Annotated in this window: 42 protein-coding genes and 2 pseudogenes (1 of these 44 running past the window's edge); 24 read left to right on the forward strand and 20 right to left on the reverse strand. The window is 60.3% G+C overall.

Features of this window, described 5'->3' with window-relative positions; genetic code table 11:
• From ABD919_RS00530 to ABD919_RS00550, 5 genes and pseudogenes are all read left to right on the forward strand, one after another.
• Nucleotides 1–350: pseudogene (locus ABD919_RS00530) on the forward strand (transposase); the annotation flags it as partial.
• A 34-nt stretch (nt 351–384) separates the two neighbouring features.
• Nucleotides 385–807 (forward strand): hypothetical protein, encoded by a 423-nt coding sequence (locus ABD919_RS00535; protein WP_345233088.1) that lies wholly within the window; start codon nt 385–387, stop codon nt 805–807.
• Nucleotides 808–850: 43 nt separating this feature from the next.
• Nucleotides 851–991 (forward strand): annotated as a pseudogene (locus ABD919_RS00540) (3-oxoacyl-ACP synthase); the annotation flags it as partial.
• 71 nt (nt 992–1,062) lie between these two features.
• The gene (locus tag ABD919_RS00545) at nt 1,063–1,917 is read left to right on the forward strand and encodes a DUF4261 domain-containing protein (RefSeq protein ID WP_345232806.1); all 855 of its coding nucleotides are present in this window, start codon (nt 1,063–1,065) and stop codon (nt 1,915–1,917) included.
• Nucleotides 1,918–2,370 (forward strand): 3-oxoacyl-ACP synthase, encoded by a 453-nt coding sequence (locus ABD919_RS00550; RefSeq protein ID WP_345232808.1) that lies wholly within the window; start codon nt 1,918–1,920, stop codon nt 2,368–2,370.
• 178 nt (nt 2,371–2,548) lie between these two features.
• Here the strand turns inward: ABD919_RS00550 and ABD919_RS00555 are convergent, their stop codons facing one another.
• On the reverse strand, nt 2,549–4,648 hold the full coding sequence (locus tag ABD919_RS00555) for an OmpA family protein (protein ID WP_345232810.1): 2,100 nt from the start codon (nt 4,646–4,648) through the stop codon (nt 2,549–2,551).
• 374 nt (nt 4,649–5,022) lie between these two features.
• Between ABD919_RS00555 and lon the strand changes: the two genes are divergently transcribed.
• The 3 genes from lon (at nt 5,023) to hslU (ending at nt 10,184) form a co-directional block, all read left to right on the forward strand.
• On the forward strand, nt 5,023–7,446 hold the full coding sequence (gene lon / locus ABD919_RS00560; RefSeq protein WP_345233090.1) for an endopeptidase La: 2,424 nt from the start codon (nt 5,023–5,025) through the stop codon (nt 7,444–7,446).
• Nucleotides 7,447–7,573: 127 nt separating this feature from the next.
• On the forward strand, nt 7,574–8,638 hold the full coding sequence (gene porQ, locus ABD919_RS00565) for a type IX secretion system protein PorQ (RefSeq protein ID WP_345232812.1): 1,065 nt from the start codon (nt 7,574–7,576) through the stop codon (nt 8,636–8,638).
• 133 nt (nt 8,639–8,771) lie between these two features.
• On the forward strand, nt 8,772–10,184 hold the full coding sequence (gene hslU / locus ABD919_RS00570) for an ATP-dependent protease ATPase subunit HslU (protein WP_345232814.1): 1,413 nt from the start codon (nt 8,772–8,774) through the stop codon (nt 10,182–10,184).
• Between the two features lie 73 nt (nt 10,185–10,257).
• On the opposite strand, the gene ABD919_RS00575 is transcribed toward hslU, so the two are convergent.
• The 9 genes from ABD919_RS00575 to prfB form a co-directional block, all read right to left on the reverse strand.
• On the reverse strand, nt 10,258–10,716 hold the full coding sequence (locus ABD919_RS00575; protein ID WP_345232816.1) for a hypothetical protein: 459 nt from the start codon (nt 10,714–10,716) through the stop codon (nt 10,258–10,260).
• A 63-nt stretch (nt 10,717–10,779) separates the two neighbouring features.
• Nucleotides 10,780–12,240: a SusD/RagB family nutrient-binding outer membrane lipoprotein gene (locus ABD919_RS00580; protein WP_345232817.1), complete on the reverse strand. Its 1,461-nt coding sequence runs from the start codon at nt 12,238–12,240 to the stop codon at nt 10,780–10,782.
• A 20-nt stretch (nt 12,241–12,260) separates the two neighbouring features.
• The gene (locus ABD919_RS00585) at nt 12,261–15,431 is read right to left on the reverse strand and encodes a SusC/RagA family TonB-linked outer membrane protein (protein ID WP_345232819.1); all 3,171 of its coding nucleotides are present in this window, start codon (nt 15,429–15,431) and stop codon (nt 12,261–12,263) included.
• An 810-nt stretch (nt 15,432–16,241) separates the two neighbouring features.
• Nucleotides 16,242–16,847: a hypothetical protein gene (locus ABD919_RS00590; protein ID WP_345232821.1), complete on the reverse strand. Its 606-nt coding sequence runs from the start codon at nt 16,845–16,847 to the stop codon at nt 16,242–16,244.
• 95 nt (nt 16,848–16,942) lie between these two features.
• Nucleotides 16,943–18,562, reverse strand: coding sequence for a SusD/RagB family nutrient-binding outer membrane lipoprotein (locus ABD919_RS00595; RefSeq protein ID WP_345232822.1), 1,620 nt, complete (start codon nt 18,560–18,562; stop codon nt 16,943–16,945).
• A gap of 31 nt (nt 18,563–18,593) precedes the next feature.
• Nucleotides 18,594–21,842, reverse strand: a complete 3,249-nt coding sequence (locus ABD919_RS00600) for a SusC/RagA family TonB-linked outer membrane protein (protein ID WP_345232824.1) — start codon at nt 21,840–21,842, stop codon at nt 18,594–18,596.
• 336 nt (nt 21,843–22,178) lie between these two features.
• Nucleotides 22,179–23,615, reverse strand: a complete 1,437-nt coding sequence (locus ABD919_RS00605; protein ID WP_345232826.1) for a SusD/RagB family nutrient-binding outer membrane lipoprotein — start codon at nt 23,613–23,615, stop codon at nt 22,179–22,181.
• A gap of 13 nt (nt 23,616–23,628) precedes the next feature.
• Nucleotides 23,629–26,967 carry a SusC/RagA family TonB-linked outer membrane protein gene (locus ABD919_RS00610; protein ID WP_345232828.1) on the reverse strand — a complete coding sequence of 1,113 codons (3,339 nt, stop codon included), beginning with the start codon at nt 26,965–26,967 and terminating at the stop codon, nt 23,629–23,631.
• Nucleotides 26,968–27,236: 269 nt separating this feature from the next.
• A protein-coding gene (prfB, locus tag ABD919_RS00615; RefSeq protein ID WP_345232830.1) for a peptide chain release factor 2 occupies nt 27,237–28,314 on the reverse strand; the annotation gives its coding sequence in 2 pieces (ribosomal slippage) (nt 27,237–28,262 and nt 28,264–28,314; 1,077 coding nt in all).
• A gap of 541 nt (nt 28,315–28,855) precedes the next feature.
• Between prfB and ABD919_RS00620 the strand changes: the two genes are divergently transcribed.
• Both ABD919_RS00620 and ABD919_RS00625 read left to right on the forward strand, forming a co-directional pair.
• Nucleotides 28,856–30,412, forward strand: coding sequence for a sensor histidine kinase (locus tag ABD919_RS00620; protein ID WP_345232832.1), 1,557 nt, complete (start codon nt 28,856–28,858; stop codon nt 30,410–30,412).
• A 50-nt stretch (nt 30,413–30,462) separates the two neighbouring features.
• Nucleotides 30,463–30,906 carry a response regulator gene (locus tag ABD919_RS00625; RefSeq protein WP_345232834.1) on the forward strand — a complete coding sequence of 148 codons (444 nt, stop codon included), beginning with the start codon at nt 30,463–30,465 and terminating at the stop codon, nt 30,904–30,906.
• 78 nt (nt 30,907–30,984) lie between these two features.
• Here the strand turns inward: ABD919_RS00625 and ABD919_RS00630 are convergent, their stop codons facing one another.
• The gene (locus ABD919_RS00630; protein WP_345232836.1) at nt 30,985–31,560 is read right to left on the reverse strand and encodes a ribonuclease HII; all 576 of its coding nucleotides are present in this window, start codon (nt 31,558–31,560) and stop codon (nt 30,985–30,987) included.
• Nucleotides 31,561–31,699: 139 nt separating this feature from the next.
• Nucleotides 31,700–31,951 (reverse strand): hypothetical protein, encoded by a 252-nt coding sequence (locus ABD919_RS00635; RefSeq protein WP_345232837.1) that lies wholly within the window; start codon nt 31,949–31,951, stop codon nt 31,700–31,702.
• A gap of 450 nt (nt 31,952–32,401) precedes the next feature.
• On the opposite strand from ABD919_RS00635, the gene ABD919_RS00640 reads away from it, so the two are divergent.
• From ABD919_RS00640 to ABD919_RS00690, 11 genes are all read left to right on the forward strand, one after another.
• Nucleotides 32,402–32,977 carry an NUDIX domain-containing protein gene (locus tag ABD919_RS00640; protein WP_345232839.1) on the forward strand — a complete coding sequence of 192 codons (576 nt, stop codon included), beginning with the start codon at nt 32,402–32,404 and terminating at the stop codon, nt 32,975–32,977.
• Nucleotides 32,978–33,249: 272 nt separating this feature from the next.
• Complete coding sequence (locus ABD919_RS00645) at nt 33,250–34,047, forward strand: lysophospholipid acyltransferase family protein (RefSeq protein WP_345232840.1); 798 nt, start codon at nt 33,250–33,252, stop codon at nt 34,045–34,047.
• Between the two features lie 68 nt (nt 34,048–34,115).
• Nucleotides 34,116–34,403, forward strand: coding sequence for an Asp-tRNA(Asn)/Glu-tRNA(Gln) amidotransferase subunit GatC (gene gatC, locus ABD919_RS00650; protein ID WP_345232841.1), 288 nt, complete (start codon nt 34,116–34,118; stop codon nt 34,401–34,403).
• Between the two features lie 3 nt (nt 34,404–34,406).
• Nucleotides 34,407–37,181 (forward strand): tetratricopeptide repeat protein, encoded by a 2,775-nt coding sequence (locus tag ABD919_RS00655; protein ID WP_345232842.1) that lies wholly within the window; start codon nt 34,407–34,409, stop codon nt 37,179–37,181.
• Nucleotides 37,182–37,192: 11 nt separating this feature from the next.
• The gene (locus tag ABD919_RS00660) at nt 37,193–37,921 is read left to right on the forward strand and encodes an ABC transporter ATP-binding protein (RefSeq protein WP_345232843.1); all 729 of its coding nucleotides are present in this window, start codon (nt 37,193–37,195) and stop codon (nt 37,919–37,921) included.
• The gene (locus ABD919_RS00665; protein WP_345232844.1) at nt 37,896–38,267 is read left to right on the forward strand and encodes a four helix bundle protein; all 372 of its coding nucleotides are present in this window, start codon (nt 37,896–37,898) and stop codon (nt 38,265–38,267) included. The genes ABD919_RS00660 and ABD919_RS00665 overlap by 26 nt, the downstream gene beginning before the upstream one ends.
• 39 nt (nt 38,268–38,306) lie before the next feature.
• Nucleotides 38,307–38,855, forward strand: a complete 549-nt coding sequence (locus ABD919_RS00670; RefSeq protein ID WP_345232845.1) for a cob(I)yrinic acid a,c-diamide adenosyltransferase — start codon at nt 38,307–38,309, stop codon at nt 38,853–38,855.
• 299 nt (nt 38,856–39,154) lie between these two features.
• Nucleotides 39,155–40,219: a branched-chain amino acid aminotransferase gene (locus ABD919_RS00675; protein ID WP_345232846.1), complete on the forward strand. Its 1,065-nt coding sequence runs from the start codon at nt 39,155–39,157 to the stop codon at nt 40,217–40,219.
• Nucleotides 40,220–40,420: 201 nt separating this feature from the next.
• On the forward strand, nt 40,421–42,664 hold the full coding sequence (locus ABD919_RS00680; RefSeq protein WP_345232847.1) for a M3 family metallopeptidase: 2,244 nt from the start codon (nt 40,421–40,423) through the stop codon (nt 42,662–42,664).
• Between the two features lie 106 nt (nt 42,665–42,770).
• The gene (gene gcvT, locus ABD919_RS00685) at nt 42,771–43,874 is read left to right on the forward strand and encodes a glycine cleavage system aminomethyltransferase GcvT (protein WP_345232848.1); all 1,104 of its coding nucleotides are present in this window, start codon (nt 42,771–42,773) and stop codon (nt 43,872–43,874) included.
• A gap of 88 nt (nt 43,875–43,962) precedes the next feature.
• On the forward strand, nt 43,963–44,679 hold the full coding sequence (locus ABD919_RS00690; protein ID WP_345232849.1) for a 2-phosphosulfolactate phosphatase: 717 nt from the start codon (nt 43,963–43,965) through the stop codon (nt 44,677–44,679).
• Here the strand turns inward: ABD919_RS00690 and ABD919_RS00695 are convergent.
• Both ABD919_RS00695 and dtd read right to left on the reverse strand, forming a co-directional pair.
• Entirely contained in the window at nt 44,671–44,997 is a 327-nt protein-coding gene (locus tag ABD919_RS00695; protein WP_345232850.1) for a nucleotide pyrophosphohydrolase, read from the reverse strand. The genes ABD919_RS00690 and ABD919_RS00695 overlap by 9 nt on opposite strands.
• Before the next feature lie 73 nt (nt 44,998–45,070).
• On the reverse strand, nt 45,071–45,517 hold the full coding sequence (dtd, locus tag ABD919_RS00700) for a D-aminoacyl-tRNA deacylase (protein WP_345232851.1): 447 nt from the start codon (nt 45,515–45,517) through the stop codon (nt 45,071–45,073).
• A gap of 102 nt (nt 45,518–45,619) precedes the next feature.
• On the opposite strand from dtd, the gene ABD919_RS00705 reads away from it, so the two are divergent.
• Nucleotides 45,620–47,128 (forward strand): hypothetical protein, encoded by a 1,509-nt coding sequence (locus ABD919_RS00705; RefSeq protein ID WP_345232852.1) that lies wholly within the window; start codon nt 45,620–45,622, stop codon nt 47,126–47,128.
• 7 nt (nt 47,129–47,135) lie between these two features.
• On the opposite strand, the gene ABD919_RS00710 is transcribed toward ABD919_RS00705, so the two are convergent.
• The 5 genes from ABD919_RS00710 to ABD919_RS00730 form a co-directional block, all read right to left on the reverse strand.
• Nucleotides 47,136–48,518 (reverse strand): hypothetical protein, encoded by a 1,383-nt coding sequence (locus tag ABD919_RS00710; RefSeq protein ID WP_345232853.1) that lies wholly within the window; start codon nt 48,516–48,518, stop codon nt 47,136–47,138.
• 29 nt (nt 48,519–48,547) lie between these two features.
• Nucleotides 48,548–49,792 (reverse strand): OmpP1/FadL family transporter, encoded by a 1,245-nt coding sequence (locus ABD919_RS00715; protein WP_345232854.1) that lies wholly within the window; start codon nt 49,790–49,792, stop codon nt 48,548–48,550.
• 194 nt (nt 49,793–49,986) lie between these two features.
• Nucleotides 49,987–50,397: a hypothetical protein gene (locus ABD919_RS00720; RefSeq protein WP_345232855.1), complete on the reverse strand. Its 411-nt coding sequence runs from the start codon at nt 50,395–50,397 to the stop codon at nt 49,987–49,989.
• Between the two features lie 39 nt (nt 50,398–50,436).
• Nucleotides 50,437–51,534, reverse strand: coding sequence for an endolytic transglycosylase MltG (mltG, locus tag ABD919_RS00725; protein ID WP_345232856.1), 1,098 nt, complete (start codon nt 51,532–51,534; stop codon nt 50,437–50,439).
• Nucleotides 51,535–51,640: 106 nt separating this feature from the next.
• Nucleotides 51,641–53,140 carry a helix-turn-helix domain-containing protein gene (locus tag ABD919_RS00730; protein ID WP_345232857.1) on the reverse strand — a complete coding sequence of 500 codons (1,500 nt, stop codon included), beginning with the start codon at nt 53,138–53,140 and terminating at the stop codon, nt 51,641–51,643.
• Between the two features lie 291 nt (nt 53,141–53,431).
• Here ABD919_RS00730 and aceB point away from each other — a divergent pair, with 291 nt between their 5' ends.
• A complete protein-coding gene (gene aceB, locus ABD919_RS00735; RefSeq protein ID WP_345232859.1) occupies nt 53,432–55,057 on the forward strand; it encodes a malate synthase A in 1,626 nt (541 codons plus the stop codon).
• Nucleotides 55,058–55,228: 171 nt separating this feature from the next.
• Nucleotides 55,229–56,512, forward strand: coding sequence for an isocitrate lyase (gene aceA / locus ABD919_RS00740; RefSeq protein ID WP_345232860.1), 1,284 nt, complete (start codon nt 55,229–55,231; stop codon nt 56,510–56,512).
• A 159-nt stretch (nt 56,513–56,671) separates the two neighbouring features.
• Here the strand turns inward: aceA and ABD919_RS00745 are convergent, their stop codons facing one another.
• Nucleotides 56,672–57,671 carry the 3' portion of a hypothetical protein gene (locus ABD919_RS00745; protein WP_345232862.1) on the reverse strand. Its footprint extends 830 nt past the window's final position, so the window shows 1,000 of its 1,830 coding nt (coding positions 831–1,830); the start codon falls outside the window, past its right edge; its stop codon occupies nt 56,672–56,674.

Consider the following 57,671-nt stretch of genomic DNA (forward strand, 5'->3'; position numbering starts at 1 on the left):
CGGTTGACACGCTGGGCCACTTGCTGGCCGCGCTCGTTACCCCGGCCACCGCCCAGGACCGGGCCCAAGTGGCCGCCCTGGCCAAAGAAGTGCAGGCCGTCACGGGCCAAACCGTTACCCTGGCTTACGCCGACCAAGGCTACACGGGCCAGGAGCCGGCGCAGGCCGCAGCCCAGCACGGCATTGACTTGCACGTGGTCAAATTGCCGCAGGCCAAAAAAGGCTTCGTGTTGCTGCCCAAGCGCTGGGTCGTCGAACGCTCCTTTGCCTGGGCCGCCCGGTTTCGACGATTAGCGCGCGATTACGAACGCCTCGCTACGACCTTGGAAGGCATTCATTACCTCGTCTTTNCTGAAGGGGCTCGAGCTGCGTCTGGGTTGCGCCCTGCCTCCTTCCTACCGGATGTTTTTAACTACCTCCAATGGCTTCGGTCCCCTCGACTACTTTATCTGGGACCTGAAGCCTGTAGCGGAGGTAGATTGGCTAATAAACGCAGATAGGGAACTGGTAGAATTATGGGGGAAAGGTCTTGAGACTGAGCCAGCCATTTCAGAAGCCGACTATTTTAATCCTGAGAATATGCAAAGTGCTACCCACATGCGCGTGGAGTACATGCGGAGCTGTCTGATGATTTCGGATTGGGGTGATGCCGGCTTCTTAGCACTGAACCCCGCAGTGCAGCACAATGGCGAATGGGAGGCATGGCACTTTGCCACTTGGCACCCAGGTGCCGAGCGTTACCACTCATTCGCTGAGCTAATGATGGACACTTTACAGGTATATCGGGAGCTTAAACAAGAGGGGTAGATATGTTTGAAACGCTAATGTTTTCATAATTCCCAAAGCACCAATGTCTCTTAAACCCTTCCTCCACGCCGCCTGCTTGGCCTTCGTCGAGCAGCGCATCGCCGCCGCCCGCGCCGCCATGGAAGCCGCCCAGGAGTCGGCACTGTCCAATACCAAGAGCAGCGCTGGCGACAAGTACGAAACCAGCTGCGAGAAGAAGCATGTGGTACCAGCCGTAACTTGAGGCGCCACTTTCCTCTCCTCTCGTTCTGATTTATGGGATTTATTGATTTTGTTAAAAAGAAAAAAACAAGCGCTGCCCCAGAGGAACCACTAAGAAACTACCCGCAGATGCTAACCGCCAAGCTGCTGTTTGCTAACAGGCCAGGAGTTGATAAGGAAAGCGTCATTAGTGGACTAAGGGCCACTTATTCCCAGGTTTACAGTCCCGATTCAGAAGAGTCTTTGCTCTATTTCTTTCCTGAAATTGAAGTGAAGCTTGAGGATGGCGTCATTGCCGCACAATGCATGGTGCTTTTCCCAAATGCAGACAACGAGAAGGCTGAGATAGCGCCAGAGGCACTTCAGCAAAACTGGTATTGGGAAGAGGTAGCAACTGTTGCGGCAACATGCAAGTATGAAGTCTTAGCTTCTGACTTCATGACTAGGACATTAGATTATAAATCCCGTCTTACTCTATTCATGAACTTCCTGGCCGTTCTGACTCGTACAACTAATCCGCAGGCAGTGTATTCGGTAGGTGCTCAAAGATTAATTGAGCCCAATGATTTCGTCGAGTCCTGGACCAACGCTTCCCAGCAAGCCTTGAATGGGTTGGTAAATGTGCGGCTGTTCAATATTAGCAATGGGGCGGCTAGCGAAATCCTGATGGATACGGTAGGACTACACTTATTAGGATTGCCAGATTTTCAAATTCGGTTTTCGAATTTAGACGAGAGTGCTGTTGGGCAAACCTTATGGAACTATGCCTACTATGTGTATGAGCACGGTGATATTATTACCGATGGAAGCACAATTCAGGGCCTGACGCCACAGTCGAAATGGAAATGCGAACGGCAACTAGCATTAGTTGCCCCTGAGCGAGTAGTTATCCATTTGCAGCCTTCCTAAATGAGCCTGTCCAAACCCGCCCTCCACACCGCCTGCCAGGCCTTCATCGAGCAGCGCATTGCCGCCGCCCGCGCCGCCATGGATGCCGCCCAGGAGTCGGCGCTGTCCGATACCAAGAGCAGCGCCGGCGACAAGTACGAAACCGGCCGTGAGATGGCCGGCGCCGAGCGCGAGCGCAACGCCGCCCAACTTCTGCAGGCCCAGCAGCAGCTAGCCGAGCTCAACCGCATCAGCCCCGACGCGGCCTGCGACACCGTGCGCCCCGGTGCCCTGCTGCGCACCAGCCTGGGCTGGTTTTACCTAGCCATCAGCGCCGGCAAGCTGGTGGTGGAAGGGCAGGAGGTATTTGCCGTGTCGGCCGCCGCGCCCGTGGCCCTGGCCCTAAAAGGCAAGCGGGCCGGGGAGGAGGCCGTGTTTAATGGCAAAGTGCTGCGGGTGGAAGAGGTCCGGTAGAAGCCCCACCCCCGGCCCACGCCGCTTGATGCGCGGAATCCGGCGGGGGAGGGGAGCCTATTTCGGTAGCGCTATTTAACTGTTGAAAACAAAAAGGTCCGCCGCGAAAGCGGCGGACCTTTTTGCTTAATTCAATCGTCAGGCTCCCCTCCCTACAGGGGAGGGGCCGGGGGTGGGGCTAATTCCAGCCCCCTCCACTCGCCGGGTCGGCCTTATCGGCATCGGGCTTGAGTAGGCGGAACTCCACCCGGCGGTTTACGCGGGCATCGTCTTCCGTTATTTCGTCTTTCAGGGGTTTGCTGGAGCCGTAGCCAAAGCTTTCGATGCGGGTGTTGGGCAGCTTGCCCTTCTTTTCGATGTAGCGCCGGATTTCCTCGGCCCGGTCCTGCGACAGCTTCTCGTTTACTTCCGGGTCGCCGCTGGTGTCGGTGTGGCCCGAGATGCTGAGCCGGAAGGTGGGGTGGTCGACCAGAAACACCGCAATGCGGTCCAGGGTGGGGAGCATGGCCGGGAGGATAGTCGACTTACCCGCCTCAAACTCGATGTTCTTGAAAATCAGCGGTAGCTTGTAATCTATGCTGTTGGTGAGCAGGGCCATTACCGTGTCGCCCTTCAGCTCAAACTGCTTTTCCACGCTGAAGAAGTCGGGGCTTTGAATCAGCATGGCGTAGTGCGAGCCCTCAATCAGGTCGAAGTCGAAGGTGCCGTCGGGGCGGATGTACTTGCTGGCCACCTCAATGCCGTTGTCGGTGTCGATGATGCTGACGATGCCTTTGAGCGGCCTGCTCGATACGGAGTCCAGCAGCGTGCCTTCTACGTGGGTGGTGGCCAGGGGCTGGGCCTCCATGGGCAGGGGGAAGGAATACAGGTCCAGGTTCTGCATGTCCTTGGGCTCGGAGCGGGCGTAGTACAGGTTTTTCGACTGCGTATCAATGGTAAAGTAATACTCCGAGCCTTTGCCGTTTACCAGTGGGCCAATGTTTTTGGGCTCCTGCCAGCGGCCGTGCACGCGGTAGGTTTTGTAGATGTCGAAGTCACCGAAGTTGAGCAGCTGCCCCCGCGAGCTGAAGTACAGCACGTGGTAGAGCGGGTGGTAGAAGGGGCTGACCTCGCTTTCGCGGGTGTTCACCACCGGGCCCATGTTTTCGGCCGGGCTCCACTGCCCGTTTTTCAGCTTGCGGGTAAAGTAGATGTCGCTCAGGCCAAAGCCGCCCAGGCGGTCGGAGGCGAAGTACAGGGTGTCGCCGCCCTGCGAGAGCGTGGGCTGCGAGTCCCAGGCCGGGGAGTTCACCAGCGGGCCCAGGCTTTTGGGGGCGCCCCACTTGCCGTCCTTGCCCTTGGTGGCCGTAAACAGGTCGCAGTTGCCGCCACAGCCCGGGCACTCGCAGCGGGCAAAGAAGATGGTGTTGCCATCCTTGCTGAAGCAGGCCGAGCCCTCGTTATAAGGCGAGTTGATAGGCTTGGGCAGGGGCTCAGCATCGGTCCAGTACGTGCCCTCGCGGCGCGACACGTACAGGTCTTCGTCCACCTGCTCGGTGATGCCGCGGCGCTTGCGCTTGCTGCTGAACAGCATCACCGTGTCGTTGCCGGCCAGGGCCGGGCCGTAGTCGGGGGCGGCGCTGTTCACGGCCTCGCCCATGCTGGTATACACGCCCTTGGGCGGGTGAAAGGTGTTGAGGTTCTTGCGGTACTCCACCAGCTCGTAGTACGTTTTCAGGGGCACGTACAGGTCGGCATCTTTCTGCTCCAGCGAGTCGTAGTAGAGTTGTACCTTTTTAATATTGGTGCGGTGGTGCTTCAGGGCCAGGCGGAAGTAAGCTTTGGCTTTCTCGTGCTGGCTGCTGTCGCGCTCAAACAGCTGGCCCAGGTGCCAGAGCAGGTCGGTGTTGCGGTAGAAGTTCTGAATGCCGAACTGGGCCACGTACTTTTCCAGCAGGATGCGGGCCGTGCGGTAGTCGCGGCGCTTTTCAGCCTTGTTAATGGCCTTCAACGCTTTCTTGTCTTCGAAGTAAGGCAGCTTGTTGATGTTGATAAAGTCCGGGGTGGCGTCGGGCCGCAGGCGCAGCCGGCGTACGGTGCGCTCGTCGATGCCGCGCACGCGGTAGGTGCCCGGGGCAATGGCTGGCTTGGCCGGGGCTTTCATCGCCGGCTTTGCCGTCGGGTTGCTGCGGGGGGTGGCCGAGGGGCCGCCGCTGGTAGTGTCGGCCGAAGGCGTAGCTGCTGCCGGCTGCTTTTTCACGGGCCGGCGCTGCGCCAGGGCACCAGGCGCCGCCGCCATGCCAAGCAGTAAAACCAGGCAGAATAAAAGTCGGCAACGCAACGAAAAGAACATACTGGGAGGTAGAAAGATAATACCGGGTGCAAGTTGCCAACAAATTTGCAATTTTCGGTGCTGCGGTTGGCCTCAGGTGCCAGATTAGTGCGCCGCTTTGACCACTCCGGCCTGGCTTGGCACGGCCCTTGACGCCTTCCCCGACGTAGGGGACGTATCTTGTATTCCCCTTTTTCTGCCGCCGCGGGCTGTCAATCTGACACGCGCCGTTGTTGCTCCGGCTTAACCTACTTTCAATGCGCCACGCATCTGCCGCCTCTTCGCCTGCTTCCCTGTACTTGCTTGGCGACCCTTCTTCTCAGCCCGAAGCCATTGCCATTATGGCTGCCGACCCCGACCACCTGCTGCGCGGCGACGACGCCCCGCCCACGCTTGCTATCCTGCCGGTGCGCAACACGGTGCTGTTTCCCGGCGTGGTGCTGCCCGTCACGGTAACCCGCAAGAAAAGCGTGCGCCTGGTGCGCCGCGTATACGCCGCCGACAAGCTCCTGGGGGTGGTGGCCCAGCAAAGCCCCGATGCCGACGAGCCCTCCGTGGATGAGCTGCACAAGGTGGGCACCCTGGCCCGCATCCTTAAGCTGCTGGAGCAGCCCGACGGCAACATCACCATTATCCTGCAGGGGCAGGTGCGCTTCAGCATCGAGGAGGAGCTGAGCTACACGCCCCAGCTCACGGCCCGCGTTTCCTACTTCCCCGAAACTGCCCTCAACCCCGACGTGCCGGCCGAGTTTGGCTTGCTGCAGGCCCTGCGGGAGGCAGCCACCAAGGTGCTGGAGCTCACGCCCGAGATTCCCATGGAAGCCCGGGCCATGCTCGACAGCATTCAGTCGCCGGCCTTTCTTACGCACTTCCTGTCTTCGAACGTGCAGCTCGACGTGGCGGCCAAGCAAAAACTGCTCGAGCAGCCCGACCCCGTGCAGCAGGCCCACCAGCTGCTCGAAGCCCTACTCAGCCAGGCCGAGCTGCTGGAAATCAAGCACGACATCCGCAACAAGACGCATACCGGCATCGACGCCCAGCAGCGCGAGTATTTTCTCCGGCAGCAGCTCAAAACCCTGCAGGACGAACTGGGGCAGGAGGGCCCGGAGCAGGACCTGGGCCGGCTGCGCGAGCGCGCCCTCACCAAGAAGTGGCCCGAAGCCGTGGCCAAGCACTTCGCCAAGGAAATGGAAAAGCTGTCCCGCTCCAACCCCATGGCACCCGACTACCCGGTGAGTTTGAACTACGTCGAGTTTCTGCTCGACCTGCCCTGGGCCGAGTACACCAAGGACAAGTTCAACCTTAAGCAAACCAAGAAAATCCTCGACGCCGACCACTTCGGTCTGGAAAAAGTAAAGGAGCGCATCCTCGAGTACCTGGCGGTGCTCAAGCTCAAGCAGGACCTGAAAGCCCCCATTCTCTGCCTGTACGGCCCGCCCGGCGTAGGCAAAACCTCCCTGGGCCGTAGCATTGCCACGGCCCTGGGCCGCAAGTACGTGCGCATGAGCCTGGGCGGGGTGCGCGACGAGGCCGAAATCCGCGGGCACCGCAAAACCTACGTGGGCGCCATGCCCGGCCGCATCATCGCCCAGATTAAGAAAGCCGGCGCCTCCAACCCGGTCATCATCCTGGATGAAATCGACAAGGTGAGCTCCGACTTCCGCGGCGACCCCAGCTCGGCCCTGCTCGAAGTGCTGGACCCCGAGCAGAATGCCACCTTCGTCGACAACTACCTGGAGGTGGAGTACGACCTCTCGAAGGTGCTGTTCATTGCCACGGCCAACTCGCTGGATACCATTCAGCCGGCCCTGCGCGACCGCATGGAAATCATCGACCTGACCGGCTACACCCAGGAGGAGAAAACCCAGATTGCCAAAAAGCACCTCTGGCCCAAGCAGCTGCGCGAGCACGGCCTGGGCGAGGCGGAAGTAAAAATCACGGAAGGCGCCCTGCATCGCGTGGCCGACGACTACACCCGCGAAAGCGGCGTGCGCGGCCTGGAGCGCAAGCTGGCCGGCCTGGCCCGCAACCTGGCCCGCCGCAAAGCGAGCAAGGAAGAGCTGCCCGCCACGGTGGACCCGGCCGAAGTGCGCAAAATTTTGGGTGCCCCCATCTTCGACCGCGACCAGTACCAGGACAACGACACCGCCGGCGTGGTAACGGGCCTGGCCTGGACCAGCGTGGGGGGCGACATCCTCTTTGTGGAAAGCCTGCTCAGCCGCGGCCGGGGCAAGCTCACCCTTTCCGGCCAGCTCGGCGACGTGATGAAGGAGTCGGCCATCACCGCCCTGAGCTACCTGCGCAGCCGGGCCGACGAAATCGGCATCGACCACCGCCTGTTTGAGCAGTACGACCTGCACATTCACTTCCCCGAGGGCGCCGTGCCCAAGGACGGGCCCAGCGCCGGCATTGCCATCTTCACCAGCATCGCCTCGGCCTACACCCAGCGCCGGGTGCGGGCCAAGCTGGCCATGACCGGCGAAATCACCCTGCGCGGCAAGGTGTTGCCGGTGGGCGGCATCAAGGAGAAGCTGCTGGCTGCCCGCCGTGCGGGCATGACCGACATCATCCTCTGCCCCAAAAACCGCAAGGACATCGAGGAAATCGAAGCCGACTACCTGCAGGGGCTGACCATTCACTACGCCGACCGCGTCGACGATGTGCTGCGCGTGGCCCTGCTCGAAGAGCTGGTGCCTCGCCCCCAGAAGCTGCCCGTGCGCGATGAGCCCATGCCCGCCGCCGGCCCCAGCGTGGAGGTGCAATAAGCCCAAGTCCCGGAGCCCCGGGCTCTTGCGGCGCGGTTCCATGGGTCGTGGGCCGGCCTCATGTACCAAAGTGGCCGCTTGGCCGTTTGGGCTGCGCACATGCGCCTTCGGGCCGTATCTTAGAAGTATGAAGCAGCTTTTCGCGCGCCGCGTCGCCGGCTTTTTTCTTTTGTTTGGCACCATGACGGCCCTGCCCGCCGCCGCCCAGCTGGGCGGACGAGCCGTGTTTCCGTTCCTGGACTTGCCGGCCGGCGCGCAGCAGGCTGCCCTGGGCGGTACCAACGTGTCGAACCGCAACGACGACACTTCCATGCTCTTTGCCAACCCCGCCTTGCTGAACGATGAGATGGACGGTCGCCTGGCTCTGAGCTACGTGGCCTACATCAACCAGATGCGCCAAAGCACAGCAGCCTATGTGTTTAACACCCAAAAGCTGGGCCGCTTCGGGGTGGGGATTAACTACTTCAACTACGGGGATATAGAGGGCTACGACCCGGCCGGCAACAGCCTGGGCACGTTTACCGTGAGCGACTACACCGTGGGCGTAACCGACTCTTACACCAAGGGCAAGTTCACCTTCGGAGCCACTGCCAAGCTGGCCGTGTCCAGCATCGACGGCAGCCGTTCGGTGGGCGGCGTGGCCGATGTGGGTATCGTATACAAGCACCCCAAAGAAGACTTCACCGTGGGGCTGGCCGTAAAAAACGCCGGCTACCAGTTCACGCCCTTCCCCGGCACCGAGCGCGGCCGCCTGCCCCTCGACGTGCAGCTGGGCGCCACCATCAAGCCCGAGCACATGCCGGTGCGCTTTTCTCTCACGGCTCACCACCTGCAGCAATGGGACATTCAATACCTCGACCCCAATGCCCGCGGCGACCTCGACGAGGACGGCAATGAGAAAAAGGCCAGCAAAAGCTTCGGCGACAACCTGGCCCGCCACTTCACGGCCAGCGCGGCGCTGGTGCTTGGCAAAGGCCTGCAGTTCCGGGTGGGCTACAACCACCTGCAGCGGCGGGAGCTGGCCCTGGTAAACACCAGCGGCAGCGCCGGCCTCAGCTTCGGCGCTATGGTGCGCGTGGCCGGCTTCCAGCTCGACTACACCCACGCCGTGCTGCACGCCGCCGGCTCCAGCGAGTACTTTACCCTGGCCCGCAACATCGACACGCTGTTTAAGAAAAAGGATGGCCAGTAATTTCTTACACGCAGGGTTTCGCAGTGGTTAAAAACGTAGTGGTTCCGCAGTGGACGTTCGATGAGTAGAACGACACTGCGGAACACTGCGTTTTTACCCATTGCGAAACCTGCGTGAAATAGTACCTACCCACATGCTCAACGAATCCTTCCTTACCCCGGCCCAGATTGTGGCCGAGCTCGATAAATACATCATTGGCCAGCACGAGGCCAAGCGCTACGTGGCCATTGCCCTGCGCAACCGCTGGCGCCGCCTGCACGCCCCCGCGGCTATGCAGGCCGAGATTGTGCCCAACAACATCCTTATGATTGGGGCTACCGGCGTGGGCAAAACCGAAATTGCCCGCCGCCTGGCCCACCTCGCCGATGCGCCCTTCGTGAAAGTGGAGGCCAGCAAGTTTACCGAAGTCGGCTACGTGGGCCGCGACGTGGAAAGCATGGTGCGCGACCTGGCCGAGCAAAGCGTGAACCGCGTGAAGGCCCGTCGCCAGGAGGAAGTGAAGGCCCAGGCCGCCCAAGCCGTCGAGGAGCTTATTCTCGATGCCCTCATTCCGCCCGTGCCCCGGCCCGCCGGCATGAAACCCGGTGGCCTGGGCTTTGGGAGCAGTGGGGGAGGAGAGGAAGACATGCCCCAGACCGATGCTGAGCTCAACGAGCGCACCCGGGAACGGTTCCGCGAGAAAATCCGCAACGGCGAGCTCGAAGAGCGCCGCATCGAAATCAACGTGGTACAGCCCGGGCCCAGCATTGGCGTGATGGGTGCGCCTCCCGGCATGGACGAAGCGGCAATGTCGGGCCTGCAGGACATGCTGGGCAACATGCTGCCCAAGAAAACCCGCAAGCGCAAGGTTACCGTGGCCGAGGCCCGCAAGCTGCTGCTGGAGGAGGAAGCCGCCAAGCTCGTCGACATGGACGAAGTAAAGGACGAAGCCCTGCGCCAGGCCGAAAACGCCGGCATCATCTTCATCGACGAGATTGATAAGGTGGCCACCAGCGGCGGCAGCGGCAAGGGCGGCCCCGACGTCAGCCGCCAGGGCGTGCAGCGCGACCTGCTGCCCATCGTCGAAGGCTCGGCCGTGAATACCAAGTACGGCATCGTCAACACCGACCACATCCTGTTCATTGCCGCCGGCGCCTTCCACGTCTCCAAGCCCTCCGACCTCATTCCTGAGCTGCAGGGCCGCTTCCCCATCCGTGTCGAGCTGCAAAGCCTGAGCAAGGACGACTTCTTCCGCATCCTGAAAGACCCCAAGAACGCCCTCACCAAGCAGTACGAAGCCCTGCTGAAGGCCGAAGACGTAGAGTTGACCTTCGACGACTCGGCCCTGGAGCGCCTGGCCGAAATTGCTTCGGAGGTGAACGCCGAAATCGAGAATATCGGGGCCCGCCGTTTGCACACCGTCATGAGCCGCCTGCTCAACGACATTCTCTACGATGTGCCCGACAAAATCGGTCCTAATGCCCACATCCAGATTACCGCCGCCCTGGTTGATGAGCGCCTGGCCGACATGGTCAAGAACCGCGACCTAAGCCAGTATATCCTTTAAGACCTGTGCTTTGGGATAAAAAAAAGCCCCCGCCGTAAGGCAGGGGCTTTTTTTATGAAGTCGAAACCGCTCGCTATTGAGTGATAACGGCACTAAAGAAGCGCCGCTCCGTCGAGTTGTCCGGGTTGATGGCGTCAACTTCCAGAATGTAGGTATTGGCAGCCCGGCTCGATGCTGGCATGGTGCCTGCACCTACCACAGCACCATCAGCAGCTGCCCGCACGGCAGTAGCAGGTACGTTTACTTGAGCAGCTCCACCGTTCACCGGGAAAGTGCCCAAATCTACGCGTCTGGCTACACCGCCAACACTGTAGGTGCTGGTAACCCGTACACTGGTAGCCGCCCCAACAACCCCTACTTTAAGGGTGAGGTTACCGGTTTTCCGGTAGTCAGCCGTGATTTTATCGACTTGGTCGTCGAAGATGATTTGCGACTTCGGCATTACGTTGAAGTCGGTTTCTTTTTTCTTACAGCCGGTGAGGCTAGCCACAGCCACCAGCAGTATCAGCAGTGGGCGAATTAGTTTATACATGGTCGGTTTTAAAATGAGGTGAGTTGGCGGGCCCCGGCTGGGGCCCGCTAACAAATGAAACGATTACCGGTCCCAGAAAACGGTGCGGTCGGTGAGGTTGGGACGAGCCGGCGTGTTCGCCGGGTTCGCCACCCGCTCCAGGTCGGGGTAGGGCAGCACCCGCAGAATGTTGGGCTGCAGTGCACCTACCGGCAGCGACAGGGCCGGGAAGCCCGTACGACGGTAATCAGTCCAGGGCTCAACGGCCACCCCAAAGTTGGCCACAAACTTCTCTTCGATAATCTGCTGAATGGCATTGCCAGCAGTCAGCGCCGGACGAGAAGCGATGTAGGTCATGATATCGGCTGCTGGTACGGAAGCCATGGTCATTGAGGCCGTGATACCAGCATTGAACGAGTTCTGGGCGCTGGCGAGGTTACCAGTGCGTGCGTAGTATTCGGCCAGAATGAAGTTGTACTCGGCAAAAGTGAGCATACGAACGGGAGCCGAGCCATCGTAGTCGTTGATGCCCATGCCCGTGCGTACGCCACGCAGGTAAGTACCCATGCGCGAGAAGCTGGTGTTGGGAGCACCGGCAGCACCAGAACCGTTCACGGCGCCGATGTAGCCGCCCGCAGGGGCGGTGGTCAGGAACGTAGTACGACGGGGGTCTGACTTCGTGTTCATCAGGTTCACCAGCGTAGCGCTGGGGAAGAACGTGCTGGGACGCGACTTTTCAAATTGGTCGATGGGGTTGTTCTTGTTGGCCGCTCCTTCGAAAGCAATTTGAAAGTTATCGGCGTTGCTGGTCATTACCGGCATCGACATCGGGCCAGCCGATAGAATGGCAGCAAAATCAGCATTGGCCGTAGTGGAGATGCGCGGAAAGCTGTGCAGGTACAGACGCAGCTTGAGCGTATTGGCGAATCTTTCCCACTTTACCAGGTCACCGGCATAAATGAGGTCGTCGGCCGACGGACGGAAAGCAGAGGGCTTCTTCAGATCGGCGATACCCGAGTTCAGCAAAGCGATAATGCCCGTGTATACATCCGAAGACGGGTCGTATTTCGGCTGAAAATTCTCCCCAAACTTAAGCGCTTCGGTAAACGGAATGTCGCCAAATGAGTCGACAGTTACCGAAAACAGGAAGCCTTTCATAATCTTGGCCACACCCGCATAGGCGGGGCTGGTGCCCTCAGTTTGGTCGGCCAGCTTCTGCAGGTCGGCCAATGCGCCACCGTAGATACCAGTCCGCCAGGCGTTATTAAGGTCGGTAGCCGTGATGTTGTACCGGTCGTACTCGGCTGTCTGAGTTCCGGAGCCGCCCTGACCAGAAAACTGCTGGGCAATAAGGGAGGTATAGCGGTGCAGGTCAGACCCCATCAGGAAGCCCGTGTGGGCCTGTGCGGCTACCAATACGTTGGCCGGAGGTGCTTGTAGTACCGCGTTAGGGTTGAGGTTAACATCCAGGAATTCGTTGCAGGAGCTGAGAACAACCAGGCTGGCTGCCAGCACAAACGAACTTTTTCGGTTAAAAGCTTTCATGATTTAGAAGCTAGCAAAGGTTAGAAAGTGAGCCGAACGGAGCCGCCAAACGTGCGCGACTGTGGGAGGGCATTGAATTCCAGGCCCTGCGAGTTGCTTTGGCCCTGGGCGTTCACTTCGGGGTCGATGTGCGGAATGTTGGGAGCGTACAGGAACAGGTTGCGGGCGTTGATACCCAGCTCGATGCCACCCAGGAAGGTTTTGTCGGTGAGCGACTTGGGCAGGGCGTACGTGAGGGCGGCTTCGCGCAGGCGCAGCCACGAGGCGTCGAATACTACGAACTCGGCACGACCGAAACCATACAGGTCGTCATAATAGTTCTCAGCGGTAATCTGCACGTTGTTAGGTGCCAGCGAACCATCAGGCTGACGAATCACCCCATCGATAACGTAGGTCCGGTCGCGGTCGCCGGTTTCAATGGCAGCACCCTGGCGGCGCAAGTCGCTCACGTTACGCGAAATGATGTCGCCACCGTAACGGATGTCCAGCAGCGTGTTCAGGGTCAGGCCCTTATAAGAGAAGGTGTTGGTAATGCCACCCGTCCACTTGGGGTTGGGGTCACCTACAATCTGGTTGTCGGAAGCCAGTACGGCGCGGCCTTGCGGCGTGAGCAGCAAGCGGCCCTGAGGACGGCCTTTATCATCTACGCTCTCGCGCTGGAATACGCTACCGAAAATAACGCCATAGGGCTGGCCGGCAATCAGACGGGTGCTGGGCGTTACGAAGCCACCCAGGGTAATCTGGGTTACGCCAGGAGCCAGCTCCAATACTTTGTTGCGCACCCGCGAGAAGTTAAACGAGTTGCTGTAGGTAAAGTCGCCCAGCTTCAGCGGAATCGTGCTCAGCATCAGTTCAATGCCTTTAGCTTCCGACTTGCCGATGTTCTGGTAAGCATTGGTCAGGCCTGAGCCAGCCGCCACGGGAACAGCGAAGATGATGTCGGAGCTTTTCTGCTCGTAGTAGGTGGCCTCCAGGGCTACCCGGCCGCCAAAGAAGCTCAGGTCCGTTCCGAATTCGTAGCTGGTCGTGAACTCAGGTCCGAGGTTGGGGTTGCCGCCAACGTTGTCCAGCGACTGGCCAAGCTGTCCGCGGAAGGGGAAGGTAAGGCGTGGGCCAAAGCCGTCGGCGGGGACGTTGGTAGCATCGAAGTACGTATCGGTTACATACTCGGGGGCCTCGCGGCCCACCTGAGCGGCGGCCGCCCGCACCTTCACCAGGTTCACTACGCTGTTGTCTTTCAGCACGGGCAGGGCATCGCTGAGCACTACGCTGGCCGAGGCGCCGGGGTAGAAGTAGCTGCGCTTGCTTTTGCCGAAAGTAGACGAGTAGTCATTGCGGCCCGTCAGGCCCAGGAAAGCAAAGTTGCGGTAGGCAAGCTGCAAGTCACCGTAGAAGCCCACCAGGCGACGCTTATTGCGGGTAGCGAAGGGCTGGAAGGTCTTGGTGTTGGTAATGTTGTCAAAGCCACGAACCTGAATGTCGGTACCAACAATGCCAATGTCCGTGCTGGCGCGTTGGTTGATTTCATTGCCCAGCAACAGTCGCACACCAAAGTCTTCGGTGAGGTTGCGCTTCAGCGTAAGGTTCAGGTAAGAGCTGGTTTCCGTACGGCTGTACGACTCGTCGAGAATGTTACCCACGGCACCGCCGGCACCGCCAGCAATGTTAGAGCCCCGGCTGTCGCGCGCATTCACCGACTTGATGATTTGCGTGTACGTATCCGTGCCCAGCTTATAGTCTACCGACAGCCAGTTGGTGAAGTCGTAACCAATGCTGACATTGCCTACTACCCGGTTAATCTCGTCGTTGTAGGTATTGTACTTGATGGTCCACAGTGGGTTGTCATCGTTGCTGTACCAGGTGTTGTTCGGCGTGAACGTACCAACTACTGCCGCACCCTGCTGGCCACCATTCGGTTGCTCGAAGGGGTAGCGCTTTACGTCGTAGCTACGGGGCAGGAAGTACGTACGGAAGAAGGGGTTCACCAAGGCGTTGCCCTGCGGCGTACGCTGCGACTGGTTGTTGGTGTACACCACGTTCACGCCCGAGCGCAGCTTTTCCGTGAGCTGCGCGGTACCGTTGAAGGTAAGGGTATTCCGGGTCAGCTTGTTGTTATCAAGAATGCCGATTTCGTTTAGGTTGCCATAGGCAGCATAGTAACGGGTTCTTTCAGTAGCGCCCGAGAGAGCGAGGTTGTTTTGAAAGTTGGAACCCGTCTGGAAGATGTCCTTAACGTTGTTCGGGTTAATGGTCAGCACTTCGTCTTCGCCCCGGAAGTTTTGTACGGTCTGACCGGTTACTCTAGGACCCCAGGACCCTTGGCTGAGCCGGTTGAATACCCCCTGGGTACCCTGGCCGTAGGTGTTCTGGTAGTCGGGCAGGCGGCCCACTTTCACCACGTTGTAGTTGGAGGTTACCGTTACGCTTTGCTTTTTGGCGCCCAGCGTAGCCCCTTTTTTAGTGGTAATGAGAATAGCGCCCGAAGCGGCGCGCGAGCCATAAAGTACAGCTGCGGCCGGGCCCTTGAGTACGGAAATGCTTTCAACGTCATCCTGGTTGATGTCGATGGCACGGTTGGAGTTGGCTACGCCGTTCTGCAGGGCATTTGTACCACCACCGTTATCAATCGGAATACCATCTACCACAAACAGGGGCTGGTTGCTGCCCGTGAAGGTCGTCATACCACGGATGAAGATGGCAGACGACGCGCCCACCATGCCACTGGAGCCTTGTACCCGAACACCGGCTACTTTAGCAGTCAGTGAGTTGGAGATGTTGGTTGCGCGGGCCTGGGTCAATTCCTGGTTTTTTACTTCAGAAACGGAGAAGCCTACCGCTTTTTTCTCCTGCTCACGGCCAAACGCCGTAACCACAATCTCGCTCAGTTCTCTTACGTCCTGAGCAAGGGCTACTGTGAACTGCGACTCGGTTCCGATACTCCGCTCCTGCGTGGCCATGCCCACCGAGCTAAACACCAAAGTGCCGCCCGCTTCAGGAACATTCAGCACAAAAGAGCCGTCAGAATTAGTCGACGTACCATTAGTAGTTCCCTTTACAAGGACGGTGACGCCGGGTAGACCATCACCGGTTTTTTGGTCTGTCACACGTCCAGAGATGCTCCGCGTCTGGGCCATCACCTGCTGGAACAGCGTGGTTATGAGCAGTAAGCTCATGAATAGAATTCTTTTCATGCAATAAAGAATTTGGGTTAGAAAAGTGAGTGAGTGTTGTAACGTGCAGGCAAATTAAGGCATTGTCAGCAAATGGGAGCATTGTGTTCATTTTTTCGCGTTTTTCGCCCCTTTCGTTTCGATTCCCTAAATAGTCCTGCCAATTCAAGAGTGCTGGGGACAGGGGAATGGTTGCAAAAGCTTATCAGCTTTTAAAACAAACATTTTCAGGTTGAAAAATGAGACTGAGCTCCGCTATAAAAGCAAGTAAAAGCTACAAGGCGAAACATTTGTTTGGCATTAACTATATTTTTATTGGATTTAATCAGAGTGACTTTTCACGTTTTCTATGCACGAATGAGTGCGCTAGATAAGTCAATTTGCCAAAAACAGCCATCTTGTTTGCTAAGCGGTATGCCAGTGCCGAAATGTGCTGGAGTATGGGAATTGCCAGCAACTTGGCCGAAGTCCGCAGAGACGGCCACACAGCACTGCACTTCCATGCAGTTGGAGTCAGATAAAGTGAGTGAGAACAAGCCGGTAGTCCGTTGACAGACGGTGCTGGGCTATGCCATTGGCTTTCCGCAACCATTAGTAGGGAAGCGGTGCCTGGCCTGCTATTGAGATGGGCACCGGCTCCCGGCAACCGCTTCCCATGTGCCAACTCTCTTAAAGAGGTACACCAAGTAGCAAATGCGCAGAAGTTCACCTTAGGGGGCTGCAGTTGTCAAAACCCTCTTTACCCACTAAACAGCTTGGCACCATAAAAAAACCCCGGCCGTTGTCGGCCGGGGTCAATCTGATTCGGTTTAGAAACTGCTGGGTCTTGCTTTATTGAGCACGACGAATGACAGCGGTAGCCGTGTAGGCCGCATTGGTAAACGTGCCGGTAGGTGCACCCACTGCATTCAGTGGGGTAAGAATGATGCGCTGACCACCTTCGGCAATGTATTCGAAGGTGAAGACAACTGCATCGCCAATAGCAATAAGGTTGTTAATACCATCGGGGTTCGCCACTGGAATTACCGGGTTAAGCGTTTCGCCATTATAGCGCTGCAGGCCAGCCAACAGCTCGGGGTAAGCAAGCTTAATGGTAACCGGGAAGGTTCTATAGGTACCAACCAGTACCCGCGGGCCCAGCACAGGCGCAGTGCCGATAACGCGGGAGTAGCTTTTGTACACTTCCACGGCCTCCAGCTTAAGGTCGCGCTGCTCGGTGGGGCTAAACTTGAACTCAAACTCCTGACGGCGGCGGCGAGGTACATTAGCGGCGCGCACCGAGTCGAAATTGATAAAGTTTTTGCCGGGCGTCAGCACCGGGAAAATGACGGGCATGCTCTTAAAGGCCGGAGCTGGCATGCGGCTCTTGTCTTGGCAGGAGCTAAGCGTGGCGCTGAAACCCACAAGGGCCAGCAAGCCAAATACAATATTTTTCATGAGAGAAAGTCTGAATGATGGTAAAGTAAGTACGGGTGGACGGCTACCTGGCCGGTCAACCGTCCACCCGGTTGCTTTAGCAAAAGAAATACCTCTTACCGGTCCCAGAACACCCGGTCGGTGCCCACATTGTGTTGGGCCGGGGCGTTCGGGTTGGTCGTAAGGTCGTCCTGATAATAGGGCAGGATGCGGGGATAAGGGCCGGCGAGCTGCGTGTTGAGCTCGGTGCCGGGCAGCTTGATAACCGGGTAGCCCGTACGGCGGTAGTCGGTGTACACATCGGGGCCAAAGCCAAAACCGGCTACATACTTCTCTTTCATGATTACCCGCAGCTTGGCCTCGTTGCCTGAAGCATTGTTGTAAGCTGCTACTGCGTCGGCTACCCGAGCTGCAATTGTGGCAGCCGGGATAGTCGGCGACATGTCAGCTGCGGCAATTGTGTTGACTTTGTTGTAGGCTGCTTCTACACCAGTCCGGAAGGCTGTGGCCGCGGCGGCATCGTCATTCAGTATCATGAGACGCGCTTCTGCTTCCGTAAACATGCGGCTTGCGTAGGTGAGGAACCGCTGAGGAGCGGCGCCTTTGCCGGTAGAAGCAGTAGCCGCGCCGCCGCTGTTCGTGTCGAACTTCCCGCCTACTGGGTACAGACCGGGCAGGGTGCGGATGTTGGAGTTGGTGGAGTTGGCGGCAGTGCTGGTGCTGCCCAGCGGTACGGTGATGAAGCTGTTGTACTGCAGAGGTACTTGCTCGGGCGAAGTGCCAGCCTTCTGGTTGTAGAAGTAGTACGGCACGCGTGGGTCAACGTAATTGGCATCGGGCTCGGTAGTAGCTGGCGAGCCGGGGCCGCGCATCAGACGGTAGAAGTACGGGCTGATGAAGTTCTCACGGCTGGGAGTAGCGTAGTCGGCGGTGTACCCCAGGTTGCGGTTGTCAGGGTTCGTCGACTCGTAATAGCGAAACTGAAAGTCGTCGGCATTCGACATCATCAGCTCCTGGCCCAATACCGTGCGCACCTTCGTGGCGAGGTCGCCGACACGGGAGTCGTTCGACTTGCGGATTTGGTTGTAGAGCTTGAGCTTGAGCGTGCGCCCAAAGCGGCGCCAGCTGGTCAGGTTGCCATTGTAAATCAGGTCTTCAGCGCCCAGGGCAGGTGAAGTCTTGTCCAGGTTGGCCAAGCCTTCGTCGATAAGGGAGAAAAGGCTTTGTACATCGCTGCTGCCCAGGTAAATGTCGGCGTCGCGGTCGAAGCGAGGCGCCTGTATGGCCGCACCCTGCAAGGCTTGCGAGTAGGGAATGCTGCCAAACAAGTCAACCATAATGCTGAACGCATAGGCCTTTTGCAGCTGCGCTACGCCTACATAGGCCCAGGAGCCTGAAGCCGTGCCTTGCTTGATGATTTGCTCGTTGTTGGACAGCAGGCTGGTGTAGGTACCGTCCCATTGGTTCGAAAACGAGCTGCCGTCGGGGGTGAAGCTGCCTACGTCGCGGCCGGAGGCATACTGCGACACCAGGGTGGAGGTACCGGGGCCAAAGCCGTTGGTACCCATCCCGAAGTAGGTGGCCATGGCCGCCTGCGTTACGGGCAGAAGGTCGGCGAGGCGAGCCTGGGTAGGGTTGATGGGGTCGACGTTGACGGCAAAAAAATCTTTGCAGCCAGTCGTTGTCAGTAGCAGGCTACTGATGGCAAGGGCTGCCGGTATATGGCGAAATTTCATCTGAGATTAAGTCTTTAGAGCCGAACAAACATTAGAACGATACGCGCAGGTTCACGCCATAGCGCCGGCTGGAGGGTGCCGTAGTGTACTCAATGCCCTGTGCGTTGCTGCCCGAGTTGTAGGTGCTCGTTTCGGGGTCGAAGTTGGTGTACTTCGGGATGTTGGGAGAATACCAGAACAGGTTGCGGCCCGACAGCGAGATGTTAATCAAGCCGAAGGGAGTCTTCGACAGCAACGATTTGGGCAGGTTATAGCCCAGGGTCATCTCACGCAGACGCACGGTGGTGGCGTCGTAGATGCTCGACTCGGCCGGGGAGCCAATGGCAGCCGTACCCGCGCCGAAGTAGTAGTCGTTTACCGAGATGGCAGTGCTGTTAGGGATAAAGTTGCCGTTGGCATCACGGATAGGCTGGCGCGTAGTCGGGTTGGCTTGTACGCCTTCCAGAATCACAATGCGGTCACGGTCTTCGGTGTCTTTGGTTACGCCACGGCCCAGCTCCATCTGCAGCGTGCTGCTGTATAGTTGACCTCCCTGACGGTAGTCAATCAGCGTGTTAAGCGTGATGCCACGGTAGGTGAACGTATTGATTACACCCAGCAGGAAATCGGGATTGGGGTTGCCAATGATTTTGGGGTTCGGGTTGGCAATGCCCCGGCCGGTAGCGGGGTTTACGAGCAGACGACCGTCGTCGGTACGCATCAGGTTGGAGCCGTACAGCACGCCGTAGGGCTGGCCTTCCTTCAGGATAGGCTGCACCAGGCCGGAACCGAAGCCTGCTTCGATAACCACCAAATCCAGGCCTTCACGCAGCTTTTCAACCTTATTGCGGTTGCGGGTGTAGTTGAAGGTGCTCGACCAGGAGAAGTTTTCCGTTTGAACGGGAATCACCGTCAAAGCCGCTTCCACGCCCTTGTTCGAGATTTCACCGAAGTTGGTCACCAGCTGGTTGAAGCCCGTGGAAGCAGGCAGGCTCACCGGGGCAATCTGGTTGGTGGTGCGCTTGTCGTAATAAGAAGCAGCCAGCGACACGCGGCGCTTCAGGAACTCCAGTTCGGTACCAACTTCCAGCTCCTCGGTGAATTCGGGAGTCAGGGCCGGGTTGCCAATGGTGCTGCTCAGGGCCAGGCCGGCAGTGCCATTGAAGGGGAAGTCGGTTGTGCCGGCGTTGTTACCAAACTGGGGGTTGGTGATGTAGCGCGTCGGGCCGGCCGTGTACGGGTCGGCATCGTTGCCCACCTTGGCATAGCCACCGCGGAGCTTCAGCATGTCCAGCCAGCTATAGTCAAGCTTCAGCGCTTCGTTCAGTACCACCGAGCCGCTGGCGCTGTAGTAGAAGAAGCCGCGGCCGCTGTTGCCCTGCTCACCGTTCTTGTTCAGCGTCGACGATTGGTCGACACGGGCGGTAGCATTCACATAGGCCCAGTCCTTATAGCCTACGGTAATGTCGGTGAGGTGACCGATGAGACGGCGCTTGCGGTCAGCCGACCCGTAGGGCTTCACGCTCTTGGTGTTGTTGATGTTGTCGATGCCGTAGTTGATAATGCCCGTTGCCAGGAACGAGGCGGCCTCAAAACGGCGCTGGTTGATGTTCTGGCCCAGGTTGATACGCAGGCTAATGTCTTCCGTCAGGTTCTTATTGAAGCCAATCAGGATGGTTTGCTCCAGCTCGGTGTTGCGGTTGTAGTCTTCCACAATGCGGCCTTCGTCGGTGTAGCGGCTGGTACCACCAATGCGTACCGTGTTCCGACGGAAGTCGGTATAGGTGTTTACCCCGCCCGTGTAGCTCAACGACAACCAGTCGGTGAACGCATAGTTGAGGTTGGCGCTGCCCACAATGCGGTCAACCCGCGAGGTGTAGGAGTTATTGTTTACCGACCAGTAGGGGTTGTCGGCCTGGTCTGTCAGCCAGGCAAACTGCGAAGCCCGGGTGCGGGGGTTGGTGTACGGGATGCCCTGCAGGTCGAGGTTGCGGGGCAGAAACATGATGCGCGACAAAGCCGAGCCACCGCCCTGAGCGCTGGAGCCGCCAATCTGGGGACCGGTTTGCTCGGTGTTGGTGTAGCCTACGGTGCCACCAATGGTGAATTTGTTGTACGTGCCCCGTCCACCGGCGCTCACCGTGTTGCGCACAAACGACGAATTGGGGATAATGCCGGTCTGGTCGGCACGCGACAGCACCGCCGAAAAGGTTGCGTTGTCGCCGCTGCCCGTGAGCGTAACTGAGTTCTCCAGCAGCCGGCCGGTTTCGAAGAAGTCTTTTACGTTGTTGGCATACGGACGGTAGGGAGTTTTGAGGCTGGTTTGCAGCCCCAGGTTTTTACCAACCGGCGTCACTACGCCATAAAACGGAATGCTGTCGGGCGCGTTGGCACTGCCATAGCGCGGGCCCCAGGAGCCGTTGGTGTTGTACGGGCCCACAAAGTTGGCACCCGTGCCATAAGTATTCTGGTACTCGGGCAGACCGGCAATCTTCTCAATCGTGAAGCCGGTAGTGTAGCCCACCTGCACGCCTTTGGGGCCCCGCTGGCCGCTGCCGGTTTTAGTGGTAATAACGATAACGCCGTTGGCCGCACGCGACCCGTACAGGGCCGATGCAGCGGCACCTTTCAGCACGGTGTACGAGGAGATGTTGTTCGGGTCGATGTCGGCGGCGCGGTTCGAGTAGGCAGTGCCGTCGGTTACCACGTTGTCGGAGTCGAACTGGTCGTTGTCGTACGGTACGCCATCCACAATGAACAGCGGGCCGTTGGTACGCGAAAGCGAGGTGTTGCCGCGAATGGTGATGCGGGTGGAGCCACCGGGCGTCGAGCTGGCATTGCTTACCTGCACGCCGGTTACTTTGCCCGCAATGGCGCGCAGCACGTCCGGCTCGGACTTCTGCTGCACCTGCTCAGCTTTGATTTCGGATACGGCATAGCCCAGGGCGCGCTTTTCACGCTGAATGCCCAGAGCCGTTACTACCACCTCGTTAAGCTGCTTGGTTTCTACATCCATGGCAACGTCGATGGCACCAGCTCCTGTAATAGGCCGCTCGGTGCTTACATAGCCAAGAAACTTAAACTGCAACGTATTGGCATCTGCCGGCACGCTCAGCGAGTAGCGCCCTTCGATGTCGGTGGCGGTACCTACTGTGGTACCTTTTACAATAACACCTACGCCAGGCAGGCCTTCGTTGGTGGATTTGTCGATGACGCGGCCGGTAACCGTGCGGTTCTGGGCCCAGACGCGTCCGACCAGAGTCAGCAGCAGCAGCAGACTCAATAGTAAGGGTCTTTTCATTGAGGTTAAAAAGTGGGTGAGGTAAAGGGAAATTTTAAAGAAGAGGGAACTAGATTTAAGGAACGCCAAGGTATGGACGTAACCTGCGGGCCAAATTACGAGAAAATTAGCGAATGCCGAAGTGTAGCAGATGGTAACTTCAGAAGGCGGCTGGCCCTATGCTGATGCTGTCTGGCTTTGAAATCCATAGACTCCCGGCTAAAAAAGTGTCCTGCCAGTTTCAGGCAGGAGGTATTTTAAAGGAGGAGCTTTCTCTGCACGCTTGTCGGGCAAGAAATAGGAATAAAAAAAGGCTGCCTGTTTAGGCAGCCTTTTTTACAAAAGAGTAAGGACGGATTAGAACCGGTCCCAGAACACTTTCGACGTTACTAAGTCGCCACCCATTGCGCTGGCGGCAGCCGTGTAGTTAGCCGTGTTGAGGTTCTGCTCGTTCACGGGATAGGTGAAGCGCAGGGGCAGGTCGGTGCGGGCCTGGGTGGGCTTTACCAGCGCAGGTGCATCCAGACGACGGTATTCCTTCCAGGCTTCAACCGGCTGGTTGTAGAGGGCAATCCACTTCTGGTTGCCAATCTTCTGCTTGTAAGTGCCAGCAGCGGTAGCATAAGCAACGCTGGGCTGAGCCAGGTAAGCTGCTGCCTGCGCTGCGCTACCACCCCACTGCTGAATAGAGGCAGTAACGGCAGCGTTGTAGTGCGATGCTGGCGTGCCACCAACCGAATAGGTACGGGCAGCAGCTTCAGCCAGCAGGAACTCTACTTCCGTGTAGGAGAGCAGCACGCCGGGCAGGGTGGGGTCTTCCAGCGCCGCGCCCGGAGCCGAGAAGGAGTTGTAGTTGTTGTTGGTGCCATACACCCCGCCTACGTAGGTCATGGTCATGGGCTTCATCTTGAAGTAAACCGGCAGGCGCGGGTCGTTCAGCGAGGTCAGACGGTTGATGAAGGTGTTTGCGCCTACGTAATCTTTCCGGCCGCTCTGTACCAGGTCTTCCCATACCGGGTTGGTGCTGGGCGAGGTGCTCAGGAAGTTCAGCTGGGCGTTGTCGTCGTTGCTCGTGAACACGTTTGGAGCTGCCTGCTGGGCCATGGTACGGGCTTTGGCATCGTCCACGTCGGCAATGGTCAGGGCCATGCGCAGCTTGAGCGAGTTGGCAAACATCTTCCAGCTGGCCACGTCGCCGTGGTAAATCAGGTCAGCATCGCCGAAGGAATCACCGGAAGCATCCAGCGCGGCAATGGCCCGGTCCAGGCGGGTAGCCAGGTCGGCGTAGATGGCGGCGTCGTCATCGTACTTGGGCTGCGGGGTGTCGATGTTGAGCGCCTGCGAGTAAGGAATGTCACCAAAGGTGTCAACCAGCGTCATCCACGTATAAACCTCCAGCACTTCAATGGCTGCCAGCTGATTGGCCTTGGTCTTATTCGACGTCAGGATATCGGCGCTGGCCAGGGTCTTGGCTTCCTGCAGGTCACGCAATACGTCACGGTACAGCGCGCTCCAGAAGTTGGTGTTGATAGCGCGGGTGTTGATGTCGTAGATGCTTTCGTCGAAGTACGTCGTCTGAGCCCAGTACTGTACGTACAGGCGGAAAACGTTCAGGTTAACGCTGGAGCTGGCCATGGTGCGGCCCAGGTTGCGCTCAGCGTTCGAAAACAGGGTCGACGCCGGTACCTTGGTCGGGTTCTTGGTGTCGATGTTATAATCATCGAGGGAGTCTACGCACGAGCTAGCCGAGAGCAGCAGGGTAGCAGACAAAGCGGTTAAAAGAAGTTTTTTCATGATAGGACCGGAATTAGAAGCTTAAGCGGAGGTTAGCGCCAACGGTGCGTACAGCGGGGTAAGCGCCGCTCGAATAGCCTTGGCCCAGGTTGCCGGAGCTGAGGGCTTCTTCGGGGTCAGCATCGGGCAGGTTCTTGTGCAGAATCCACAGGTTGCGGCCAATGAGGGAAAGCTCTACACCTTTGAAAGCACCTACTTTGTCGACCAGCGACTTGGGCAGGGCATAAGAAAGGGAAACTTCACGCAGCTTCACGTAGCTGGCGTCGTAAACGAAGCCAGCGGCAGGGTTGCGAGCGTAGCCATACAGACCGTAGTTGGTGTTGCTGGTGCGGATGGCATTGGTCTGACCCGATACATCTACACCGTTGATGGTGGTACCAGGAGCGTAGGTGCCCGACAGGATTACGCCACCGGTGCTGGGAGCGTAGCTACCATCGGCGTTACGCACGATGGGGGAGCGCGAAGGGTTGCCAAGCTCGTTGTTCTGAGTGGTTTCGTCGGTCATGCCAGTAGCGAGGCCATAGAAGCGGTCGAGCGAGAATACCTGACCGCCGCTGCGTACATCGAGGAGGAAGTACAGCGACACGCCTTTGTAGCCCACAGTGTTTGCCAGGCCACCAGTCCAGTTCGGGTTGGGGTCAGCAATAACGTTGTTAGCAGAAGCCGTCTGGCGGTAGTAAGCAGCCGTGGGGAGACCAGCAGCATTCTTAACCAGCGTAATCTGCTTGTTGCCATTGGCATCGTAAACGTAGTCGGCACCGCGCAAAGTTCCGTAAGCCTGACCTACGGTAGCATTCGAGGTTACACCACCCTGGTAGTTAGCGAGCAGGATGTTGTCGAGGTCACCAAACAGCGATACCACCTGGTTGCGGTTGCGGGTGAAGTTGGCGTTGATGGTCCAGTTGAGGTTGTCGGTACGAACCGGCGTTACGAAAGCCGTCAGCTCGATACCGCGGTTGCGAACCTCACCAGCGTTGATGAAGCGGCCGTTGTAGCCGGTAGCGCGCGACACGTCAACCGAGAAAATCTGGTCAACCGAGCGCTGCTCGTACAGGGTCAGGTCGAAGCCCACGCGGCTCTTGAGGAACGAGGCTTCGATACCAGCCTCAAACGACTTGGTACGCTCGGGCTTCAGGGCGCGGTTGTTGCGGCTGCTGGGAACCGAGAACAGGGGAGCACCACCAAAAGTGGTGATGGCGTTGCCCTGCCCGTCTACCTGGTTGTTGTAGATGTCGTAAACCGACAGCTCGGGGGCGTCGTTGCCCACTTCAGCGTAGTTACCGCGGATTTTACCGTAGGACAGCCAGGGAGTATCCTGCAGCAGCTGCGAGAACACGAAGCCCAGAGCGGCCGAGGGGTAGAAGAAGGTGTTGTTTTCTTTGGGCAGGGTGGTCGACTTATCCTGGCGCGCCGTCAGGTCAAGGAAAATCATTTCCTTGAAGCCCAGGTTGGCGTTGGCGAAGATGCCGTCAACCCCTACGCGGGTTTCGCGCTCGGAGGGGGGGCTCAGCAGCTGCTTGGAGTTGGACAGCGAGTACAGGCCGGGGATAATCAGGCCACCGCTCGTACGGGCACGGACGTTGCTGATGAAGTTACGGCGCATGTTGGCACCGATTACACCACGAATCGAGAAGTCTTCGGTTACCTGCTTGTTGATGTTGGCAAACAGGTCGAAGTTGTATTCGCGGAAGGTGCTGTTGAAGCGCTGATAGAAGTCGGGGCCGTCGTTGGTGGTGCTACCAACAGCCTGGCGCTCGTCCTGACGCTCGTCGTACGAGTCCATGGTTACGCGGCCCATGATGTCCAGCCAGTCGGCCACTTTGTAGGTGGTCGACACGTTGCCGAAGGTGCGGTGACGCTGGTCTTCCTCATAGTTCTCGTAGCGCGTCCAGTAGGGGTTGTTCCAGTAGATGGGCGTGAGGTCGTCCGGGTCGGTGTAGTTCCAGGTGTTGTTCTGCTTGTTGCGGAAATAAGCAGCGCGCTGCTCCTTCATGTCCACGTTGGTCTGCCACCACTGACGGAAGTTGGTCATCTGGTTGGTCGAGCTGTAGCCCGTGCCATAGCGGCCTTTGCCGTCAATCTTGCTGAAGTTAACGCTGGCGCTGCTGCTCAGCTTGCTGGTCAGGTTGAACGAGCCAGCGAAGTTGATGATGTTCTTGCTGATGCTGCTGTTCTCGAGAACACCACGGTCGTAGATGTTGGTGTAGCCCAGCTTGAAGTAGCCACGGTCGGTACCACCGTCGATGGTAACGTTGTTGTTGGTCGTCAGAGCAGTCTGGAAGAAGGTGTCAGCACCGTTTTCGGCAGCTACCCAGGGGCGGGCTTTGCCGAAGTTGGGGTTGCCTGCGTCGAAGGCATCCCACTGGTATACCATTTTGTTGGCGTCGAAGGGAGCACCATACGAGGCATCTTCCGAGGTGGGAACCACCAGGTCGTCAACACCGTCGCCGTTCACGTCGCGGTACAGGAAGAAGCCGCTGGGGTCTTCGTAGTAGCGGCCATAGCCCCCACCGTACTGGGTCTGGTGCTTGATGAAGGTGCTCTTGTCGATACGACCCACCGTTGCGCCGGTATTTACCGTTACGCCCAGGCCCTGACGGCCTTTCTTGGTGGTAATCATGATAACGCCGTTGGCAGCGCGCGAGCCGTACAGGGCGGTTGCTGCAGCACCTTTCAGCACGGTAGTGGTTGCGATATCATCGGGGTTGATGTCAGCGGCTGCGTTGCCGTAGTCATAACCGCCACGGCCAGTGCGCTGGTCCGAGGTGTTGGTGTTTTCGTTGCTAATCGGCACACCGTCAACAACGAACAGGGCCTGGTTGCTACGGCCAATTGACTTGGTGCCGCGAATAACCACGTTCGACGAGCCGCCCAGCGTGTTGCTCTGGCGTACCTGCAAACCGGCTACCTTGCCCGACAGGCCATTGATGAAGTTAGGATTGCGAGCCTTCACTACGTCGCTGCCTTCCACGTTGGTAGCGGAGTAAGGCAGCGAGTTGCGGGTTCTTTCCACACCCAGTGCGGTAACCACTACTTCGCTCAGCTGCTTGTTGTCGACAGCCAGTGCGAGGTCGAAGTTAGAGTCGGAGCCAATGGCGCGCTCCTGGGAGGCATAGCCTACATAGCTAAAAACAAGGGTCTTAGCTTCTGTGGGTACGCCCGATAGCGAGAAACTGCCATCTGAGTTTGACGAAGTGCCGATGGTAGTTCCTTTCACTATAACGGTAACACCGGGCAACCCCTGGCCGGTCCCCTGGTCAGTCACCTTGCCAGTGAGCGTTCTGCTTTGTGCCTGGGCCTGCTGCAACAGGCCGCCGACTAGCAGCAGAACAATAAATAAAAAGTTTTTCATTGGGAGAAAATTAGGTGATTGAAATGAAAAAAAAAGGGTGAAAAATGCATGAATGTGGCAAGTATAGCACAAAATTGGCGTTTACTTGTACTCCCACGCTTACTCCCATCTAGATGAGAGTTACCAAGGAATTGCACATGAGCAGTACAAAACCCGGATTTTGGCTTGATTATCGGAACATTATCAAGAGTAGGGAATGGGGGTTAAGTGAGAAATAATTTGAGAAATAACTGAAAAATTCAGCTTGGAAGTAGATAATAAAAGCTTGTTTAACTCTGCATCAGGAAGCCTTTGATATACTCATCCAAGTCGCCGTCGAGGACGTTTTGCACGTCAGTGCGCTCGATACCGGTTCGTAGGTCTTTGATGAGCTTGTAAGGGTGAAGCACGTAGTTCCGAATCTGCGAGCCAAAGTCGATGCGCTTCTTTGAGGCTTCCACTTTGTCGCGCTCGGCGTGGCGCTTGTCCATTTCAATCTGGTAGAGGCGCGATTTGAGCATGCGAAGGGCATGCTCCTTGTTCATCAGCTGGCTGCGCTCAATCTGGACGGCGATGATGATGCCGGATGGTGCGTGGGTAAGACGTACGGCTGTTTCTACCTTGTTAACATTCTGTCCGCCAGCGCCCCCGGCCCGGAACGTGTCCCAGGTAATGTCGGCAGGGTTTATCTCAATGTTAATGGTTTCATCGATGACGGGGTAAGCGAAAACGGAGGCAAAGGAGGTGTGCCGCCGGCCACTGCTATCAAAGGGGGAGATTCGGACGAGACGATGCACGCCAATCTCACTTTTCAGGTAGCCGTAAGCAAAGGCGCCGTCTATCTCCAGGGAGGCAGACTTGATTCCTGCGCCTTCTCCGGGCTGGTAGCTTATCTGCCGCACGCCAAAGCCGTGGCTCTCGGCCCACATGATGTACATGCGCATGAGCATTTCGGCCCAGTCCTGGCTTTCGGTACCACCGGCACCGGGGTTGATGTCGATGATGGCCGAGAGCTGGTCTTCCTCTTCCGAAAGCATGCGCTTAAACTCCAGCTGCTCCAGCTTTTTCAAAGTGGCTTCAAAGTCGGCCTGCATCTCGGCTTCGGTCACGTCTCCTTCTTTGTAGAAGTCGAACAGCACCTCCGTGTCGGCTACGGCCTGCTGTACGCCCTCGTAGTCATCGGTCCAGGTTTTGGTGGCTTTTATTTCCTTTAAAACGGCTTCGGCTGCTTTGGAGTCGTCCCAGAAATCGGGAGCCATGGTCTGCGCTTCGGCTTCTACAACCTGGGCTTTGCGAGCATCGTAGTCAAAGATACCTCCTCAGGGCCTCAGCACGGCCCTTCAAGTCCTTAATCTGGTCTTGGGTCATTGGGTGAATTAGGATGATGGGCTAAAAGCAGCCCAAGCAGCTTTGGAAGCCCGCAGCTGCCGGCGAATGCACGAAAGTACCCAATTATGCTTAGGGAGCGAGAAACGAGAACTTTCGGGGCCGGCAGGCCGCAACAGGCTTGCCTGGCATAAGCGCTACTACTTCAGGCGGTAAGGAGTAGTAGATGGGAGTAAATTGGTAAAGCAGGTAGTATTCCACGCACCCACACATTTTCCGGCCGAGCTGCATTTACAAAAGATAAAAAGGCGATAATGTCCTCTTTGCGCCGCCTACGTAAACAGTTTTGACAAGGTTTAGCACCAAAGTGCTTTTTTCTGATTTTTTTTCCGGCGGCTAAAGCTGCTATTTAAAGGGCTGGCTTATAGCTGCTATACCATACTGAGATTTACACACAAACGGCGGCAACGCGCTATCGTGCTGAAGACAGGCCTGACCGGATGGTAAGGGGCTGCCTGCAAACCATAGTGGAAAAGCTGCGTACGCCGGGCTAATCGTCGCGTTTGCGCTGGGGCTTACTTTCATGAAAATCAACCTTACTACCAAGCTTTTCGCAGGCTTTGTACTATTGCTGGCCTTGTTTGCTGCCGTGGTGATAATCTATTATCAGCTGGCCGGGCAGGTATTGCGCAACTCCCAGGCAGTGGAGTCCTCGCAGCGGGTGTCGCGAAAAGGAGCAAACCTGCTGCGTAGCATCGTTGATATGGAAACCGGGTTCCGGGGGTTTCTACTCATTGGCAACGAGGCGGCGCTGGAAAACTACTACGAGGGCGAGCGGGAGCTGGTAGGCAGTTTCAGTGAGCTGCGGGATATGGTGGCCGACCAGCCCGAGCAGGTTGTGCTGGTGGACCGGGTACAGCGCTTGTATCAGCAGTGGGCCGGCTATACCCACATGCTGGTGATGGAAAAGCGGGAGGCCCGCCGCCGCAACCCGCAGCAGAGTGCTTTGGAAGGCATGCCACACCGCCGGCTGGCCGAAGGGCTGGCGGGCAAGCAGGTGATGGACAATATCCGGCAGCTGCTTACCGACTTCGACCAGCGCGAGGCCACTACCCGCATTGTGCTACGGCAGCGGCTTAACCAAAGTATTTCCCGGGCCCAGTGGCTGTCGGGTAGCCTGGCGATACTGGCTTTGGTGCTTGGGCTTATCTGGTCGGTGTACATCGTGCGCCTGTTTGCGAAGCGGCTGCGGGGCATGCTGGACCTGGCCCGCCGCCTGGCCGGGGGCGACTACAGCATTCAGATTGTCGACACCGAGCAGGATGAGGTAAGCGAGCTGACCAATGCCCTGAACGTGATGGCCCGCACGGTAGGCGCCAACATCAGCCAGCTGGAAAGCCGCAACAAAGAGCTGGACCAGTTTGCGTACGTGGTGTCGCACGACCTGAAAGCTCCCCTGCGGGGTATAGAAAGCGCATCCCGCTGGATTGAGGAAGACATTGGCCGGGAGCAGCTGTCGCCGAGCATCCGGGAGTTTCTGGGCCTGATGCGGCAGCGGGTACACCGCATGGAGAATCTGATTACCGGCATTCTGGAGCTGGCCCGGGTGGGGCGGGTGGCGCAGGCCAACGAAACGGTGTTTGTACGCAGCCTGCTGCGCGACGTCATCGATACGTTGAACCCACCCCCGGGATTTCAAGTGGAGCTGCCATTCTTCCTGCCTACGCTAACCACCAATGCCGTGCAGCTGCAGCAGGTGTTTACCAACCTCATCAGCAACGCCATCAAGTACCACGACCATCCGGAAACGGGAACCGTGCGCATTGGCTGCGACGACGCGGGTGACTATTACCTGTTCACGGTGGCCGACGACGGACCCGGTATCGCGCCGGAGTATCACGAGCGAATTTTTGTGATTTTTCAAACCCTAACGGAACGAGACACGTTCGAAAGTACCGGGGTGGGGCTGGCGATAGTCAAGAAAATTGTCGAGCGCCAGGGTGGCCGCATTGGGGTCAAGTCGGCCGAGGGGAGTGGTGCTAAGTTCATCTTTACCTGGCCCAAACAGCCACTTGGTGCCAAGCCCACAACTGCCGAAGCACCCCTTCCTGCTGCAGTAGCGGCGCCGGCTTCTGCCTGATGCGTCCTTAATTGCGGCTTCAATTCTCATTGCTGATACTTTTCAATACCATGCCCTCAGACCATTCCGCACCTAGTATCCTGCTGGTTGAAGACGACCAAATGGATGTGATGAATGTGCAGCGTGAGCTGCGTCGTCAGAACATCAACGTGCCCGTGGTGCACGCCCGTAACGGCCGCGAAGCTCTGAAAATGCTGCGTGGCGAAGGTGGTGAACCAAAGATTGAGAAACCCAGCCTCGTGATGCTCGACATCAACATGCCCCGGATGAACGGTCTGGAACTGCTGGAGGTGCTGCGCTCCGACCCGGAGTTTGTCAATCTGAACGTCTTTATTATGACTACCTCCGACCTGGAAACGGACCGGCTTAAGGCGCAGGAGCTCGCGGTAAGCGGCTACATCATCAAGCCCCTGAGCTTCGATAAGTTTGGCGAAGGCGGCACCAGCGTCGATGGATTCAGCCTGTTTCTGGACCTGATTAAAATGAAAAGCTAACCGGCCCGGTAGCCTTGCCATCGCGAATGCCCGCTGCGAGTTGAAAGCAGCGGGCATTCGCGTTTTGTGGCAGATAAGCTACAGCAGCCGGAAGCCCAGGCGGTGGTGCTCGCAGGGGCCGTGCGCGCGGATGGCGTCGCGGTGGGCCTGGGTGGGGTAGCCGGCGTTGCGGTCCCAGCCATACTGCGGGTACTCGGCCGCCAGGGTACGCATGTGCTCATCGCGAAAGGTTTTGGCCAGGATAGAGGCCGCCGCGATGCTGCGGTAGATGGCGTCGCCGCCGATTACGCAGGTATGCTCGAAACCCGGCAAGGGCCGGAAGCGGTTGCCGTCTACCAGCAAATGCGCCGCGCGTACGGGCAGGGCCGCTACGGCCCGGTGCATGGCCAGGTAGCTGGCCTGGGCAATGTTGATGGATGCGATTTCGGCGGGCGACGCTTCGGCCACGGCCCAGGCAATGGCGGCCTCGCAGATTTCCGGGCGCAGCTCCTCGCGGCGCTTGGCGCTGAGCTGCTTGGAGTCGTTGAGGTAGCGCGGGGCGAAGTCGGGCGGCAGAATGACAGCGGCGGCAAACACCGGCCCGGCCAGGCAGCCGCGACCAGCCTCATCGAGGCCGGCTTCGTGGGGGTGCCCGGAAAGTGAGGCGAGAAGCATAGACAGCTAGGCAGAATAGCCCACAAAAATAAGGGCCCCCGCAGTGAACAGCCCGCTGGCAGCAAAAAGCCCTTCCGGCCGCGGGAAGGAGCGGCCGGAAGGGCAGGAAATTGGCTAGGGCGAAGCTGCCCCGGAGTGCCTACTTGTGGTCGCCGGCATTGCTGCCGATGACCCCCGGTTCTTGTACGCCACGAATAAAGCCCTGGCTGTCGCGGGGCACGCTGGCTTCGTCGATGCTGGCTTCCTCGTCGGTGGTGATATACACGTTGGTAGTAGGGCCAAGGCCGCCGGTGTTTTTGGCCAGCTCGGCTTCGGCCTGGGCGTGTTTCAGGTTGAAGAGCGGGTCGTGCTCGTTTTCGCTAGCGTTCTGCTTGGGCTTGGAGGTAGGCATGGGAAAGGGAGCGGCCGGAATGTGGACGGCCGGGCTAGCGTGGTACGGCCGCAGTCCCTTCCGGGTTAAACTCCGGGTCGATTTTAAAGCGGCTATTGCCCGGGGAGAGGCCCAGTGCAAAGGGCACAAAAAAAGGCCGCCACACAAGTGCGACGACCTTAAAGTGGCGGGTCCGGCTTGGAGGTGTCTACCCCACCTCTTCTACCAGAACGCCGCCGCACGAGAGGTCCTTCCTTTCCACATTTCCAGCCCGTGCGGGTTACTTATGACTCAAAATTATGAAATGACTACCCAAGTTTCCAAACATTTTTGGACTAACGGAGGAAATACCTCGGCCAATACTACTGTAGACTCGGCAGACGCCGGAAAATAAGCTGCGGGCTATTTGCCTCATTGCAGCCCCGAGAAGCGTACTTTTGAGGCTGACCTACCATATGAAAGCATAAAGTTATGTTGAACTCCGGGCAGAAGGATTTTGATGAAGAATATAACCCTTGGCAGACGCTCAGCTCAGAGCTGAAATACCAGAACCCCTGGATTTCGGTACGCGAGGACCAGGTGATAAACCCAAGCGGCGGGCAGGGCATCTACGGCGTGGTTACGATGAAAAACAAGGCGCTGGGTATTGTACCCGTCGATGCCGAAGGTTTCACCTGGCTGGTGGGCCAGTACCGCTATGCCCTGAATGAGTACAGCTGGGAGATTCCCATGGGCGGTGGGCCCGTGGAGCTGGATATTCTGGCGTCGGCCCAGCGCGAGCTGAAGGAAGAAACCGGGCTTAGTGCCCGCCGCTGGACGAAAATTGCCCGGCTGCACACGTCCAACTCCGTGACCGATGAAGAAGGCTTCGTGTTCCTGGCCGAGGACCTGGAGCACGGCGAAACCGAGCCCGAGGAAACCGAAGACCTCCGCCTGTGGAAGCTGCCCCTGGCTGAAGCCGTCCGCATGGTGATGGAGGACCGCATCACCGATAGTGTAAGCGTAGCCGGCCTGCTCAAAGCCGAAAAGGTGCTGGCCGGAAGGTGAGTTGCTGAGGAGGTGATTTTGGTGATGGGGTGATGAAGTAGAAAGAAGAACGTCATGCTGAGCGGAGCACAGCGGAGTCGAAGCATCTTGCCCGAGGCAGTAATCCATTTGATTGGATATACTCTCGTGGTAAAGATGCTGAGCCTGCGCCTTCGGCTTCGCTCAGCATGACGTTCTTCTTTCTACTTCATCACCCCATCACTTCATCACCTAAGCAGCACATCACCCCATCACCCCATCAGCAACTCTCCTCATCCATTAACTTTGCCGGTATGCGCCATTTGCTTCGCTATATCGGTCACCGCTTATACACTACCTGGGCTACGTTCTGGTTTATCGTGCCATTTGTAGTCACATTTCCGGTGCAGTGGCTGGCCAGCAAGGTGGATGGTCTGCGTTGGCTCATTCCGGTTATCAACCGCGGCTGGTCGACGTTTTCCATCTGGATGTGGGGCATGCCTGTGGAAGTGGTGCGGGCCAGTCCCGCGCCTGACCCACGGCCCTGCATTTACGTGTCGAATCACGGCTCTTACGTCGACATCATGCTGCTGTTCAAGAATATACCCGGGTTTTTGAACATGATGGGTAAAGCCTCGCTGGCCAAGGTGCCGGTGTGGGGCCCGATTTTCGGCAGTGTATATATTACGGTAGACCGTGCCAGTGCCGTCAGCCGTGGACGGGCCATGGTGGCGGCCCGCCGCACCCTGGCGGCGGGCAACAGCCTGGCTATCTTTCCGGAAGGCCGCATCTCGCCCAAGCCAGGTGCCGAGCTGCTGCCGTTTCACGACGGAGCCTTTCAGCTGGCCATTGAAGCCGGCGTTCCGCTAGTGCCCGTGGGCATGCCGCTCAACCACATGTTTATGCCCGATGTGAAAGGCAGCCTGCGCGTGCGCTACCACCGCCTCAAGATTGTATTTCACGAGCCCATACCCACTGCGGGCCTCACCCTGGCCGACATTCCCGCCCTCAAGCAGCGCGTAGCGGCCCTGATTGCCGGAGACTTTTTGCCGGAAGGCGCCGTTAAGCCCGAAGCCAGCACCTGGAAGAAAGCTGCCCCTATGGAAGCCTAAGCCCCGTGGCTCAACTACTTCGGCTGCCAACTCATTACTCATAATTCAAAACTCATAACTCTAAAACCGTGAGTACCGACATAGCTACCCTGCGCGGCCTGGCCCACCTGGCCCGCCTCGAATTCGACGAAACCCGCGAGCAGCAGATGCTGGGCGACCTTAACAACATCCTGGACTTTGTGGCCCAGCTCGAAGGGCTGGACACCACCGGCGTGGAGCCGCTGGTACACCTCTCGCAGGAGGTGAACGTGCTGCGCCCCGACGAAGCCCACAATACCGTAAGCCACCAGGAAGGCTTGCGCAATGCACCCCGTAAGGACTCCGACTACTTCCGGGTGCCCAAAGTTCTGGAATAGGTAGTGGGGCAGACAACGCAAGCGCTGGGCCGCTGGCCCCGGCTGCTGGCTCTGCTGGCAGCCCTGGCCTTGGGGCTGGCCGGGTATTACTACGTTACCGGCGAAGATGCCGCCGTGCCGCTGCGGCTGGTGCCGGCCCTGAGTGAGCTGCCCCTCACGCTGGATACTGTCCCCGTAGCCGGGGGGGCGCTGCCCGTGCAGGTAAGCGGCTTTATCGTGAGCCTGACGCACGACCTGGCCGGCCCCTTTACCCAGCCGGTGGCGGCCACGCTCTTTATGCTGCTGCTGGGCTTTGCCCTGGCCGGTTGGATTGCGGTGGTGAGTACCCTGCCGCGCAGCACCTTCATTGCCGGCATGGCGCCGGTTATCTTCCTGCTGATGTCGCTCAACACCGAGGCGCTGGGAGTGTTTCAGGCCAGTGAGCGGTACTTTTTATACCTGATGCTGGGCACGCTGGGCGGCGTGGCCTTTGGCCTGCACGCCTTTGCTGAGGGGCTAAGCCTGCGCTGGCGCTGGGTGATATTGCTGTTCCTGGTAGCAGGGCTGAGCTTGCTTCTTTTTACCCAGAGTGCCTACACAGCCGCTGAAACCGTGCTGCAGCTGGCGGCCTACGCCACGCCGGGCGGCGCCGTAGTTGTGGCGTTGCTGGTGCTGTGGGTGGGGCTGGAGAATATCCGCGCCCTGCTCTGGTTTAATGCCCAGGCCGAGCAGCCCAGCAGCCGCTTCGGCCTGGGGCCGTTTCTGGCCGCCAGCCTCCTTTACCTGGGTGTGCTGTTCTGGCTGGTATGGAATGGCGGGCAGCTGGAGCTGTTTCCGGGCCTAAGCCTCGACCCGCTGGTGTTTCTGCTGCCGGCCGTGCTTACGGGCTGGCTGGGGCTGCGGCTGCGGGCAGCATCGTATACTACCTGGGTGCCGTACCGGGAGGGGGCCGACCAGCTGTACCCCTTGCTGGTGATGGCCGCCGCCGGTGCCCTGGGCTATGCTTTCGCCAGCGCCAACACGCCCTTGCTCGCTGCGGCCCGCGACTTCACGGCCCAGACCCTGCTGATGGTGGGTGGCGCGTTCTGGCTGTACGTGCTGCTCAACTTCATGCCCCTCATCCGGCAGCGGCTGCGGGTGTACCGCGTGGTGTTTGAGCCGCGGCGCATGCCTTTCTACACGGTTTATATCCTGGCCATAGGCGCCATTATTATGGTGCAGGTGCGCAACGGCCGCCCCTTGCCCGACCAGGTAAGCGCCGGGCAGTTTAACTACCTGGGCGACCTGACCCGCCAGCAAAGCGAAACCAGCCCCGACGACGTAGGCCTGGCTTTGCTGGCCGAGCGCTACTACGCCGAAAGCGGCGACGTGCTGTACCGGGCCAACCGCCACGCCCAGCTGGGGCGGGCGGCGCTCTACCGCTTCCGACAGGAGCGGCAGAATGAAATCAATGCCCTGCGCCGGGCTCTGCTGCGGGAGCCTTCCGAGAAGGTGTCGCTGCGCCTGGCGGCTATTCTGAATGACAAGGCCGACCTGTTTGAAGCGCTGGACGTGCTACGCCAGGGCTTGAAAGCCCAGCCGCGCAGCGCTGCCCTGGCCGGCGCCCTGGCGCAGCGCTTCACCCAGACCAGCCTCACCGACTCGGTAGCCTTCTACCTCGACAAGGCCGAGCAGCTGGACCGCGGCAGCTACGCCAGCCAAACCAACCAGCTGGCTTTCCTGCTGCAGCAAAACCTGGTGGCGGAAGCGCAAAAGCTCGCCATGGGCTTCAAGGCATCCGCTAAAGCGCCGGCCCTGGCCAGCAACCTGGCTTTGCTCAGCTTGCTGCAGGGCAAAGCCAGTAGCCAAGCCCCCGCACCGGCCGACGTGCCCGCCGACACCGACCTCGATGGGGCTTCCTTCGCCCAGTTGTACCACGGTGCCCTGGCTGCGACGCGGCAGCGCAGCACGGCCTGGCTGCCGGTGCTGGCCCGCCTGAACGAGCGCCCCGCAAATGAGCCTTACTACGAGCAGCTGATTTTCCTGCAGGCCCTGACCCGCCACGCCGCCGGACAGGAGCAGGCTGCCCGCCAGACGCTGGCGCCGCTCACGGCCGGAACCAGCCCCACGGCCGGCTACTACCAGTACCTGCTAGGGCTGTGGCAGCTGCAGCAGGGGCAGTACGCAGCCGCTGCCAGCCAGCTGGGCCTGGCCACGCAGCACGGGGCTCCGGCCGCGCTGGCCCAGGCGTATGCCGCCGGGCTGGCGGGCCGGCTCGACTCGGCCCGGGCCCAGGCGGCGCGGCTGCTGGCAAGCCCCGACTCGGCCATGCGCGTGGCCGCCCGGCAGCTGCAGGACCGCTTGGCCGATGGTAGCCTGGGGGCTGCCACTAGCACAGCCACGCCCCGGGTGGGCGGGCCACTGCTGGCCCAGGCCCGCGCCGCTGCGCAGGCCAGGCAAACGGAGAAAGCCGCCCGCTTATTTAGTCAGGTAGTGCAGGAGGCCCCTTTCAACCAGGAAGCGGTACTGGCGGCGGCAGCTTTTTACGAGCAGCAGCGCAACCACACCGCGGCCTACGAGGCCCTGCGCAAAGGCCTGGACGAAAACCCTGATGCGCCGGCCTTGTTGCGGGCTTATGTGCTGGCTGCCGCCGACGCCGGCCTGACCGAGTATGCCAACGATGCGCTGAGTGCCCTGCGGCAGCAGCTAAGCCCGGCCGACTACGCCGCCTTAATGAGCGAATACGGGCGGCACCGGGCAGCGCGGGAAGCCGCTGCGGCGTCTTTCTCCTCGGCTCCCATCGAGTCTCCTCTCCCTTAAAAAGCTTTCTCATGAACCCGAACGTTATTGAAACGACGAATATTTCCAAGGTGTACCGCATGGGCACCGAAGAAATTCATGCCCTGCGCTCGGTGAGCATTCAGATTGCACGGGGCGAGTACGTGGCTTTTATGGGCCCCTCGGGCTCGGGGAAAAGCACACTGATGAACATTGTGGGCTGCCTGGACACACCCTCAGGCGGGCAATACATTCTGAATGGACAGGATGTGAGCCGCATGAGCGACAACCAGCTGGCCGAAGTGCGCAACAAGGAAATTGGCTTCGTTTTCCAGAGCTTCAACCTGCTGCCCCGCGCCAGCGCCCTCGACAATGTGGCCCTGCCGCTAATCTATGCCGGGCTGAGCAAGCGCGAGCGCAGCGAGCGGGCCCTGGAGTCGCTGCGCTCGGTAGGCCTAGCCGACCGCGCCTCGCATAAGCCCAACGAGCTGAGCGGTGGGCAGCGGCAGCGCGTGGCCATTGCCCGCGCCCTGGTAAACAACCCCAGCGTGCTGCTAGCCGATGAGCCCACCGGAGCCCTCGACTCCAAAACCAGCCACGAAATTATGGACTTGTTTGAGGCGCTTTATGCCAAGGGCAACACCATTATTATGGTAACCCACGAGGAGGATATTGCCCGCTTCGCTCACCGCGTGGTGCGCCTGCGCGACGGACTGGTAGAGTCAGATGAGCTGAATCGGCAATTGGCAATGAGCAATGAGCATAGAGCAATGGGAGAGTAAGCAGAACGCTGTTTTGGTGAAGTCTTTTGCTTTTGCCGTACGCATGCTCAAGCTGAATAAGCACCTGCGGCTCACGCAGCAGGAGTATATCATCTCGAAGCAGCTTATTCGGTGCGGTACTTCAATCGGAGCGAATATAGAAGAAGCAGTAGGAGCTATATCCAAGGCTGACTTCTCGGCCAAAATCTCTATTGCCTATAAGGAAGCACGGGAAACCAGCTACTGGTTACGTTTACTGTACGAAGCCGAGTATCTGGATGAAAAGCTTTTTCGCTCTCTTCATGACGACTGCCAAACGCTCTGTCGCATCTTATTCTCTATTCTGCGTACCACGGGCCGCGCTTAGAGCAGGTTCATTGCTCATTACTCATTGCTCATTGAATAAATGAAAATCTATACTCGTACCGGCGACAAAGGCCTTACTTCCCTCATTGGCGGCACCCGCGTGCCCAAGAGCAGCCTGCGCATTGAGTGCTACGGCACCGTGGATGAGCTAAACTCCTACATTGGCCTGCTGCGCGACCAGGACATTAACGCCCCGCGCCGGCCCCTGCTCAAGGAAATTCAGGACCGCCTGTTCACCATCGGCTCCTCCCTGGCGGCCGACCCGGAGAAGTCGCGCATGAAGCTGCCCGACCTGCACGAGGCCGACGTGAGCCTGCTTGAGGACGAGATGGACCGCATGAACGCCGAGCTGCCCGAGCTGCGGGCCTTTATCCTGCCCGGCGGCCATCCTACGGTCAGCCACGGGCATGTGGCCCGCTGCGTGTGCCGCCGCGCCGAGCGCCTGGTGATTCACCTGCAAGAGGAGTCCTTCGTGGCCGAGCTGGTGGTGATGTACCTGAACCGTCTGTCCGATTACCTGTTTGTGCTAAGCCGCTACATGGCTCACGAGCTGGGTGTGGAAGAAGTAACCTGGAAACCACGCGTGTAACTGGCAATCCAACGCGACTCTGCCGCCACTTTCTAATCGAGCTCTGTTTAAGTCTGCCTGAAATTTTGGCTGAAAATTGCAGGCAGTGCAGGGAAAAGTATAGGCTGCAGAGCCGCCATTCCATACAAATTGCACGACTTTGCTTTTATCTGCGTTAAAGGGTTTCTACTGTAGGCTAACGTTCGTTCGCCCCGGCGCGGCGTAGTCTGAAAAATTTTCCGACCTTTCCCTTACTTTTCTAAATCCCACCCACACCCTTTCATTCTTCGTATTCGGAATACCAGTTCCGCCCCCACGATATGATAGACATTCTCCCCATTCGCATTCAGCGCACCACGGCATCCCGCCTTGCGGAGGTCGACCTGGACCACATTGAGTTCGGCAAGGTGTTTTCCGACCACATGTTTGCCGTGGAGTACCGCGACGGAGAATGGCAGGAGCCCCAGATTGTGCCCTACGGCGATATGGCCGTGAGCCCCGCCAACTCGGCCCTGCACTACGGGCAGGCCATTTTTGAAGGCATGAAGGCCTACCAGCAGGCCGACGGTGGCGTGGCCCTGTTCCGCCCCCTCGACAACTGGGCCCGCCTCAATGCCTCGGCCGAGCGCATGTGCATGCCGGCTATTCCCGAGGAGCTGTTTATGCAGGGCCTGAAGGAGCTGATTCGCCTCGACGCGAAGTGGGTGCCGGCCAAGGAAGGCAGCTCCCTTTACATCCGGCCCTTTATGTTCGCCACCGATGGCTTTATCGGGGTACGGCCGTCGGATACCTACCGTTTCATGATTTTTACCTGCCCCGTCAACGCCTACTACAACAAGCCCCTGCGCGTGCGCTTCGAGCAGAAGTACGTGCGCTCGGCCGAGGGCGGCGCGGGCTTTGCCAAAGCCGCCGGCAACTACGGCGGCGCCATGATGCCCAGCAAGCTGGCCCAGGACGAAGGCTACCACCAGCTGCTGTGGACCGACGCCTCCGAGCACCAGTACGTGGAGGAGTCGGGCACGATGAACGCCATCTTCGTAATAGACGGCCGGGTGGTGACGCCCGCCCTGAGCACCTCCATCCTCGACGGCATCACCCGCCGCAGCGTGCTGCAGCTGGCCCGCGACTGGGGCATGCCCGTGGAAGAGCGCAAAGTGAGCAGCCTGGAAATCATGGACGCCCTCACCAAGGGCAAGCTCCACGAAGCCTTCGGGGTAGGCACGGCCGCTACCATCGCGCCCATTGCCACCATCGGCTTTGAGGGCCACGACTATGACCTGCCCACCGTGGGCCCGGATGCCTTCTCCAAGCGCGTGAGCGCAGCCCTGGAAGCCATTCGCAGCGGCGAAGCCACCGACAGCCACAGCTGGATGGTGAAGGTGTAGGCAGCCAGGCTAAGCCTGCCGGTAATAAATGCTGCGCGCAGTAGAAGCGGTAAAGCTGCTTCGGCTGCGCGCAGTATTTCTTTTCGGGCTCACAAAGGCAGCACCGGGCCGAAGGGCCCGAATAATTGCAGCTCGCAGTTTGCGCCCGAGCCGCTTTTGCGGCCCCTTTTACTTCTTCTTATCTTCATTCTATTGCATTTTATGCGTCTACTCTTTGGCATTCTAGCCACACTGGGCCTGGCCGCTGGCCCTGCCTATACTTCTCTTAAAGCCCAGACTGCTGCTCCCACGACTGTTGCGGGGCAGGCCGCTCCGGCGCCGTTGCTTAGCCCCTGGACCGGCCCGTACGGCGGCGTGCCGGCGTTCGATAAAATCAAGGTCGCTGACTTTAAGCCAGCGCTGGAGGCGGCCATGGCCGAAAACCTGGCTGAAATCGATGCTATTGCCAACAACCCGCAGGCCCCCACTTTCGATAACACCATTGCCGCGATGGAGCAAAGCGGGCGGACGCTCGACCGGGTACAGACGGCCTACGGGATATGGGGCAGCAGCCTCAACGACGCGGCCTTCAGCGCCGTGGAAACCGAGATGGCGCCCCGGCTGGCCGCCATGGCTGACCAGATTTCGCAGAATGCGGCGCTGTTCAAGCGCATTGAGGCCGTGTATAACGCCCCCGAAACCAGGAAGCTGACGCCCGAGCAGCAGCGGCTGGTGGAAGTGCGCTACAAGGCCTTCGTTCGGGCCGGGGCCCGGCTCGATGCCCCGGCCAAGGCCCGCCTTTCCCAAATCAATCAGGCGCTGGCCGGCTTGTTTACGCGCTTCAGCCAGAACACCCTGGCCGATGAAAATACGCAGACGCTGGAGCTGAAAACCGAGCAGGACCTGAGCGGCCTGCCGGCGTCCCTGCGCTCGGCGGCGGCCGGGGCAGCGGCGGCAAAAGGCCTTAAATCCGTGGCCGGCGTCATCACCAACACCCGCTCTTCCGTCGACCCGTTTCTGACGTACTCCGACCAGCGGGCGCTGCGCGAGCAGGCCTGGCGCATGTTCACGAACCGCGGCGATAATGGCGGGCCCAACGACAACAACGCCATTATTACGGAGATTCTGCAGCTGCGCGCCGAGCGCGCCAAGCTGCTGGGCTACCCCACCCACGCCCACCTGCGCCTCGACAACACCATGGCCAAAACCCCCGAAGCGGCCATGGACCTCATGCTGAAAATGTGGAAGCCCGCTGTGGCCCGCGTGCACGAGGAAGTGGCCGACATGCTGGCCCTGGCCAAAAAGGAGGGGGCCCCGGCCAACTTCAAGATTGAGCCCTGGGACTACCGCTATTACGCCGAGAAAGTGCGCAAGGCCCGCTACGACCTCGACCAGAACGAGGTGAAGCAGTACCTGCAGCTCGACAAGATGCGCGAGGGCATGTTCTGGGTGGCCGGCGAGCTGTTCAACTTCAGCTTCGTACCCGTGACCAACGTGCCCGTGTACCACCCCGACGTGAAAGTGTGGGAAGTGAAGGACAAGACCAGCGGCCAGCACGTGGGTTTGTGGTACTTCGACCCCTACGCCCGGCCCGGCAAACGCTCGGGCGCCTGGATGAATGCCTACCGCAACCAGGAGCGCATGAACGGCCAGCCCGTGACCACCATTGTGTCGAACAACTCCAACTTCGTGAAAGGCAAGGAAGGCGAGCCCGTGCTCATTTCCTGGACCGACGCCACCACGCTGTTTCACGAGTTTGGCCACGCCCTGCACGGCTTGTCGAGCAACGTGACCTACCCCTCGCTGGCGGGCACGAGCGTGGTGCGCGACTACGTGGAGTTTCCCTCGCAGCTGCTCGAAAACTGGCTGCCCACCCCGGAGGTGCTCAACAAGTATGCCCTGCACTACCAGACCGGCAAGCCCATTCCGGCGGCCCTGGTGGAGCGCATAGCCAAGGCCCGCACCTTCAACGAAGGCTTTGCCACCACCGAGTTTATGGCCAGCGCCCTGGTCGATATGAAGATGCACCTGGCCGGCAGCCAGAAGATTGACCCCGACAAGTTTGAGCGCGAAACCCTGGCCGAGCTGGGCATGCCTTCGGAGCTGGTGATGCGCCACCGCACGCCGCAGTTCAGCCACGTTTTTTCGTCGGATGGGTACTCGGCCGGCTACTACTCCTACGTGTGGTCGGTGGTGCTGGCGGCCGATGCCTACACGGCCTTCACCGACGCCGGCGGCCCCTACGACAAAGCCGTGGCCGAGCGCCTGCGCAAGCACGTCTTCACCGTGGGCAATACCGTGGACCCGGCCGCCGGGTACCGCGCCTTCCGGGGCCGCGACCCTAAGATTGACGCCCTGATGAAAGAGCGGGGCTTCCCCATGGCCGGGCCGGCAGCAGGTAAAGCCGGCAAGCCGGCCGCTCCTGCCAAGAGCAAAGCAGCCCCTGCGGCCAAGCGGAAAAAGTAAGCCGCTTTGGCCTGTTGGAATTCCAGTACAGAAAAAGCCGCTTCGACCGAAGCGGCTTTTCTTTTTTGCCCCACCTTTGTAGCTCCAAACCCAAGCCCACCCCACCATGAGCGAGTCTCCGCTGAAAACCGTTACCCTCAACGATACCCACCGCAAGCTCGGCGCCAAGATGGTGCCGTTCGCTGGCTACGACATGCCCGTTCGCTACTCGTCGGACCTGGATGAGCACCACACCGTGCGCCGCGCGGTTGGCATCTTCGACGTGTCGCACATGGGCGAGTTTCGCCTGCGCGGCCCCCAGGCCCTGGACCTTATTCAGCGCGTGACCAGCAACGACGCCAGCAAGCTCAGTGACGGCAAGGCCCAGTATTCCTGCCTGCCCAACGAGAAAGGCGGCATCGTAGACGACCTGCTGGTGTACAAGCTGGCCGACGAAGACTACATGCTGGTGGTAAACGCCTCCAACATCGAGAAAGACTGGAACTGGCTGCAGCAGCACAACTCTGAAGGCGTGGAGATGGAAGACATTTCCGACCGCACCAGCCTTTTCGCCGTGCAGGGCCCCAAAGCGGCCGAAGCCCTGCAGCAGCTGACCGACGTGAACCTGGCCGGCATTCCCTACTACTCCTTCGTGCAGGGCACCTTCGCGGGCGCGCCCGACGTCATTATCTCGGCCACGGGCTACACCGGCGCGGGCGGCTTCGAGCTGTACATCCCCAACGAGCACGCCGCCATGGTGTGGGATAAAATCATGACGGCCGGCCAGGCCTACGGCATAAAGCCCATCGGCCTGGGAGCCCGCGACACCCTGCGCCTGGAAATGGGCTTCGCCCTCTACGGCAACGACATCAACGACGAGACCTCGCCCCTGGAAGCCGGCCTGGGCTGGATTACCAAGTTCACCAAGGAATTTACCAACGCGGCGGCCCTCAAGCAGCAGAAGGAAGCCGGCGTGAACAAGAAGCTGGTAGGCTTCGTGATGGACGGCCCCGGCATTCCGCGCGGCCACTACGAGCTGGTAGATGAGAGCGGTGCCAAAATCGGCGACGTCACCAGCGGCACGCAGTCGCCCAGTCTGGGCAAGGGCATCGGCATGGGCTATGTGAAGGCGGAGTATGCCGCCCCCGGCACCCAGATTTTCGTGCAGATTCGCGGCAAGAACCTGCCCGCCACAGTAAGCAAGCTGCCCCTGACCAAGGGGGCTGAATAAGTCAATTATCAATGAGCAATGAGCAGTGGACAATTGGTGATAAAGCACCGGATTGTTCATTGTTCATTGCTCATTATTCATTGTACAATTGAAACTAGACATCTGCTTTTCCCCCGAGCTGCTGCCACTCTATGAGCTGGAGGGCAAAGTGGCCGTCATCGTCGACATTCTGCGGGCCAGCAGCACCATTGTTACCGCCTTGGGTGAGGGCATCAGTGAGGTGTATCCGGTGGCCACGCTGCAGGAATGCACCGACCTGGGCTTGCAGCTCAACTGCATCACTGCCGCCGAGCGCGACGGCCTGCCGGCCCCTGGCTTCGACCTGGGCAACTCGCCCTTTGGGTTTCTGGGCGAAGGGCGGCCCCTGGCCGGGCGGGCGCTGGCCATCAGCACCACCAACGGCACGGCGGCCCTGCGGCGCTCGCACGCGGCGGCGCACATTGTAGTGGGTGCCTTTCTGAACCTGTCGGCCGTGGCTGATTTTGCCCGCCGGCAGCAGCAGGACGTGCTGGTGGTGTGTGCAGGCTGGAAAGGCATGTTCTGCCTCGAAGACACGGTTTTTGGCGGGGCCCTGGCTGCCCGCCTGCAGGGCGAGTTCGACGTAACATCTTCCGATGCCACCCTGGCGGCGCTGCACCTCTGGGAGCAGGCCCAGGCTAACTTACCCGCTTACCTGCTGCAGTCGGCCCACGTGCGCCGCCTCAACTCCCTGGAGGCGAGTCAGGACTTCGACTTCTGCATGCAGATTGATACCTACGCCCGGGTGCTGCCCCGTTGGCAGCACGAGCGGCTGGAGCTAGCGTAGCTTCTCGTTGTCCTGGTGGCGCGTAGCGTCGCGCTGCGTTTTTTTGGCCAGGTTGCGGGCCAGGGCTTCCGTCAGGTTCACCCCGGTCTGGTTGGCCAAGCAGATAACGACGAACAGCACGTCGGCCAGCTCGTCGCCGAGGTCCTTGCCTTTGTCCGATTCCTTGAACGACTGCTCGCCGTACTGCCGGGCAATGATGCGGGCCACTTCGCCCACCTCCTCGGTAAGCATGGCCATGTTGGTCAGCTCGTTGAAGTAGCGCACACCAGTGGTCTGTATCCACTGGTCGACGGTTTGCTGGGCTTGCTCAATGGTCATGATGAGGGGAATTATGAATTATGAATTATGCGGTACGTAAGACGCTCAAATAACTCATAACTCATAACTCTTTTTATAGTGGGGTATCGAGTACAATGGTTACGGGGCCGTCGTTTAGCAGGCTTACCTGCATGTCGGCTCCGAAAGTACCTGTGGGAACATCCTGGCCCAGCAGCTCGCGTACCAGGCCTACAAACTGCCGGTACAGGGGCTCGGCAATGGCGGGGCCGGCGGCGCCGATGTAGCTGGGGCGGTTGCCCTTGCGGGCGTCGGCCAGCAGGGTAAACTGGCTTACCACGAGCACTTGCCCGCCCACGTCCTGCACGCTGCGGTTCATCTGCCCGTTTTCGTCGCCGAAGATGCGCAGCTGCACCAGCTTGCGGGCCATCCAGCTCAGGGTGGCCGTATCGTCGGTGGGGGCAAAGCCGGCCAGCACCAGCAGGCCGGGGCCAATCTGTCCCGTTATTTGACTTTCTACTTCCACCTTGGCGTGGCGTACGCGCTGCACTACTAGCCGCATAGTTGTTTTGGGTTTCTGGTTCCTGCTTTCTGGCTGGTATTGATTTTAAGGCTTTGCTTTGATGAGCCGGGCTCCGGGCCCCTACAACCTCGCACCAACTATATGCCCTTTTCTTCCGCAAAGAACGGCCCGCAGCTCCCAATCCGCCACCTGCTGGCTTTAGGACTGGGCCTGCTGCTGGTGCTGGGGCTGCGCCTGTGGCGCCTGGCCGAAGCCGGCCCGGCCGACTACGACTCGGTGCGTAACTGGCAAGTGATACGGGAGCTGGCCGGCGGCAGCTTCGCCCACCTTTTTCACCACGGCAGCCCCGGGTTCCTGCTGCTGTATGTTCCGGTAGCTTGGCTGACAGCCGACTATGCAGTGTTTCAGCTGCTCAACGCGCTGCTGGCGGTGGCCGGCCTGGGCTTTTTCGCGGCCTGGGTAAGCCGGCAGGCTGCGTTAACCGCCGGGCAGGCCCTGGGCCTGGTGCTGTTGGGCGGCAGCTCCTTGCTGCTTACCTTTTCGGGCCGCGACTTCACCATGAGCTCCGGCAGCCTGCTGCTGGCGGCAGGCCTGCTGAGGAGCTATTTCCACCGCCTGCAGCACCCTAGCCCCGGCGCCTGGTACCGCGTAGCCGGGTGGCTGGCGGCCGGCCTGTGCTTCAACTACAAGTTTCTGTTTGCCCTGCCCATTCTGGCCGTGCTGGAGCTGTGGCAGCGCGACGGGCTGCTGTGGCAGCGGGGCTGCTGGCGGCGAGTCCTGCTGATTCTGGCCGCGCCCTACGTGCTGCTGAGCGCCGCGGGCACGGCCGTCGGCCTGCCCTGGTACCGCTGGCTGGGGTTCTACGTGCGCACGGTAGTTCCGGCCTCGGCCAATGTAGCCGGGCGGCAGCACACCCTGCACCTCGACCTGCTCTACTATCCGCGCTACCTGCTGGAGTTTGAGTCGCCGCTGCTGCTGGCCGGCCTGCTGGCGGCGCTGGTGCTGGTCTATCGGTTTGAAAGGCCACGGCCGGGGCAGCCGCTCTCTTTGCTGGCCTACCTGTTGGCCTGGGCCGGCTGCCTGCTGGCGGGCATGTCGCTGCTGATAAAAGCCCCGCGCGGGCTGCTTTTTGCCTACCTGCCGCTGGCGGCCCTGGCCGTGCTCAGTGGCCGCCGCCTGCTGCCCGCAGGCGCCCTGGCGGCAGTACTTGTGGGTGCCATCGGGCTGAACGTGTACCGCATTCAGCAGGAGCTGTACGCCCGCCTGCCCACTAGCTACCCGCAGGTAGCAGCCTGGCTGCAGGCCCGGGGCGCCACGCGCATTGCCAGCACGGTAGGGCAGGGGCTGGCGCCTTATCTGGGCCCTTCACAGCAGCTGGCGGTAGTCACCGACGAGCGGCAGCTGCCGGCCCTGCGCCGCCAGGGCTACGAGTACGTGCTGCTCGACAGCTACTGGCGGGTAGCCGGAGTGGCCGGCTTCGACTCCCTGCGTCGGCAGCCGCCGCGGGCGGCCTGGCCCGAGCCCCAGCTGACTGCGCCCCTGCTGTTTCTGGAGCATTCTGAGTACACCGGGCGGGGCTATAACGAAACGCGGGCTGCCCGGCAAGGGGCAGCCCGCGACTCGGTGCAGCTACGGCTGTACCGCTTATAGCGAAGCGCTATTGCACCGTGGTGGGCATGCTATTCACATCTAGGGCAGGAATGCTGGTGCGGTACTGCTGATTAATAGCGCGAATAAACGTGTTGGCCAGCAGGGCATTGCCCCGTGGCGTGAGGCTGTAGTAATCGAGCGAGTAAAAGTTGCCGCGCACCGGCTCGCCGGTGTATACCACGCCATTTACGGCAATTTCGCCGGCAATCTGGTTGAACAGCTCATCGGGCAGGTTGAGCGTGTACTTGCCATCCCGGTAGATGGGCATGCGGTACACGTCCTTGGCCAGGCGCTCCAGCTCGTTGTTGATGTTGTTGGTCGCCAGGGTCACGATGCTGACTTCGTAGTCGTCCAGCACGTCGGCCGTGCGGATGGGGTTGCGCATGTCGCGGCCGTAGGGCACCATGGTGCCGCTCACGTTTTCCATGCGGCCGATGCGCGGGATGGCCGTGGCCAGCACATAGTCGGTGTCGCCAATGAGGCGGGTGCCGTTGGTAGTCGACTCGATGTAGAGCGGGCTCTGGTCGTTGGACTGGGCCTGCAGGCGGGTTTGCAGGGCCAGGCCCTGGCCCAGGCGCAGCAGCGGCAGGCTGGTGGGGTTGGGTATGCGGGCAATAATGCCCCGCCGGTTGTTTGCCGTGAGGCGGTCCAGCACGTTCTTGATGTTGTTGCGAATCGTGGTGCCAATAAGGGGCGTCGCACAGATGCCGCCGCTGCGCACGAAGGGCATCAGGTCATCGAGGCCCAGAAAGTAGGTGAAGAACGTGGCCGAGCCGGCGGCGGTGGTTACTGCCTGCAGGTAGCTGCTGTTGGTATTGGCCGGCAGCAGCCGCTCGAAGTAGGGGTTGAACGGACTGCCGGGAGTAGCGGTGGATTGGTTGCCGAGGTTGGCCGTGCCGATTTGGCCCAGGCGAAGGCCCGGAATTCCTAGGTTCTGGGGCAGAGTAGCCACATTGCTGTTACGCTCCAGCACCCGGATGGTGTCGGCACCGCCGCAGGCATTGGGGTTGATAATCTGGCCGCGTACCGCCTGGCCGGGTACGCGCTGCACGCGGGGCAGGCCCAGGGGCGTCACGTCTATCAGGCGCAGGTAGCCCGAGCCACTGCCTTCGTTAAGAAGAGGCTGCTCGAAGGTGGCGTTTGGCGATACCAGCCGAAACTGCCGGGCCATCAGGCTGGGGTAGGAGTAGCTCTGGCTGGTGCGGGTAAGCCCACCGTTGCTGATGCCAGCCGTGTAGGTGTCGCCAACGGCCAGGTAGCGGCTCAGGTCCAGGGTCCCAGCAGAGGGCGTGGGGTTGTCCTGGCCGGGAGCGCAGCTGTTCAGCACGAGGGCTGCTGCGGCTGTCAGGCCAGCCAGGAAAGTCGATTTTGTTACGCGAAAAGCAGTCATGGAAAGCAAATGGCAAATGACGTTCAACCCTAAAAGGACATGGACACGCCCAGCGAGGCGGTGTTGATAACCGTGCGGTAGGTGCCGCTGATGTTGGAGAGCCGCTCGTTGCTGATGTTGGCCCGGGCCGTGCGCTTCTGCCCGTAGGCAAAGCTGTAGGCGCCTTCCAGCGCCAAGCGCTCGGTGAGCTGATACACCAGGCCCAGGGAGCCGCCGAGGCGGTTGGCATCGGGCAGCTCGGGGTTGATGAACTCGTCGCGCACTGGCGACTCGTCGTAGTTGGCACCGGCCAGAATGGTGAGCTTGGAGCCGGCTTGGTATTCAGCCCCCACGCGGAAGGCCAGGGCATCGTCGTAGCGTCGCGAGTTGGTGACGCGGCGGCCGGGGGCGCCGCCGCTGGCCGCCAGCTCGAAGTTTACCGAGTCCAGCGAGCTCCAGCCGGTGAGGGTGAAGTCGAAGGTGACGAGCAGGTTCTTGGTGATGCGGTCGGCCAGGCCCACGGAAAGGCTGTTGGGCAGGTTGAGCTGGCTGCTGAAGCTGGTGCTGGCCGGGTAAATGCCGGCATCGCGGGCCGGCACGTTGGCATAGGTAGCCGTGCCGTTGTTTAGCTTCAGCGCCACGCCGCTGCGGTAGCTGATGCCAAAGGCGAGGTTGTCGCCGGAGCGGCCGTACAGGCCGGCGCTGAAGCCCAGTCCCGAGCCGTTGACGTCAAACTTGGCTAGGGCCGCCGGGTCATCATACTGGCTCAGCACCCGGCTTTGGCTATACTGGCCAAAAGCGTAAATGAGGCCGGCGCCCAGGCTGAAGTTGTCGTTGAGGCGGAAGCCTACCGTGGGCTGCGCGAAGTAGGTGTTGAGCTGGCTTTCCTGCACCACGGCGCGGCCTTCCCAGCCCTCGGCCCAACGGGTGTGGTAGCCGTAGGGCGTGGTAATGGCCAGGCCCAGCGCCAGGCGCTTGGTCAGCCCATAGGTGGCGAAAGCATAGCCGCCGGGCTGCACCACCAGGTCCTGGTCGGTGCGCTGGTAGGTATCCTGGCCCACAAAGGAGCTGCGGCGCACCTGGCCCATGCCGCCTATACTTACCCGGGTGACGGAGTCAGCCCACTGGCCCAGCAGGCCGGGGTTGGCTACCATGCCGGCAATGCTGCCGATGTAGGCCGTGCTGGCACCACCCAACCCAAGAATACGCGCCCCCTGCGGGCCGGTATCAAAACCGCCGGCCTGAGCGGCCAGTGAAGTGAAAACAACAGGAACAAAGAGGAAACGAAGACGCATACGAACAGTTTGGCGAAAACAGGACGACAAAAGTACGCAGGCGGGAGCTACCGCGAAGGTTCACAGGCCCTCAAGGCCATAAAATGCCGCAAACTTTTGCGGCAGCTTGCCTGGCTGGGCTTCGAGAGCCCAAAGAAATGGCACATGCCGGTAGTGTCAGGGTTCTACTGCGGCCTCCTGGCGAGGGGCTACCTTTAACTGAGCAGCCAGCGCATGGCCGCGCCTTCGTCGAGAAAGGTTTCTACCACATAGAGCTGGTTAGGGGCCAGAATGCGGGCGTTGGCCGGCGCCAGGGCCGGGTCATCGAAGGTGGCGCGCTGGCGCAGGGGCGAGAGCAGGTAAGCCAGGCGCAGGGTGCGGGGAGCCGCCAGAGCGGCCACCTGCGGCAGCCAGGTGGTGCCAAACCACAGGGCCACGTGCGGGTCGGGCATGGGCCGCCGGCGCACGTCAATCAGCCAGCAGGCCGGGTGGTGGGGGCGGGCGGCGTCCAGGGCCTGCTCGTAGTAGCCCTGCACGTCGGCTGGCTGGGTCGGCTCCTCCAGCCAGCGCATGGTGAACACGCCCAGGTCGGGCCGGAAGGCCAGGGAAATAACGTCGTTCAACATAAGGCAGCTACCGGTAGTGGAGCGGCAAAATACGAGAAGTTACCGCTTAATCTTTAAGCTATCCAGGTGCCGCCAGTAGCGGCGGGCATTGCGCTTGTGCTCGGCGTAGGTGGCGGCGAAGTCGGAAAAGCCGCTGCCGTCAGGCCGGGCGCAGAAGAACAGGTTGTCGTTGTGGGCCGGGCGCAGCACCGCGTTCAGGCTGCTGGGGTGGGGCGTGGTGATGGGGGCCGGGGGCAGTCCCTTGTTGCGGTACGTGTTGTAGGGCGAGTCGACTTTCTTGTCCACGTTGAGCACGCGCTTGCGGGTGCCCAGTCCGTGCAGGGGCCAGAGCAGGGTGGGGTCGGCCTGCAGGGGCTGCCCGCGGCGCAGGCGGTTGAGGTACACGGCTGCAATCAGGGGCTTGTCGCTGAGCTGGGCCGTTTCGCGCTGCACGATGCTGGCCAGCACGCTCACCTGTGTCGGCGTCAGGCGCAGGGAGTCGGCCTGCCGCCGCCGCTCCGGCGTCCAGAACCGGCGGTGGCGGGCGGCGATGGTGTCGAGAAAAGCCAGGGCCGGCGTGTTCCACAGCAGGCGGTACTGCCCGGGAATAAACAGGGTGCGCACAGTGGCGGTGTCGAGGCCGTAGCGGCGTAGCAGCCCGGCGTTGTCGTCGAGTAGCAACTGCAGCTTGAAGGAGTCGGTTTCCAGCTGCCGGCTTACCTGCCGGGGCAGGTTTTCGAGGTAGTGAAAAGGCTTGAGCTCGAAGCGCACCGTGTCCTGGCGGCCGGCTTCGAGCAGCTGCAGCAGCTCCAGGTTGCTGAGGTCGGCGTCGAGGCGGTAGCGGCCGGGCTTCACCTTCTGCGGGTAGTCGCGCCAGGCGGCCAGGCGGGCGAAGTCGGCGGGCTCGTGCAGCAGCTGGTGCTTTTTCAGGGAATCAAGCACGGCGTCAAAGCCGGCTCCGGTGCGGATGTAGAGGTAGGCCGGGCCCTCGGGCAGGGCTACCACGTTGGGGCGGTAGAGCAGGCGCCAGGTGGCGTAGCCGGCTATGGCGGCAAGCAAAAGCAGGAACAGGAGCAGGGCGTAGGCCCCACCCCCGGCCCCTCCCTTGCGGGGGAGGGGAGCCTGACGATTTTGTGCTGTTAGTTCGTCAGGGTTCATTACTTATTCAAGCGTAAATTCTTTGTCCTATTATTTATTGTCGAAGCCCGGAGCAGTTTTCACGCTGAGGCCACGCGCTTTCCCCGCGGGGGAGGGGCAGGAGGGCTTATGCCCCCTGCACCAGCGCGGCTACCGCATCCTCAAACGCCTGGCGCCGGGCCTGGCGTTCAATCTGCACCGGGGCGGCAGCCCGCGACTCACAATCCGGGATGGGGCAGCGCTCGCAGGTTTCGTTTACTACCTTCAGGGGCAGGGTTGGGTCTTGCAGGAAGCGTACCTGGGCGCGCAGGTTGTCGTCGCAGCGCAGGCCTACGGTCACACTCACGGCGGGCTCGGTGGCGGAGCCGGCGCGGGCCAGGGTGAGGCAGAGGTACTCGTCGTCGGTACCAAAGTAGTGGGAGCGCTGGGCACCGATGGCCGTTTGGGGGCTGCGCAGGTCAGTGGGGGTATTGGCCCGCAGCTCGGCCAGCAGGCGCAGGCTTATCCAGCGGCGGCAGTAGTGCTCGTGCAGCTCGTTGCCGTGGGGGTTGTGCAGGCGGGCCAGGTGCAGCTCCTTGCTCAGCTCGTAGGTGGCGCCGGCATGGGCCTGGTCGAAGCGCAGAAAGAACAGGCTCTGCAGGCCGAAGTGCCGCGGCAGCAGGGTGGTGAGGCGCTGCATGAACATCTCCGGGCTCACGTCGTAGGTCGCCAGCAGGTTCATCAGCAGGTCGGCGTTCCACTTCTTGCTGCTGAACACCTGCCGCAGGTCGCGCAGCAGCGCGTCTTCCTCCATGAGTAGGGCGCTGGCGAAGTAGGACGCTTTGAAGTTGTTGAGTACCTCATCGAAGGAGCGCATCTTGGAGGTGGTGCTCACGTAGGGCCGCTCTTTCAGCTTGAGGTAGTTGAAGGCTACTTCCCGGCCCAGCACAAAGGCCTGCTGCCCCCGGCTCAGGCCCGGGCGCAGCAGCAGGCGCCGGGCTTTGGGCTGGAACACCGAGCGCAGCCGGCCCTGGGTGGCCACCGGGTGCTGGCCCAGGGTTTCGCGGTCGATGGTGTAGCCGTACTGCTCGGTTAGTACCCGCTCCAGCTGGCTCAGGTCGAAGGGGGCCCTGGTTTCGAGGCGGTGGCTGCCCACGAAGGCGCGCACGTCCTGCTCCAGGTCTTCGAAGTAGTTGTCGTGCATCTCCTGGTAGGAGCGCAGCGCGGCCAGGAAAAAGTCTTCCTGCCGCATCTCGTAGTTGCGGGCAATTTCGAAGATGGTGCTCACGAAGGCATTCATCTTCACCGGCGCGTTGGCAATCAGCTCAATGATGCGGGACGGCTCCAGGCCATACATCTCCAGCGGAAACTCCTTGAGGAGCTTGGACTGCAGCAGGTCGGAGATGGGCTCCAGGCGGCGCGGCAGCTCCAGGGAAGTAAGCTGGTCGTAGCGCACGCCCAGGGCCTTGCTCAGGCTGAGAATCTTGTCGGCCTTGGGGTACTTCTTGCCTTTCTCAATCTCGTTGAGGTAGCTCAGCGACACGTCGCAGGTGCGGGCCAGGTCGGCCGGCGACAGGCCCTGTTCCTGGCGCAGCTCGCGCAGCTTAAGGCCGAAAATGACGCGGACTACCTGGCCGTGATTGAGCATCCTGGGTAATGAGTTGGTTTTTTAATGTGCTGATGTGCTGATTCTAAACCAATAAGAAAAGCCCTTGGCTGGTGCCGGCGAGGCCTTTTTTAACTGGGTTACAGGAGTAGCAAAGGTAAGCCGCTTCGCAAATTTTCTGTTTTTAGCGAAAATTCGCTAACAAAATAAAATTCGCTTGCGTATGTTTGTCGCAGCTCAGCAGCAAATCCGATGCAAGGGCTGCGAGAAGCTTTCCTGCAGGTACTTACCATCAGCACACTTTTACCTCAGCACACCAACCCATCCACAGCTATGACATTCACCGATACTGCCCCGGCCCCGACGCCCACCTACCTCTGCCCCGAGCGGGTGCGCGTGATAGGAGAGTACACGCCCGCGTTTGCCGAGATTCTGACGCCCTCGGCCCTGGCCTTCGTGGCCGAGCTGCACCGCCGCTTCGACCAGACGCGCCGCGAGCTGCTGAAGCGGCGCGAGGAGCGGCAGGCCGATTTTGAGGCCGGCATCCTGCCCGACTTCCTGCCCGAAACCAAGCGCATCCGCGAGCAGGACTGGACGGTGGCCCCGCTGCCCAAGGATTTGCTGGACCGCCGCGTGGAAATCACCGGTCCGGTGGAGCGGAAGATGATTATCAACGCCCTGAATACCGGCGCCAAGGTGTTCATGGCCGACCTGGAAGACTCCAACTCGCCCACCTGGGCCAACGTGGTGCAGGGCCAGCTAAACCTGCGCGATGCCGTGCGCCGCACCATCTCGGTCAGCACGCCCACCAAAGAGTACAAGCTGAACGAGGAAACCGCCGTGCTCATGGTGCGCCCCCGCGGCTGGCACCTCGTGGATAAGCACGTGCTGGTCGACGGCGAGCCCATCAGCGCCTCGCTGCTGGATTTTGGCCTCTACTACTTCCACAACGCCCACGAGCTCTGCGCCCGCGGCACGGCCCCGTACTTCTACCTGCCCAAGCTTGAAAGCCACCTCGAAGCCCGCCTCTGGAACGACGTGTTCGGCTTCTCGCAGTGGTCGCTGAAAAAGCCCAAGTGCCTTATCAAAGCCACGGTGCTGATTGAAACCCTGCCGGCCGCCTTCGAGCTGAACGAAATCCTCTACGAGCTGCGCGAGCACAGCGCCGGCCTCAACTGCGGGCGCTGGGACTACATCTTCAGCTACATCAAGCGCCTGGGCCTCAACTCCGAGTTCTGCCTGCCCAACCGGGCCGTGGTAACCATGAGCGTGCCTTTCATGGCCGCCTATTCCCAGCTGGTGATTCAAACCTGCCACCGCCGCGGCGTGCACGCCATCGGTGGCATGGCCGCCCAGATTCCGATTAAGAACGACCCGGAGGCCAATGAAAAGGCCCTGGAAAAAGTGCGTCAGGACAAAGTGCGCGAAGCTACCAATGGCCACGACGGCACCTGGGTGGCCCATCCGGCCCTGGTACCCGTAGCGCTGGAGGTGTTCAACCAGCTCATGCCCGGCCCCAACCAGATTGACAACAAGCGCGCAGACCTGCGCGTGACGGCCGCCGACCTGGTGCGGGCGCCCGAGGGCAACATCACCGAAGAAGGCTTGAAGCTCAACATCGACGTGGCCATTCAGTACCTGGCATCCTGGCTGAGCGGCAACGGCTGCGTGCCCATCTACAACCTGATGGAAGACGCCGCTACGGCCGAAATCTGCCGCGCCCAGGTGTGGCAGTGGGTGCACACGCCCGGCACCGCCCTGGCCGACGGCCGCCCCGTGACGCTGGAGCTGTACCGCTCCCTGGTGCCCGGGCAGCTGGAAAAAATCAAAGCCCAGGTAGGCGAAACGCATTTTGCCAGCGGCAACTACCTCGAAGCCGCCCGCCTCTTCGACCGGCTGGTGGTGAGCGAGCAGTTCATCGAGTTCCTGACCCTGCCGGCCTACGAGCAGCTGGCCTAAAGCGACGTAGCGTGGACGCTGCGAGTCCGCGCTTGTAGGCATGCCAAACAACTTCTGACGGACGCGGACTCACAGAGTCCACGCTACAAAAAATCTGCTTTGTAAGCAGCCGGGCAGCGCCTTGCCCATTTCAAAACCAATAACCATCAACCCAACACTTTCACAACCATCATGAAAACACTGCAACAACGTACGTCCGCTCTGGCCCTGGACTGGGCGCACAACCCCCGCTGGATTGGCATTGAGCGGCCCTACTCGCCCGAGGATGTGGTGAAGCTGCAGGGCAGCATTCACATCGAGTACTCCCTGGCCCGGCAAGGGGCCGAGCGGCTGTGGGAGCTGCTGCACTCGCAGGAGTACGTGGCGGGCCTGGGCGCCCTCACCGGCAACCAGGCGGTGCAGGAAGTGCAGGCCGGCCTGCAGGCCATCTACCTCAGCGGCTGGCAGGTGGCGGCCGATGCCAACGGCGCCGGCCACATGTACCCCGACCAGAGCCTGTACCCCGTGGACAGCGTGCCGGCCGTGGTGCGGCGCATCAACAACGCCCTGCTGCGGGCCGACCAGATTCAGCACCTGAGCGGCGAGGGCAAGACGCACTGGCTGGCGCCCATCGTGGCCGATGCCGAAGCCGGCTTCGGCGGCAACCTCAACGCCTTCGAGCTGATGAAGATGATGATTGAGGCCGGCGCCGCCGGCGTGCACTTCGAAGACCAGCTGTCGTCGGCCAAGAAGTGCGGGCACCTGGGGGGCAAGGTGCTGGTGCCCACCCAGGAGGCCATCAACAAGCTGGTAGCGGCGCGCCTGGCGGCCGACGTGCTGGGCGTGCCCACTCTCATCGTGGCCCGCACCGATGCCGACGCGGCCGACCTGCTCACCTCCGACGTAGACCCCCGCGACCTGCCCTTCGTGCTGCAGGAGGCCGAGCGCACCAGTGAAGGCTTCTACCGCATCCGCTGCGGCGTGGAGGCTGCCATTGCCCGCGGCCTGGCCTATGCCCCCTACGCCGACCTCATCTGGATGGAAACCTCGCACCCCGACCTGGGCCAGGCCCGGGAGTTTGCCGAGGCTATTCACGCCCAGTACCCGGGTAAGCTGCTGGCTTACAACTGCTCACCGTCCTTCAACTGGGCGGCCAAGCTCAGCAAAGAAGAAATGCTGACTTTCCGCGAGGAGCTGGCTGCCCTGGGCTTTAAGTTCCAGTTCATTACCCTGGCCGGCTTTCATGCCCTGAACACCAGCATGTTTGAGCTGGCCAAGGCTTACCGCGAGCGCGGCATGGCCGGCTACTCCGAGCTGCAGGAGCGCGAGTTTGCCCTGCAGAAAGACGGCTATCAGGCTGTCAAGCACCAGTCGTTCGTGGGCACGGGCTACTTCGATGCGGTGCAGAACGTGGTATCGGCCGGCAAGGCCAGCACCTCGGCCCTGGTGGGCAGCACGGAGGAAGCGCAGTTTTAACCCGGTTTGGCGGATTAGTCGTCTCAGTCGGACAGTAGACTCCCGATTTTACTTGAAAACAAAAGGCCACCCAACCGGGTGGCCTTTTATTTTCAGAAGCCCTGCCAATTGGCTAGGGTGTGCCTGGCCTGGTGCTCCTATAGAAAGTGCGGGGCCGGGCTACTCAGCCTGGTTGACGGTGTAGTTTACCCGCACGTTGCCTACTGACAAGGTCGAGCTCGAGCTCGTCATGGTCACCTGTAGATAGTAGTTGAAGTTATTGTTATCAATGGTCGTAGTCGCTGGCACGGTTACCCATTGGTAAGTCGAGAAGTTATCGACGGAGGTGTAATCGGCCAGGGTGGAGGTATTACCCGTAACCTGCTGCACGGCCTGTAGCTTGATGTTGATACTATTGCCGCTTATGTTATCGCCCAGGAAGACGCTGAGGTTGGCAATAGCAGCGCCCTGAGGCAAGTGCACCGATGCCTCGAACACTCCGTTGGCCGCACCCGGGTAGAACGTGTGGTAAGGCCCTGCCAGCTTGGTAGTGGCCGAGGTCTGCGGCATGAAGTCGGCCGCGCCCAGGTGGCGGCTGTAGGCTTTGGGAGTGGCGTAGGTGTAGGCATTGGCGGCCGGCACACGCAGGTCGCCATTTACCTCCAGCTTGGCTCCGGGCGTGGTAGTACCAATGCCCACGTTGCCGGTCTCGCTGATGCGCAGGCGCTCGGTCCCGGAGGTGTAAAGCTGCAGGTCGGTCAGGTTATTGCTGCCGTTGCCGCGGTAGTAGCTCTGCACCATGGAGCCACCGACGTAACCCAGCACGCTCCCAAAGCGGGGCACGAAGCTAAGCCGGCCAATGTGCTCGCCATTGCTCAGGTCGGTGGGGGCGGCCAGCGTGCCGCCGGCGTGGCGCAGGTAGATGCCCTGGTCGCCGGGGCCGTACTCGTCAATCAGGTAATCGTCGGCGGCGCCGCCTCCCCCATCATCGTTCACGATGTGCAGGCGGCCCACCGGGGCGATGGTGCCAATGCCCACCCGCGCTTGGCCGTTGTTGCTTTCCATGGTCATCACCTGCACGTTGCCGGTGCCGGGGCTGGCGCTGCCGGCGCTGGTGGTGCTGCTGTTGAGGTAGAAGTCCAGGTTGTTGCCGCTGCCCGTCACGCCGGCGTTATGACGT

The organism is Hymenobacter saemangeumensis (assembly GCF_039541835.1).
In the GTDB taxonomy this organism is placed as follows: domain Bacteria; phylum Bacteroidota; class Bacteroidia; order Cytophagales; family Hymenobacteraceae; genus Hymenobacter; species Hymenobacter saemangeumensis.

What these genes read in the sequence shown, in the direction of transcription:
- dtd (WP_345232851.1), bottom strand. Translation starts at nt 45,517, where the DNA reads ATGCGGCTAGTAGTGCAGCGCGTACGCCACGCCAAGGTGGAAGTAGAA.
- ABD919_RS00720 (WP_345232855.1), bottom strand. Translation starts at nt 50,397, where the DNA reads ATGTTGAACGACGTTATTTCCCTGGCCTTCCGGCCCGACCTGGGCGTG.
- ABD919_RS00620 (WP_345232832.1), top strand. Translation starts at nt 28,856, where the DNA reads ATGAAAATCAACCTTACTACCAAGCTTTTCGCAGGCTTTGTACTATTG.
- ABD919_RS00580 (WP_345232817.1), bottom strand. Translation starts at nt 12,240, where the DNA reads ATGAAAGCTTTTAACCGAAAAAGTTCGTTTGTGCTGGCAGCCAGCCTG.
- ABD919_RS00635 (WP_345232837.1), bottom strand. Translation starts at nt 31,951, where the DNA reads ATGCCTACCTCCAAGCCCAAGCAGAACGCTAGCGAAAACGAGCACGAC.
- aceA (WP_345232860.1), top strand. Translation starts at nt 55,229, where the DNA reads ATGAAAACACTGCAACAACGTACGTCCGCTCTGGCCCTGGACTGGGCG.
- aceB (WP_345232859.1), top strand. Translation starts at nt 53,432, where the DNA reads ATGACATTCACCGATACTGCCCCGGCCCCGACGCCCACCTACCTCTGC.
- ABD919_RS00660 (WP_345232843.1), top strand. Translation starts at nt 37,193, where the DNA reads ATGAACCCGAACGTTATTGAAACGACGAATATTTCCAAGGTGTACCGC.
- ABD919_RS00710 (WP_345232853.1), bottom strand. Translation starts at nt 48,518, where the DNA reads ATGACTGCTTTTCGCGTAACAAAATCGACTTTCCTGGCTGGCCTGACA.
- ABD919_RS00640 (WP_345232839.1), top strand. Translation starts at nt 32,402, where the DNA reads ATGTTGAACTCCGGGCAGAAGGATTTTGATGAAGAATATAACCCTTGG.
- ABD919_RS00675 (WP_345232846.1), top strand. Translation starts at nt 39,155, where the DNA reads ATGATAGACATTCTCCCCATTCGCATTCAGCGCACCACGGCATCCCGC.
- ABD919_RS00555 (WP_345232810.1), bottom strand. Translation starts at nt 4,648, where the DNA reads ATGGCGGCGGCGCCTGGTGCCCTGGCGCAGCGCCGGCCCGTGAAAAAG.
- ABD919_RS00695 (WP_345232850.1), bottom strand. Translation starts at nt 44,997, where the DNA reads ATGACCATTGAGCAAGCCCAGCAAACCGTCGACCAGTGGATACAGACC.
- ABD919_RS00595 (WP_345232822.1), bottom strand. Translation starts at nt 18,562, where the DNA reads ATGAAATTTCGCCATATACCGGCAGCCCTTGCCATCAGTAGCCTGCTA.
- ABD919_RS00715 (WP_345232854.1), bottom strand. Translation starts at nt 49,792, where the DNA reads ATGCGTCTTCGTTTCCTCTTTGTTCCTGTTGTTTTCACTTCACTGGCC.
- ABD919_RS00600 (WP_345232824.1), bottom strand. Translation starts at nt 21,842, where the DNA reads ATGAAAAGACCCTTACTATTGAGTCTGCTGCTGCTGCTGACTCTGGTC.
- ABD919_RS00630 (WP_345232836.1), bottom strand. Translation starts at nt 31,560, where the DNA reads ATGCTTCTCGCCTCACTTTCCGGGCACCCCCACGAAGCCGGCCTCGAT.
- ABD919_RS00680 (WP_345232847.1), top strand. Translation starts at nt 40,421, where the DNA reads ATGCGTCTACTCTTTGGCATTCTAGCCACACTGGGCCTGGCCGCTGGC.
- ABD919_RS00605 (WP_345232826.1), bottom strand. Translation starts at nt 23,615, where the DNA reads ATGAAAAAACTTCTTTTAACCGCTTTGTCTGCTACCCTGCTGCTCTCG.
- ABD919_RS00625 (WP_345232834.1), top strand. Translation starts at nt 30,463, where the DNA reads ATGCCCTCAGACCATTCCGCACCTAGTATCCTGCTGGTTGAAGACGAC.
- gcvT (WP_345232848.1), top strand. Translation starts at nt 42,771, where the DNA reads ATGAGCGAGTCTCCGCTGAAAACCGTTACCCTCAACGATACCCACCGC.
- ABD919_RS00585 (WP_345232819.1), bottom strand. Translation starts at nt 15,431, where the DNA reads ATGAAAAGAATTCTATTCATGAGCTTACTGCTCATAACCACGCTGTTC.
- ABD919_RS00610 (WP_345232828.1), bottom strand. Translation starts at nt 26,967, where the DNA reads ATGAAAAACTTTTTATTTATTGTTCTGCTGCTAGTCGGCGGCCTGTTG.
- hslU (WP_345232814.1), top strand. Translation starts at nt 8,772, where the DNA reads ATGCTCAACGAATCCTTCCTTACCCCGGCCCAGATTGTGGCCGAGCTC.
- mltG (WP_345232856.1), bottom strand. Translation starts at nt 51,534, where the DNA reads ATGAACCCTGACGAACTAACAGCACAAAATCGTCAGGCTCCCCTCCCC.
- ABD919_RS00550 (WP_345232808.1), top strand. Translation starts at nt 1,918, where the DNA reads ATGAGCCTGTCCAAACCCGCCCTCCACACCGCCTGCCAGGCCTTCATC.
- lon (WP_345233090.1), top strand. Translation starts at nt 5,023, where the DNA reads ATGGCTGCCGACCCCGACCACCTGCTGCGCGGCGACGACGCCCCGCCC.
- ABD919_RS00575 (WP_345232816.1), bottom strand. Translation starts at nt 10,716, where the DNA reads ATGTATAAACTAATTCGCCCACTGCTGATACTGCTGGTGGCTGTGGCT.
- ABD919_RS00705 (WP_345232852.1), top strand. Translation starts at nt 45,620, where the DNA reads ATGCCCTTTTCTTCCGCAAAGAACGGCCCGCAGCTCCCAATCCGCCAC.
- ABD919_RS00590 (WP_345232821.1), bottom strand. Translation starts at nt 16,847, where the DNA reads ATGAAAAATATTGTATTTGGCTTGCTGGCCCTTGTGGGTTTCAGCGCC.
- ABD919_RS00665 (WP_345232844.1), top strand. Translation starts at nt 37,896, where the DNA reads ATGAGCATAGAGCAATGGGAGAGTAAGCAGAACGCTGTTTTGGTGAAG.
- ABD919_RS00545 (WP_345232806.1), top strand. Translation starts at nt 1,063, where the DNA reads ATGGGATTTATTGATTTTGTTAAAAAGAAAAAAACAAGCGCTGCCCCA.
- porQ (WP_345232812.1), top strand. Translation starts at nt 7,574, where the DNA reads ATGAAGCAGCTTTTCGCGCGCCGCGTCGCCGGCTTTTTTCTTTTGTTT.
- ABD919_RS00730 (WP_345232857.1), bottom strand. Translation starts at nt 53,140, where the DNA reads ATGCTCAATCACGGCCAGGTAGTCCGCGTCATTTTCGGCCTTAAGCTG.
- ABD919_RS00645 (WP_345232840.1), top strand. Translation starts at nt 33,250, where the DNA reads ATGCGCCATTTGCTTCGCTATATCGGTCACCGCTTATACACTACCTGG.
- ABD919_RS00670 (WP_345232845.1), top strand. Translation starts at nt 38,307, where the DNA reads ATGAAAATCTATACTCGTACCGGCGACAAAGGCCTTACTTCCCTCATT.